Here is a 55,903-nt window from a genome sequence, read left to right on the forward strand (position 1 = left end):
TACGCCCACTCGGGTTTACAAGTGTCGTGGGGGTGGATGTATTCCGTTGTCGTTGGGGGTGTTTCGCCGGGAGGAGAAGAGGCGCTACTCCGGCTTTTTCGCTTCCGCGGCTGTGGTGGCGGGGTGGACGGCGATCAGGCCCAGGCCCTCGCGGCGTTTGCAGTGGCGGGCGAGTTCGTCGTAGGCGGGTTGACCGAGTAGTTCGATCAGTTCGGGGGCGTAGGACTGCCAGACCGGGCGGGTGCCGGTGTGGGCGTCGGGGGAGCCGGAGCAGTACCAGTTCAGGTCCTCGCCGCCGGGGCCCCAGCCGCGGCGGTCGTATTCGGTCACCACGGTGCGGAGGATCTGGACGCCGTCGGGGCGGTCCACCCAGTCCTGGGTGCGGCGGATCGGAAGTTGCCAGCACACATCGGGTTTCACCGTCAGGGGTTCGACGCCCTCGCGCAGCGCCATCACGTGCAGGGCGCAGCCGGGGCCGCCGGCGAAGCCGGGACGGTTCAGGAAGATGCAGGCGCCGTCGTGGCGGCGGGTGCGCAGGGCCGGCTCGTCGTCGAGTTCGTCCTTCTCGAGGTAGAGCTTGGGGCGGACCCGGCCCTCGTCGTCGCGGGCCTCATCGATCAGCTGCCACTCGACGGGTGTGAGCAGTTTCACAGCGCGTTGCAACTTCTTGCGATCGTCGGTGTCGCACAGGAATGCGCCGTGCGAACAGCAACCGTCGTCGGGGCGGCCGGCGATGATGCCCTGGCATGCCGGCGTCCCGAAGACGCAGGTCCAGCGGGACAGCAGCCAGGTCAGATCGGCGACGATGGTGTGCTCGTCGTTGTCCGGGTCGGTGAATTCGATCCACTCCCGTGGGAAGTCGAGCCCCACCTCGGGCGCCGGGTCGATCTTCGCCGCTGGTAGCGGCCGCTTCGGCCGCTTCACGGATGCGCGTTCCGTCACTCGCCAGACGCTAACAGTTCTGTCGCTGTGGCGGCGGTTGCGGGGGTTATCGGGTTACCCGCTCCCGGGGATCGCCCAACCCAGTACCGTGTTCTTGTGCGGTTGGGAGTTCTCGATGTGGGCAGCAACACCGTTCACCTGCTGGTGGTGGACGCCCATCGGGGTGGCCATCCGACGCCGATGAGCTCGACGAAGTCGACGTTGCGGCTGGCGGAGAACATGGACGCCGAGGGCCGGATCACCCCCGACGGCGCCACCCGGCTGACCGAGACGGTCGCCGAATTCGCCAGCATCGCGCAGACCTCCGGCTGCGAGCAGCTGATGCCGTTCGCGACCTCCGCGGTGCGCGAGGCCACCAACTCCGAGGAGGTGCTCGCCCGGGTCCGGCGCGAGACCGGTGTCGACCTGCGGGTGCTCTCCGGCGCCGACGAGGCCCGGCTGACCTTCCTCGCGGTGCGCCGCTGGTACGGCTGGAGTGCGGGCCGCATCCTCAATCTCGATATCGGCGGCGGCTCGCTGGAGATGAGCAACGGCGCCGACGAGGCGCCGGATACCGCGTTGTCGCTGCAACTCGGCGCGGGCCGGTTGACCCGCGACTGGTTGCGCGAGGATCCACCGGGCAAGCGGCGTGTCGCGGTACTGCGCGATTGGCTGGACGCCGAACTGGTGCTGCCCGCCAAGCAGTTGCTCGCCCCCGGTCGTCCCGATCTGGCGGTGGGTACCTCGAAGACTTTCCGATCACTGGCTCGGCTGACCGGTGCGGCCCCCTCGGCCGCGGGTCCCCGGGTGCGGCGTATTCTCACCAGTTCCGGCCTGCGGCAGCTGATCGCCTTCATCTCCCGGATGACGGCCGCCGACCGGGCCGAGCTGGAAGGCGTCAGTTCCGACCGGTCGCAGCAACTGGTGGCCGGCGCGTTGGTCGCGGAGGCGAGTATGCGGGCGTTGTCCCTGGACACCCTCGAAATCTGCCCCTGGGCGCTGCGCGAAGGGCTGATCCTGCGCAAACTGGATACCGACCTGGACAGAGAACCGGGCGCCGGTAACGGCCGGCCCGCAGGTGTCCCCGGACCGACCGAAACGGTGTCGCGATGAGTGACGATTCCACGCAGCTGTCGGTTGCCGAACTGCTGGCACGCAACGGCAAGGGTTCGCCCTCGTCCGGTGGCGGCGGCAGGCGACGGCGCGGCGGCCGTGGCATCTCGGTCAACGAGTTGACCGGCGATCTCCCCATCGTCAAGGAGGGTTCGTCCGCGCACGCCGCGCCCGAGGAGGAGGCGAGCCCCGAGCCGCCCGCCCGCCCGGCGGAGGGTGAGGCGTATTCGCCGTTGTCGGGCCCGATCTCGTTGTACGACCCGCTCTCGCCGGCTCCCGCGCCGGAGCCCTGGCCGGCCGCCGAATCGTGGTCGGCGCCCCCGGCCGCGCCGCCCTTCGGCGGGGTCGACCGCGAGCCCGTCCGCTACCAGGCGCCGGCCATGCCGGATTCCGCGCTGCGCGAGCCCGGCACATTCGGCTGGCCCGATCCGGCGGCGCCGAATCCCCATCCGTTCGCGGGCGCCGAGGCGGCCCCGCCGAAGGAGGGCCGCCGGGCGCGTCGCGAGCGTGAGGAACGGATCGATCCGCTGTCGGATCAGGTGTCCGTCGCCGAGCTGGAGGGCACCGTACCCCCGCCGACGCGCGGCGGCCGCCGTCGCCGCCGGCGCGAGGAGGAGGACACCGCCGACGTCCAGCCGTTCCGCGGTGGGGCCCGGGAGGCGGCCGAACCGCCCGCGCTGCGTCGTGCGCCGGAGCAGCTGCCGCCACCGCCACCACCTCCGGACACCCGGCCGAAGCCCGACGGCCGTCCCGGTCCCGCGGCCGGGCCGCGTCCCGGACCGCCGCGTCCGGGTCCGGGGCCGGGTCCCGCCTGGCAGGGCGGCGCTCCGCAGGGCCGCCCCGAGGCCGCGGCCTCGCCCTGGGGTGTCCCGGGCGCCGCGCCGATCCCGCCGGACCAGCGCCGCGACCCGGCCGGTGAGCGCACCGAATTCCTCGATCCGTCCAAGCTGCCGCGGTCGGCGCGGCGCGGGCCGAATCCGAATCCCGCACCCGGCGAACCCGATCTGCCGGAATGGTCGGCCCGGCGACGGAAGTCCCCGGAGCGGCCGGCCCCCGGCACCGAATGGCCCACCCGCGACGGTGGCCGCCGGCGCGGTAAGGCCGAGCCGCCGCCTCCGCCGCCTCCGCCGCCCGACGAGGTGGCCGGCGCGCCGACCGCGGTCTGGTCGCTGGCGGGCCGCGATCAGCAACTGCTGTCCGGCCCGACCCTGGCCGGGGATCTGATCCGCGCCGACGCCGAACGGGAATCCCGGCGTGGCGAGCCGGACCGGGAACCGCCCCGGCGCGGCGAGCCGCCCCGCGGCGAGCCGCCCCGCGGTGGGCGCGGCGCGCGTCGCGGCGCCACGGCCGTGCGGGCCGATGAGCTCGACGACCTCGACGATCTCGAGGACGAGCACGATTTCTACGATCCCGATCTGGACGACGACCTGGATCTGGACGACGAGGACGACGACCGCCGCCCCGCCCGGCGCCGGCGTCGGCCGGCGGGGGGCCGTTCCTGGTCCCGCGCGGGTGCGGTGGATCCGAACCGCAAGCAGTGGATGGTGCTCGGCGGTCAGGCCGTCGGCGCCGCCGTCGCGGGTATGTTGCTGTTCAAGGGCTTCGAGAAGATGTGGGACGTGTTCCCGTTCGTCGCCCTGGCACTGGCCATGGTCGTGATTCTGGGCCTGGTCGCCCTGGTGCGGGTACTGCGCCGCACCGACGACATCACCAGTACGGTGATCGCCGTCGTCGTCGGAATTTTCGTGACGTTGGGACCGCTGGCCTTCCTGCTCAGTACCAACTGAGCCCGGCCGGCAGTGGGGAGAGCCCCGTGGGGACGATCCGGGTCGGATTGTCGACGGCATCGGTGTATCCGGAGAACACCGAGGCCGCCTTCCGCTACGCTGCCGAACTCGGGTACGACGGCGTCGAATTGATGGTCTGGGCGGAGTCCGCCAGCCAGCAGATCGCGGTCGTGCGGGAGTACTCCCGGCGCTACGAGATGCCGGTGCTCGCGGTGCACGCACCCTGTCTGCTGATCTCGCAGCGGGTCTGGGGTTCGGATCCGATCGCGAAGCTGACGCGCAGCGTGCACACCGCGGAGGAACTCGGCGCCCGCACCGTCGTGGTGCATCCGCCGTTCCGCTGGCAGCGCCGCTACGCGGAGGGGTTCGCCGCACAGGTCGCCACCCTGGAGGAGCGCAGCCGGGTGCTGGTCGCGGTGGAGAACATGTTCCCGATGCGGGCGGACACCCTGTTCGGCCGGGGTTCCGGGGCCGCGCGGCTGGAGCGCCGGGGCGGGCCCGGCCTCTCGGTGACCGCCTTCAGCCCCTCCTACGACCCGACCGACGTCGGCTTCGAGCACTACACCCTGGATCTGTCGCACACCTCCACCGCGGGTACGGATGCCCGCGCGCTGGCCGAGCGGATGGGGTCCGGTCTGGAACATCTGCATCTGGCCGACGGCCGCGGCGCGGCGCACGACGAGCACCTGATTCCCGGCGACGGCACCCAGCCCTGTGCGGAGATCTGTGCACATCTGGCGCACAGCGGTTTCCGGGGCCACGTGATCCTCGAGGTCAACACCCAGAATGCGCGGACCACGACCACGCGCGCGGCGATGCTGCACCGCGCGCTGACCTTCGCCCGGCTCCATCTCGACGGCGTCCACCCGGAACCGACCGGCCACCGGCACTGATCCACGCCACCCGCCGGTGTGGCACAGACCTCACCGGCCCGGGGGAATCCGCAGCGGAATCCCGTCGCTTATACGCTGTACGGGAGACCGGCCGGCGTGGCCGGGTGAGAGGAGCAGCGGTGACCGAAGCGACCGTCCGGGCGCAGTCGACGGCCGAGGATACCGATATCGCACCCTTCGCCCGGGTCTGCGCGGTGACCGAGGCGCCGTCCGACCTCGCGGACATCGGCCGCTACCGCGGCGTCATCGAGGACATCTGGACCATCGGCCCGAAGCTGCACGGCGGAACCATGGTCGCCGCGAGCGCCGCGGCCGCGACCCGCTGGCTGCGCCGCACCGTCCCCGACGCGCGGGACATGTTCCCGATCTCGGCGAGTACCGACTTCCTCGGCGCACCCGATCCCGGCGAGGTCGAGTTCGCCGTCCACACCCGCAAGACCGGCCGCCAGATCTGCCTGGTCGAGGCCGATCTGGTGCAGCACGGCCGCGCGCTGGTGCACACCGCCTTCACCTTCGGCCGGCTCGACGACACCCCGCCGCTGCACGCCGCGGACGTCGTCGCGGACATGCCCGTCGAGCCGCCCGCCGACGCCCTCGGGTACGGCGCGGAGGCGCCGATGGGCGATATCGTGCACGTCGCGCACGGCGCCACGATGGCGATGGATCGCGACTGGGCGCGGTTCGTGGCGGGTGAGCAGGGCGAGCCCCGGCTGCGGCTGTGGATCCGGCCCCGGCCCGGTGACGAACGCGACCGCGAGGTGGCCGTGTTCTTCGCCCTCATGGCCGGCGACATCAGCCCGCCGGTGACCATGAACCTCGGCCGCTTCGGCTGGGCCCCGACCGTCCAGCTGACCACCTATCTGCGCCGCCGCCCGGCCCCCGGCTGGCTGCGGGTGATCTCCACCGCGCAGCAGATCGGCGAGCGCATGTTCGACGAGGACCAGGTGGTGATCGACGCCACCGGCGCGGTGGTCGTGCAGAGCCGGCAGCTGGCGCTGTTGCCGCAGTCGTCCTGGTAGCCCGCTAGCCTTGGACGCCATGACGAGAATTGCGGTGATCGGCGGCGGGCGGATCGGTGAGGCGTTGGTCGCCGGGTTGTTGGAGGCCGGGACGCCGGGCAAGGATCTGGTCGTGGTGGAGCCGATGCAGGCCCGCGCGGAATTCCTCGTCGATCGGTTCGGTATCCGGGTCACCGACAGCGTCGTCGACGCGGCGAACGTGGCCGATCTGCTGGTCGTCGCCGTGAAGCCGCACGATGTCGACGCCGTGCTCACCGATCTGGCGAAGGCCGGGATGGACGACGACCGCGATCAGCTGCTGATCTCGCTGGCCGCCGGCATCACCACGGCCCATCTGGAGGCCAAACTGCCCGCCGGCTTCCCGGTGGTCCGGGTCATGCCGAATTCGCCGATGCTGGTCGGCCAGGGTATGAGCGCCATCGCCGCGGGCCGCTACGCCAAGGAGCCCGAGCTGCGCCTGGTCACCGAGCTGCTGGAGTCGGTGGGCCGGGTGGTCACCGTCGCCGAAGCGCAGATGGACGCCGTCACCGCGGTGTCCGGCTCCGGCCCGGCGTACCTGTTCCTGCTCGCCGAGGCGATGATCGACGCCGGCGTCGGCCTGGGCCTCAGCCGGGAGGTGACCACCCAGCTGGTGGTCCAGACCCTGCTGGGTTCGGCGGCGCTGCTGGCCGAGGCGGGGCAGGGGCCCGCCGAATTGCGGGCGGGGGTCACGTCGCCGGGCGGCACCACCGCGGCCGCGCTGCGCGAGCTGGAGCGGGCCGGCGTGCGGTCGGCATTCTGGGAGGCGCTGGCAGCCGCACGGCAGCGCTCGATCGAACTGGGAGCGACCGAGAGCTGAATGGCGATCGAATCCTATTTCTCCCACCCGTCGCAGTAATCCCACGGGCACCGCTAAGCTTCAAGGAGCACGTGCGTGTCTGTTCCGCTGGTGGGGAAGCCGGCGGCGCGGACGTGCCGGAGGTCAGTGGCGCAATGATGTCTGGAAACAGCTCTGCGAGTGGTCCCGTGCTCGGCGGGGGAACCCAGTTCCTCACCGTCGCCGAGGTGGCGAATCTGATGCGGGTCTCGAAGATGACGGTGTATCGGCTGGTGCATTCCGGCGAACTACCCGCGGTGCGGGTGGGGCGGTCGTTCCGCGTGCATGCGCGGGCCGTCCACGACTATCTGCAGACGTCGTATTTCGACGCCGGCTAGCCCTCCGGGCCGGCCGTCCGACACCCGGCGCAGGCCGGGGCCGTTTCGTTCGGCAACGGTCGGCCCGGTACCATGAACCACCGTCGTGTTCGCCTGCCGGTGCCCCTCTTTCGGGGCCGGCACCGGGAGCGCGGGCACTGGGCGTACGTAAACCGGCGTGCGCGCCGAGGAGATGAGAGAACGCGAGGAACAGCCGTATGGGTTCTGTGATCAAGAAGCGTCGTAAGCGGATGTCGAAGAAGAAGCACCGCAAGCTGCTTCGCCGCACCCGTGTGCAGCGTCGCAAACTCGGCAAGTAACCCGGTATCCGGCCGGCCGCGTTCGCAACGCGCGCGTAACGGTCTGTTCGCTGTCGAGGCCCGTCACCGTTGGGTGGCGGGCTTTTCGTTTTCCGGCGGCGGAAGTGATCGTAAGAAGCTGGTTAATAGTCTCTCCGGCGAGGTGGGTACGGTTACGCTGGAACGCGGAAATGGCGGAAAACGGGGGCCTCACAGGCAGGATCCGGCATGGGTGTTGGTGCACGGGACGGACATGTGTCGAAGGTCGTGCTGGTGACCGGCGCCAGCCGCTACTTCGGCAGTAGTGTCGTGGCCGCGCTGGCCGCCGACCCCACTGTGGAACGTGTCCTCGCCGTCGACGCCCGGACGCCCGCGCCGGATCTGCTGCGGAGTTTCGGCCGCGCCGAGTTCATCCGATCGGATATTCGAAATCCGTTGATACGCAAGGTGATCGACGGTCACGACGTGGACACGGTGGTGCATCCCGCGGTACTGTCGCGGCCGCCCGCGGGCGGTGGCCGGGCCGCCATGAAGGATTACAACGTATTCGGCGCGATGCAGTTGCTGGCCGTCTGCCGCAAGGCGCCGAGCGTGCGCCGGGTGGTGGTCCGCTCGTCGTCGGCGGTCTACGGTTGCGGCCCCAAGGATCCCGCGAAATTCACCGAGGAAATGAGCGCGCGTACGCCGCCGAGCGGTTCGTTCGCACGCGACATGATCGATGTCGAGGGATTCGTTCGTGGCCTGGCGCGTCGCCGCCCGGATATCGCCGCCGCAATATTACGATTTCCGCCGATAGTGGGTCCGCGACTGGTCGATCGGGGTATGGAGATTTTCCGATCTCCGGTCACACCCACCATTCTCGGCCGTGATCCGCGCATGCAACTGTTGCACGAGCAGGATGCGATCGGGGCGTTGGTGCACGCGGCGTTGCGGGCACCGGGCGGTACGTTCAACGTCGCCGGCGACGGCGCGCTCACCCTGTCCCAGGCGATCCGCCGGGCCGGGCGGATCGAGGTGCCGGTGCCGTTCACGGCGTTCCGCACCGTCGGTCGGGCGCTCATGGGACCGGTGATGCGAGGTTTCACGGCGGAGCAGATCGACTATTTCCATTACGGGTGCGGATTGGACACCACCCGGATGCGCGCCGAATTCGGCTTCCAGCCGCGCTGGACATCCGTACAGGCGTTCGACGACTTCGTCGGGGGCGCAGCGTTGCGGCCCGTCATCGATCCGCGCTGGATCGACGCTGCAGAATCGACACTTCTCGGCCTCGTCGGGGCCGGAGCGGGAGCAGACCAATGAACGACGTGGCCAAGGTGATCCGACTACGAGACGTGGACTTCGGGACACGCCCGCGAACGACCGGCCGGCGTCGGGCGGGTGAGCCCGCGGTCCGTCCGGTCACCTCGCTGGCGGCCAAACGAGCGGAGTCCGCTCCGCCGCCGACGGGCCCGGACCTGCGGCTGGAACGGGTGCGCGACGCCGTGACCGCCGGAATCCGCGGCACCGCCGAATTCGCCCGCCGCCGCCTCACCGGCGACTATCGGGTGGACGAGTTCGGCCTCGACGACCATCTGCTCGAGTCGGTGATCCTGCCGTCGCTGCGCCCGTTGTCGAAGCTGTGGTTCCGGGTGGAGGTGCAGGGCGTCGAACATCTCCCGGAGTCGGGTGCGGCGCTGATCGTCGCCAACCATGCCGGGGTGCTGCCGCTGGACGCGCTGATGTTGCAGGTGGCGGTGCACGACCGGCATCCCGGCCACCGCTCGCTGCGACTGCTGGCCGCCGACAAGGTGTTCGAGACCCCGGTGCTCGGCGGGCTGGCCCGCAAGGCCGGGCACACCCTGGCCTGCCCCGCCGACGCGGAGCGACTACTGCGCTCCGGCGAACTGACCGGCGTGTTCCCGGAGGGTTTCAAGGGCATCGGCAAGCCCTACTCCGAGCGCTACAAGCTGCAGCGATTCGGCCGCGGCGGCTTCGTGTCGGCCGCGGTGAAGACGGGCGTGCCGATCGTGCCGTGCGCGATCGTCGGCGCCGAGGAGATCTATCCGAAGATCGGCGACCTCAAGCCGCTGGCCCGGCTGCTGGGCCTGCCGTACTTCCCGGTCACCCCGCTGTTCCCGCATCTGGGCGTGCTGGGCCTGGTGCCACTGCCGTCGAAGTGGTCGATCGTCTTCGGCGAGCCGATCCCGACCTCCGGCTACGCGCCGGAGGAGGCGGACGATCCGATGACCATGTTCGAGATCACCGATCAGGTCCGGGAGAACATCCAGCAGACGCTGTACCAGCTGCTCACCCGTCGCGGGAATCCGTTCACCGGCTAGGACGCGCGGCCGTCACTGCTGCGCCTCGCGCTTGCGGGTGAGCACGGCTGCCGCCGCGCCGCCGGCGGCGCCGAGCGCCAGCGCGGTCGGCACGCCGATCTTCGCCGCCTTGCGGCCGGTGCGGAAATCGCGGATCTCCCAGCCGCGGTTCTTCGCGACCTCGCGCAGATCGGAATCCGGGTTGATCGCCACCGCGGTGCCGACCAGCGACAGCATCGGGATGTCGTTGTGGCTGTCGGAATAGGCGGTGCAGCGCTTGAGATTCAGGCCCTCGCGCACGGCGAGCGCGCGGACCGCGTGCGCCTTGCCGAGACCGTGCAGGATATCGCCGACCAGGCGTCCGGTGAACATTCCGTCCACACTCTCCGCGACCGTGCCGAGGGCGCCGGTGAGCCCCAATCGTTTCGCGATCACCTGGGCCAGTTCGACCGGGGTCGCGGTGACCAGCCACACCTGTTGTCCGGCGTCCAGATGCATTTGTGCCAATGCCCTGGTACCGGGCCAGATCTTGTCGGCGATGATCTCGTCGTAGATCTCCTCGCCGAGTGCGGCGAGTTCCGCGGTGGACCTCCCGGCGATGAAGGCGAGCGCCTTCTCCTTGCCGCTGGCCATGTCGCCCTGGCTTTCCCGGCCGGTGACCCGGAATTTCACCTGTTTCCAGGCCATATCCATCAGATCGCCGGTTTTGAAATACTTCCGCGCGGCCAGGCCGCGCGCGAAATGCACGATGGACGCGCCCTGCACCATCGTGTTGTCGACATCGAAGAACGCGGCCGCGGTCAGATCCCGCGGCGGCAGGAAATCCGTTTCGGTGGTGCCGGATTCCGCCAGCTCGGCATCGTGCAGGGCGAGCGCGGCGTCGGCGCTCGCCTCACCGGCGAGGTTGGCCCGCACCTCCTCCTCGCTCGGGCCGAACGGACTGCGGGTGATGCGGGTGAGCTGGTCGGACAGGCCCTGGCTCCAACGCGCCGGGAACTCGCCGAACCTGCCCGCGATGAACCCCGTCCTCGCATCCTTCGATCGTTCCGGCACAAGTACCTCCTCGCGCGGGGGCTCGTCGCCCCGCGTCCATGGTCCAGCATGATGGATCTCATGGCCAATTCGACACATTCGGTGACATTGCTGACCCGCTCCGGTTGTGGATTGTGCACCACAGCGCTGGCACAACTGCGGGTCATCTGCGCGGATTTCGGGATCGAACCGGACACCGTCGACGTGGACGCCGCCGCGGCGACCGATCCGAGTCTGCGCGCGGAGTTCGGCGACCGCCTGCCGGTGGTTTTGCTGGACGGGCGGGAACACAGCTACTTCGACGTGGACGAACCGCGCCTGCGGGCGGATCTGCGACATTGACGACGGTGTCGTCGGTCACAGCAATGTCGGGTGTGTCCTCGGCCACACCGGCCGGGGCGCACTTCGGCGCGTTGGGCGGCGGCCGTGCCGATCGCCGGGGTTGAATATCCGGGCGCGACCGGGCATCCGCGCGCCCGGCGCCGGTGGATGCGAATAAAAGAACAGTGCGCGTGGGAGTGACCGAATTCACCGACTTTGTGCAGGGCTTCACAAGCGGTTACGGTGGTGGCACGCAAGCCGCCTGCCTCGGGCAGCGGAGCACCTGAACCCCGATGAATCGCCACCGGCGCTGTCCCGGCGTCGGCGGAGATGCGACACCGGACACTTATCCCGGCCGGACGAGGAGCCGAACGACGTGACAGAGCAGCACGAGACACCAGGTGGTGTCTCCGGCAGGGCTCTGACCGTGCAACGGGATATTCCACAGGCCACGGTTACCCGTTTGGCGACCTATCTCCGTGTTCTCGCCGCACTCGCCGACGAGGGTGTGCTCATCGTATCGAGTGAGGAACTCGCTGTCGCGGCGGGTGTCGGTTCCGCCAAGCTGCGCAAGGATCTTTCCTTCCTGGGCCCCAACGGAGTCCGCGGTGTCGGCTACGACGTGGCGAGGTTGCGCGGCCGCATCGAGGAGGCGCTCGGCCTGTCCGACGGGCACCGGGTGATCCTGATCGGGGCCGGCAATCTCGGCCGTGCGCTGGTCGGTTACCGGGGCTTCCGGCGGCGGGGTTTCAGCATGGTCGGCGTCTTCGACCGGGATCCGGCGCTGATCGGGGAGTCGATCACCGGCCTGACCGTCCGCGATGTCGCCGGACTGGCCGGTGCGGTGGCCGAACTGGCCCCGACCATCGCGGTCGTCGCGGTACCGGACGCCGCCGCGCAGGCCGTCTGCGACGATCTGGTAGCCGCCGGGTTGCGCAGCATTCTCAGCTTCTGTTCGATCACGCTGGAGGCCCCGGCGGCCGTCGAGGTCCGTCGCGTGGACCTGGCCGTCGAACTGCAGATGCTGTCCTTCGAACAGGCGCGTACCGCCGGCGACACCACCGTGGAACCGGTGGCGCGCAGCCTGGCGGGCGCGACGGTGCATCCCGTCACCTGGTCCCCGGGCCATACGGGACACGGCCGCAGCGGGGCCCCCGCCGCGATGTGCCAGGCCGTCCACACGGCGGCACAGGCCGGGCAAACGGCAACGGAGCCAAGCAACAAGGGATCGGTGGTTGCACCATGAGCGTGCTTCTGGTCGGTGTGTCACATCGCAGCGCCCCCGTCGCGGTGCTGGAGAAAGTAGCCGTCACGGAGGACGACCGGCCCAAGCTGACCGATCGGATGCTCGTATCGCAGCACGTCTCCGAGGCCATGATCGTGTCCACCTGCAACCGGGTGGAGATCTACGCGGTGGTCGACGCCTTCCACGGTGGTCTGGCCGAGATCGGCGATCTGCTCGCCAAGCATTCCGGGCTGCCGCTGCCGGAACTCACCAAACACGCCTACGTCCGCTACAGCGAGGCCGCCGCCGAGCACCTGTTCGCGGTGTCCAGCGGCCTGGACTCGCTGGTGGTCGGGGAACAGCAGGTGCTCAGCCAGATCCGCGCCGCCTACGCCGCCGCCGACGCGCAGCAGGCCGCCGGGCGCACGTTGCACGAACTGGCCCAGCACGCGCTGCGGGTCGGCAAGCGGGTGCACAGCGAGACCGGGATCGACTCGGCCGGCGCCTCGGTGGTGTCGGTGGCGCTGGATCGCGGCCGCGCGGTGCTCGGCGACCTCACCGGCCGCACCGCCGTCGTGGTGGGCGCGGGCGCGATGGGCGGCCTGGCGGCGGCGCATCTGGCGCGGGCCGGAGTGGGCCGGATCATCGTGGTCAACCGCACGCTGGAGCGCGCGCAGCGGCTCGCGCACACCGCCGAGACCATGCACGGCGTACCCGCCACCGCGATGGAACTGTCCGGGCTGGTGTCCGCGATGGCCGAGGCCGATCTGGTGCTCACCAGCACCGGCGCCATCGGCACGGTCGTCACCCTGGCCGACGTCCACCGGGCGCTGGCCGCGCGGGCCGGTCGGCATCTGGTCGTCTGCGACCTGGGCCTGCCGCGCGATGTGGACACCACGGTCGCCGGCCTGCCGGACGTCACCGTCATCGACATGGAGACCCTGCAGCGCGATCCGGCGGCCGGCGCGGCCGCCGCGGACACCCTCGCCGCGCGGGCCATCGTCGCCGAGGAACTCTCGAAGTACCTGTCCGGCCAGCGCGTCGCGGAGGTGACGCCGACGGTGGCGGCGCTGCGGCAGCGCGCGGCCGAGGTGGTCGAGGCCGAACTGCTGCGGCTGGAATCCCGGCTGCCGGGCCTGGCCACCACCGAGCGCAACGAGGTGGCCCGGACCGTCCGCCGCGTGGTCGACAAGCTGCTGCACGCGCCGACGGTCCGGGTGAAACAGCTGGCCTCCACCCCCGGCGGCGGTAGTTACGCCGAGGCGCTGCGGGAACTGTTCGAACTGAAACCCGGTGCGGCACAGGCGGTCGCGGCTCCGATGGAGATCGCGGCGCTGGGTGAGCTCGCCGACGATTTCACCCCCGGCCACGAGCAGGGGACCCAGGCATGACCGGTCGGATGCGGGACCGGATGGACAGGCTGCGCGGGACCGGGGGAACCGGGACGGACGCGGCATGAGCGAGTCGAGCTTGCAGGAGCAGGACATGTCGCAACCCGGTGGAGTCGATACGTTGCAACCACGCGGCACCGCCGTGGCGCCTTGGCGGATCGGCACGCGCGGCAGCCTGCTCGCGCTGACCCAGGCCGGTACGGTCCGGGACGCGTTGATCGCGGCCGGCCAGCAGGCCGAACTGGTGATCGTCACGACCGCCGGCGACAAGTCGGCCGATCCGGTCCAGCAGATCGGCGTCGGCGTGTTCACCACCGCGTTGCGCGACGAACTCGCCGCCGAGGCCATCGACCTGATCGTGCACTCCTACAAGGACCTGCCGACCGCGCAGGACCCCCGCTTCGTCATCGCGGCCGTCCCGCCGCGGGAGGACCCGCGCGACGCGCTGGTCGCCCGCGACGGCCTGGTCCTCGGCGAACTGCCGGCCGGCTCCCGGGTCGGCACCTCCGCCCTGCGCCGGATCGCCCAGTTGCGGGCCCTGGGCCTGGGGTTGGAGCTGGTGCCGCTGCGCGGCAACGTCGACACCCGGCTGCGCAAGGTCGCCGACGGTGAACTCGACGCCGTCGTGGTGGCGCGCGCGGGCCTGGCCCGGCTCGGCCGGCTCGAGGCCGTCACCGAGGCGCTGGAACCGGTGCAGATGTTGTCCGCCCCCGCTCAGGGTGCGCTGGCGATCGAATGCCGCAGCGACGACACCGGCCTGGCCGAGGTGCTCGCCGCGCTCGACGATCCGGCGACCCGGGCCGAGATCGTCGCCGAACGCGCACTGCTCGCCGAGTTGGAGGGCGGCTGCAACGCCGCCGTCGGCGCGCTGGCCGAGGTCGTCGAATCCTTCGACGACGACGATCGGCTCATCGAGGAACTGTCGCTGCGCGGGTGCGCGGCGGCGATCGACGGCTCGGACGTGCTCCGGGCATCGGTGGTCGGACCGCTCGCGGACGCCGAGCAGCTGGGCCGGTCCCTGGCGCGCGAGCTCCTGGAGCTGGGGGCGCGCGACCTGCTCACGCAGAGTGACGCCGCCACCACCCCCGCAGACTTCAGCAACCCCAGCCCAATGGAGAACACTCAATGAGCGTGAGCCGAGCCATCACCAAGAAGCACCTCGGTCGGATCCTGTTCGTCGGGTCGGGACCGGGCGACCCGGCGTTGCTCACCGTGCGGGCCCGCGAGGTCCTCGGCCGCGCCGAGCTGGCCTTCACCGATCCCGACGTCGACCGGGGAGTGCTGGCCCTGGTCGGTTCCGCCGTGGAGCCGGGCCCGGACGGGGAGCGTCCCGTCGACGTGCGCCCCGCGCTGGGCGATCCGGCGGAGGTCGCCAAGACGCTGATCGCCGAGGCCCGCAACGGCGCCGACGTGGTACGCCTGGTCTCCGGCGATCCGCTGACCACCGATTCGGTGATCGCCGAGGTCAGCGCCGTCACCCGCTCGCACATGACCTTCGAGGTGCTGCCCGGCCTGCCGTCCGGCACCACCGTGCCCTCGTACGCGGGCATCGCGCTGGGCTCCACGCACACCGAGGTCGACGTGCGCGGCGAGGTCGACTGGGCCTCGGTTGCCGGTTCGCCAGGCCCGCTGGTGCTGCACGCCACCTCCGGACATCTGGCCGAGACCGCCAGCGCGCTGGTCGAACACGGCCTCGCGCCGCAGACCCCGGTCGCGGTGACCGTGCGCGGCACCACCCGCCAGCAGCGCACCATCGAGGCCACTTTGGCCACGCTGAACTCCGCCGCCTCCGAACTGGTCGGGCCGCTGGTGGTCACGGTCGGCAAGGAGGTCGAGCGCCGCTCGAAGATGTCCTGGTGGGAGTCGCGGGCGCTGTACGGCTGGACCGTCCTGGTGCCGCGCACCAAGGAGCAGGCCGGTGAGATGAGCGAGAAGCTCGTCATGCACGGCGCCATCCCGATGGAGGTGCCGACCATCGCCGTCGAGCCGCCGCGCAGCCCCGCCCAGATGGAGCGGGCGGTGAAGGGCCTGGTGGACGGCCGCTACCAGTGGGTGGTGTTCACTTCGACCAACGCCGTGCGCGCGGTGTGGGAGAAGTTCGGCGAATTCGGCCTCGACGCGCGCGCCTTCTCGGGTGTGAAGATCGCCTGCGTCGGCGAGGCCACCGCGGAGCGGGTGCGCGCCTTCGGCATCAATCCGGAACTGGTGCCCAGCGGGGAGCAGTCCTCGGAGGGTTTACTGGCCGATTTCCCGCCGTACGACGACGTCTTCGATCCGGTGAACCGGGTGCTGTTGCCGCGCGCGGACATCGCGACCGAAACTCTCGCCGAGGGGCTGCGCGACCGCGGCTGGGAGATCGACGACGTGACCGCGTACCGCACCGTCCGGGCCTCGCCGCCGCCGGCGGAGACCCGCGAGATGATCAAGACCGGCGGTTTCGACGCGGTCCTGTTCACCTCGTCCTCGACGGTCCGGAACCTGGTCGGCATCGCCGGTAAGCCGCATGCCCGCACGATCGTGGCCTGCATCGGCCCGAAGACCGCGGAGACCGCCGTCGAATTCGGCCTGCGTGTCGATGTGCAGCCCGAGGTCGCCCAGGTCGGCGCGCTGGTCGACGCCCTCGCCGAGCACGCGGCCCACCTCCGCGCCGAAGGCCTGCTGCCCCCGCCGCGGAAGAAGAGCCGCCGGCGCTAGCCGCCGGAGATCCGTCGACGGCCGCCGGGCACTGTGGTGCCCGGCGGCCGCTGTTCAGCGCCGCGCGCGCATGAGATCGCGGACCAGTCGGCAGGTCTTGTCCGACGGCGGCCGGATGCCCACGAGATCGGCGGTGCGGCGGATGGTCTCGTTGTCGGCGAGACTGGCTCGGTAGATGCCCGAATCGAGCAGCGCGATGGCCAGGCGCATCGCCTTCAACCTGCGGTTGTGCATGACGTACCACGCCCGCGGCCGCCCCGGCGGGAGCTTCCGCTTCTCCAGCGGCAGATAGGGTTCGACGATCCTGGAATCGGAGCGATTCGCCGTGCCCTGCGGCCGAACCGAACCCGGTCGCTGCGAACTTCTGATGACGGTGGCCACGAGCCCTCCCCTCGTCACGGAGATCCTGGACGATCTCCTCGAACACTTCTTCGATTCTATCGCGGGGTACCGACAGAAACCGCTGGCCGCGAACACTTTTGCGAGCCCGGCGCGCAGCTCGACAGATGGCCGACGGGTTGCTCCTGATCCGGGTCTACCCGTTGTGGGGAGGGCGACACCCCGGGCGGCGAACGTGCCGATGCCGATGGACGACTGTGGCGGGGGCCGGTTTTCGTGCGGGCAGGCGGCAGGGGAGATCAGTGGTGCAGGATCTCGAGGGCGAGTGGGTGGCCCGCGGCCGCGGCCCGCTCCAGGAGGAGATCGGATTCCTGATGGCGCTCGGGCTCTTTCGCTTCCCGCAGGTGCAGTGCCAGGCGGACCATGGAGGTCGGATCGCCGGACTCGATACCGCGGCGCAGCCAGCGCTCACCGGCCTCGGTGTCGCCGTGTTCCAGGTGGATCGTGCCGAGCACGGCCGCCGCGTCGGTGCGGCCGCGCCGGAAGGAATCTTCGAGAAGCTCTGTGGCCCTGGTGATTTCGTCGCGACGGGCCAGGCGGATGGCGAGGTTGCGCATGGCCGTCGGTTCGTGGGCTCGCGCGGCGCGTTCGTACCAGCGTTCGGCCGCGGCGTCGTCACCGCGACGATCGGCGATGGCTCCCATATTGCACATCGCCTCGGGAAGTCCGGCTTCGGCGGCCGAGCGCAACCAGCGTTCGGCGCTGTCGGGATCGCCGCGTTCCAGGTGCAGGATGCCGAGTTGCTGTGCGGCATCATCGTTTCCGGCGGCCGCCCCGCGCTCCAGCCAGGTGATCGCCTCGGCGATCCGGCCGTCTCGCCGGGCCAGCGTACCCAGAGTGCCCATCGCGGTGGAACTGCCGAGCTCGGCGGCGCGGCTCAGCCAGATCTGCGCCTCATCCGGAATGCGCGCATCCAGCAACCGCTGAGCCAACATCTCCATCACCGCCGGATCGCCGCGCTCGGCCATCGCCCGCAGTGCCCGCACGGCCGGGCCCGGATCCGGTCGCGCCGAATCGTCCCGGCCGTCCACACCGGACATCCCGCACCGCCTTCCGAACCGCAGGGCCCCGTTTCATCATCGGCGACACCATCCATGCGGACCAGCACCGCTGTGTGTGCCGAGCGATCGTGCGACGCAGACGCTGCGAGTGCTGAGCGATCATGCGATACAGGGGCTGTTGGCCGAGTGAATGTGCGATGCAGAGCACGGCGTGCGGCGGATGCGATCCGGCGGCCCGCGCGGAGGAGGCGGAGGCCACTGGGCCGAGTGTCGCGGAGTGCTCACAGTGCCTGTGACCGGCGCGATCATGGCCGACAGGTGGTGTCCGTCACGGCCAGTGGAACGGTGGTACCGCGCGCGAGGCCGGGGCGGTGCGGGCGTATCGTGCGACTATGACCGGAATGGACCGCCCGCGGCGGTTGCGTCGTACCCCAGCCATGCGTCGCCTCGTCGCCGAAACCACGCTCCAGCCAAGGCAACTGGTGTTGCCGATGTTCGTGGCCGACGGGCTCGCGGAGCCCCGGGAGATCGGTTCCATGCCGGGGGTCTACCAGCACACCCTGGACTCGCTGCGGAAGGCGGCGGGGGAGGCCGTGACCGCGGGGGTCGGCGGGCTCATGTTGTTCGGTGTGCCGCGGCCGGAGGACAAGGACGCCACGGGCAGTCTCGCCAGCGATCCGGCGGGCATCCTGAACCGCGGGCTGCGCGCGCTGGCCGAGGAGGTCGGCGGCGACACCGTCGTGATGGCCGACACCTGTCTGGACGAGTTCACCGATCACGGGCACTGCGGCGTGCTGGCCGCCGACGGTTCGGTCGACAACGACGCCACGCTGGACCGCTACGTCGAGATGGCGCTCGCGCAGGCGGAGGCGGGCGCGGACCTGCTCGGTACCAGCGGCATGATGGACGGCCAGGTCGGCGCGATCCGGGCCGGACTGGATGCGGCCGGGCGCATCGACACCGGCATCCTGGCCTATTCCGCGAAGTACGCCTCGGCCTTCTACGGCCCGTTCCGGGAGGCGGTCGGCTCCTCGCTGCAGGGCGATCGCCGCACCTACCAGCAGGATCCGGCCAATCGCCGCGAGGCGATCCGCGAACTGGAACTGGATCTCGCCGAGGGCGCCGACATCGTGATGGTGAAGCCGGCCATGTCGTATCTCGACATCCTGCGCGAGGTGGCGGACCGGTCGATCGTGCCGGTGGCGGCCTACCAGATCTCCGGCGAGTACGCGATGATCACCGCCGCCGCCGAGCGGGGCTGGATCGACCGGCGCGGGGCCATCCTGGAATCGCTGGTGGGGATCCGTCGCGCGGGCGCGGATCTGGTGCTCACCTACTGGGCCACCGAAGCCTCGCACTGGTTGTCGTGAATCCGGGTCAGCCACCGCCGTATCCGCCGTACCCGCCGCTCGGTCCCGGCGGTCCGGGCATGCCCGGACCCGGCGGTTTCCCTCCGCTCACCGGCCGTCCCGTACTGCCCGTGCCGGCGGATGTCCGGACCGCGGTGCAATTGTGGTGGGGCGTGGCCGTTTTCGGGGTGCTGCGGCTGATCGCCGATGCGGTGGACCGGTTCACGCACCGGCACGACCTGGCCCGGCAGATGTACGACCAAATGCGCGAACAACAGCCGCAGACCTCGCTCGCGCAGGTGGAGCTGGTGGTGACGCTCCTGGAGGTGGTGATCGTCGTCTTCGGGCTGGGCCTGGCGGTCGGGGTGGTGGCGATCGCCTACCAGTTGCGGCGGGGCCGGTTGTGGGCGCGCACCCTGCTCGAGGCCGCCGCCGCGGTGCTGGTGCTCGGGGCGGTCGGCACCCTGTTCGGGCTGAGCACCGAGGGCGTCGCCGCGCTGATCGCCGGCGCCGCGACCATCCTGCAGGCGGTACTCGCCGCCGGTGCCGTATTCCTTTGCCGCCGAGGCGAATCCGATACCTTCTTCCGTGCCTTCGGGCGGTGAGGTACCCCGCCGAATTTGTCACGGACCGGGCGGGATGTATCGTGAAAGTTGTCACAGTGGACTTGGGAACCGGAAGTCGTTGGCGCAGCGTTGATTCTCGGATCACGTCGCATCGCACGCTCCGGGGAAGCGGAGGCAACGATGCGAGTGGTCATTGAGCAGCCGCAAAGCCTTCGACGAGACATCCTCTTGGTCAGCGTGCTGATCCTGCTCGGTCTGCTCACCCTCGCGGTACTCCTGCTCCCGGGCATGAGCCATTGATCCGTCCGTGACCGGCGGTTTTCCCGAAATCCACGACACGGACGTCGTGCGTTTCGCCGAACCCGGCGCCCGCTGGCGCAGCGTCGCCTACGGCCCGATCCTCTGCCTGCTGGTGGTCTGCCTGGAACTCGGCCTGCACAGTCATGTGCACTGGTTCGGCCTGGCGTTCTGTGCGGTGCTGCTGGCCGGATTCGTCGCGCTGCAGGTGGTGGCCGGTCGCCGGCACGTCAGCGTCGAACTCACCGATACCGCGCTGCGCGAGGGCACCGAGGTACTGCCGCTGGACCGCGTCGCCGAGGTGCTGCCCGAGCGCGATCCGGACAGCTGGGACGACGAGGAGTGGGAGTCGGCGCGGGCGCTCGGCGAACTCTCCGGAGTGCCGCGGCGGCGCAAAGGTATCGGTCTCCGATTGCTCGACGGTAGCCTGGTGCAGGCGTGGGCGCGCGATCACCGGCGGCTGCGCGCGGAACTCGCCGCGGCCCTGCGACCCGCGGGCGGCGGTATCGGCGACGGCGAGGAGGAACTCCCATGAAGCGGTGGGTGTGGATCACCGCGGACGCCGTGATCACCGTGCTGTTCACGGTCGCCGCGGTGTACGCCTGGCATGCCGGGATCCGGCACACCGCCTTCGTCGCCGACGGTGAGCAGCCCGCGTTCACGTCCACCCACTATTCGGGCGGGTGGATCGGCCTGTCGGTCCTGCTGGCGACCGGGGCGGGACTGGCCGGGCTGGACCTGGTGGTCCGCGCCGTCGCCCGGTCCCGCCGCGAGCCGGTTCAGTTCCAGCGCTGATAGATGTCCAGGACCCGCGGCCCGTGGCTGCCGGGCACGTCCAGGAAGAACGACACGCTGCCGTCCTGGTGGTCGGCGGCCTCCATGATCACCTGCCGCAGCGAGGCGTGCACCCCGCCGCGGTCGTCCTTGAACAGCTGGGTGTCCTGATGCAGGCCCGCACCCACTCGCCCGGCGGGCACGATCATGCCGATCAGCGCCGGCAACGGGCCCTGGGCCAGCGCCTTCGTCTCGCCGTGGTCGAGCTGCACGCCGATGCGCGCGTCATCGGGTTGGGCCACCGGAACGATCGCGGCGGCGGTTCCGGCGCCGAACAGCACCGCACCCGCGGCGATGGTGGCACCGGTTGCTCCGAGCATGATCCTGCGCATGAATCCCTCCCGATATGAGCCTGTGGTTTCCCAGAGGGTACGCATCAGCAATCTGGCAGCGAACTATTTGGGCCCGAAGCGGATCCGGCGTGTTGTCGCGGGGGATCGACAGCCGTGACCCGGGCCACTACACCCTGTCGTCGATCCGCCGAGGCCGAACTGAGACACTGGAAGCCGTGAGTTCTTCTCCGCGCGCCATCGAGGACGCAGTGTCGGTCTCCGCCCATCTGTACGAACGTGCCGCCGCGATCATCCCCGGCGGGGTGAACTCGCCGGTCCGGGCGTTCAAATCGGTCGGCGGCACGCCCCGGTTCATCGCGTCGGCGCGGGGCTGCACCCTGACCGACGCCGACGGCAACGAGTACGTCGACCTGGTGTGTTCCTGGGGCCCGATGATTCTCGGCCACAGCCACCCGGCCGTGGTCGAGGCGGTGCGACAGGCCGCGACCGGCGGGTTGTCGTTCGGCGCGCCGACCGCCGCGGAGATCGATCTGGCCGAGGCCATCGCGGCCCGGGTCGAACCCGTGGAACGGGTGCGGCTGGTCAACTCCGGTACCGAGGCGACCATGAGCGCGGTGCGGCTGGCCCGCGGCTACACCGGTCGCAGCAAGATCGTGAAATTCTCCGGCTGCTACCACGGGCACGTCGACGCGCTGCTCGCCGACGCGGGCTCGGGCGTGGCGACGCTGGGCCTGCCGACCTCGCCGGGTGTCACCGGCGCGCAGGCCGCCGACACCATCGTGCTGCCCTACAACGACCTGGACGCGCTCGCCGCGGCGTTCGCGGCCCGTCCCGGCGAGATCGCGGCCGTGATCACCGAGGCCGCCGCCGGCAACATGGGCACGGTGGCGCCCGCACCCGGCTTCAACGCCGGTCTGCGCCGGCTGACCGCCGCCGACGGCGCTCTGCTGATCATGGACGAGGTCATGACCGGATTCCGGGTGAGCCCGGCCGGTTGGTACGGCATCGACGGCGTCGCGGGCGATCTGTACACCTTCGGCAAGGTGATGAGCGGGGGCCTGCCCGCCGCCGCGTTCGGCGGCCGCGCCGACATCATGAATCGGCTGGCCCCGCTGGGCCCGGTCTATCAGGCGGGCACGTTGTCGGGGAATCCGGTCGCCGTCGCGGCCGGTCTGGCCACCCTTCGGGCCGCCGACGCCGCGATCTACGCGGCGCTGGACCGCAACGCGCAACGGCTGGGCGGGCTGATCACCGCGGCGCTGTCGGCCGCCGGTGTGGCCCATGTGGTCCAGTTCGCGGGCAATATGGTGAGCGTGTTCTTCACCGATCACCCGGTCACCGACTATGCCACCGCCAAAGCCAGCGAGACCTGGCGTTTCCCGGCGTTCTTCCATGCTCTGCTGGAGCGCGGCGTCTATCCGCCGCCGAGCGCGTTCGAGACGTGGTTCGTCTCCGCGGCACTCGACGAGGACGCATTCGACCGTATCGCCGCCGCCCTCCCGGCCGCCGCCGCGGCCGCCGCGGCCGCCACACCCGAAGGATCCCGCGCGTGAGCGACGCACAGCAGCAATCCGGACCCGTGGAGACGGCCCAGGCGGGCCCCGAATCGGCCGTCGCGGGATCCGAACCGACCGGCGCGGCCGGATCCGCGCCGCTCGATCCGGCGGCGGGGCTGCCGGGGGATACCGCGGTGGCGGAGACCATCGTGCACGTGATGCGGCACGGTGAGGTGCACAACCCGAGAGGCATCCTGTACGGCCGGCTGCCCGGCTTCAGCCTGTCGGTGACGGGCCGGTCGCAGGCCGCGGCCGTCGGCCGCACCCTCGCCGACCACGACATCGCGTTCGTGGTGGCCTCGCCGTTGCAGCGTGCCCAGGAGACCGCGGGCCCGATCGCGGCGCAGCACGGCCTGACGATCCGTACCGACGAGAACCTGATCGAGGCCGGTAACACCTTCGAGGGCCTGCGGGTGTCGGTCGGCGACGGCGCGCTGCGCAAGCCGCGGCACTGGTGGAAGCTGCGCGACCCGTTCACCCCGTCCTGGGGTGAGCCGTATCTGCAGATCGCGCACCGGATGTTGGCCGCCGTGAACAAGGCCCGCGCGGAGGCGACCGGCCACGAGGCGGTGCTGGTCTCCCATCAGCTGCCGGTGTGGACGCTGCGCCGGTTCCTCGAGGGCAAGCGGCTGTGGCACGACCCGCGGCAGCGGCAGTGCTCGCTGGCCTCGCTGACCTCGCTGGTGTACCAGGGCGACACCCTCATCGACATCGTCTACTCCGAACCGGCCGGCGCGTCGGACCCGTTGGTGACCGGGGCGTGAGCGGGCGGACCCGGCTGCTCGTACCGCTGCTGCTGTGCGCGGCGGTACTGGCGGCGCTGACCGGCTGTTCCAGCGGTAAGGACGCGGTGGCGCAGGGCGGCACCTTCGATTTCGTGTCACCGGGCGGTAAGACCGACATCGGGTACGACCCGCCGTCGGCGCGCGGCACCATCGGTACGCTCGCCGGTCCCGACCTGATGAATGCCGGGAAGACCGTGTCCGTCAGCGATTTCCCGGACCAGGTCGTGGTGCTGAACGTCTGGGGCCAGTGGTGCGGACCGTGCCGTGCCGAGGCGCCCGCGCTGGAGAAGGTGTACGAGCAGTCGAAGCCCCGCGGCGTGGCCTTCCTCGGGATCAATGTGCGCGATCCGCAGCAGGACAAGGCGCAGGACTTCGTCACCAGCTTCCACGTCGGATATCCGTCGATCTACGACCCGGAGATGCGCAGCCTGCTCGCCCTCGGCGGCAAATTCCCCACCAGCGTCATCCCGACCACCCTGGTGCTGGACCGGCACCACCGGGTCGCCGCGGTATTCCTGCGCACCCTCCTCGCCGAGGATCTCCAGCCGGTGGTCGACCGGATCGCCGCGGAGGATCGGTCATGAGGACGAACCGAGCGACACCCTGCGCCTACCGGTACCCGCTGGGCTTCCCGGAGCTGATGCGGCGTTCCAGCATCCTGCCGCCGGAGCTGCGCCCGGACTTCTGGGCCCCGGGCCTCCGCGCGCCGCAATTCCAGCCGGAGCTGCCGCCCGAGTCGTCGGACGGGACACCGTTGCCGGAGTCGGCGGGCGAGACGCCGTTGGCGCAGGCACCCGACGAGACACCGCTGACGCAGTCGCCGGACGGGACGCCGTTGCCGCAGTTGCCGGGCACGATCCCATTGCCGCAGTTGCCGGGCACGATCCCGTTGTCGGGGTCGCCGGATGCGATGCCGCCGGCGGACGATCTCGCACGCGCTGCCGAACGGTCGCAGGCGGCGTATCCGCCGGTCTCGCCGCAATCGCGGCTGGGTGTGCAGTCGCATCCCGAGTTGCGGCCACATGTGGTGGTACCGCCGCTCCCCGAGGCGCAACTCGATGCGAGTTCGCGGTCCGTGCTGCTGATGCGGGAGCATCGGCCGCGCCGGATCCTGGCTCCCCGGCCCGCCCGGGACGCGACCGAGAAGCGGTGCGTCCGGGGCCGCCGGGCACGGCGGGGGTCGCGATGACGACGACCGTGCTGGCCTCGGTGGGGGATTCGTTCCAGCAGACCGCCGCGACCGGGCCGTTGCTGCTGGCGCTGGGTGCGTGCGTGCTGGCGGGACTGGTGTCGTTCGCGTCGCCGTGTGTCGTGCCGTTGGTGCCCGGATACCTGTCCTATCTGGCCGGGCTGGTCGGCGCCGAGGCGCCGCCGGTCACGGTCGGCGAGGTCACGGGCCGTCGCGTCACCCTGGCCGAACGGGCCGGCCGGATGCGGGTCGCCGGTGCGGCCGGACTGTTCGTCGCCGGATTCACCGTGGTGTTCGTGCTGGCGTCGGCCACCGTGTTCGGGGTGATCCAGACCCTGAACGTGAACCGGGATCTGCTGCAGCGGATCGGCGGCGTCGTCACCATCGTGATGGGCCTGGTGTTCCTCGGACTGGTCCCGGCCCTGCAACGCGACACCCGGATGCACCCGCGACGGCTCACCGGCGTCATCGGCGCGCCGCTGCTCGGCGCGGTGTTCGCGCTGGGCTGGACACCGTGCCTGGGACCGACGCTGTCCGGGGTGATGGCGGTGTCCGCCGGCACCCAGGGCGCCACCGCCGCCCGCGGTGTGGCGCTGATCATCGCCTACTGCCTGGGTCTGGGCCTGCCGTTCGTGATCCTGGCGTTCGGGTCGGCCAGCGCGCTGCGCGGGGTCGGCTGGTTGCGCCGCAACTCGCGGACCATCCAGATCATCGGCGGAATCCTGCTCGTCGCGGTCGGTGCAGCCCTGGTGACGGGGTTGTGGGACCAGTTCGTCGGGTGGATACGCAATGCCTTCGTCTCCGAAACGACCCTGCCGATCTGATATGACCACCACCATCACCGCCCCCGAGACCGCCCCCCGCCCCGGCCCGCCGCCGCGGGGCAGATTCCCGGCCCTGCTGCGCAACACCTGGCGTGGCCTCACCAATATGCGCACCGCGCTGGTGCTGCTGTTCCTGCTGGCGCTGGCGGCGATTCCCGGCGCCCTGCTGCCACAGCGCAGCCTCAACGCGCAGAAGGTCGACAAGTACATCGCCGACCGGCCCACCCTCGGGCACTGGATGGACCGGCTGCAGCTGTTCGGGGTGTTCTCCAGTTCCTGGTTCACCGCCGTCTACGTGCTGTTGTTCGTCTCGCTCGTGGGCTGCATCGTGCCCCGCGTCTTCGACCACTACCGCGCGCTGCGCACCCCGCCGGTCGCGGTGCCGCGCAACCTCAGCCGGTTGCCGCACCACTTCGCCACGACGGTCACGGCATCGCCGGAGGAGGTGATCGGCAGCGCGCGCGGCCGGTTGCGCGGCTGGCGGGTGATCCAGCGGACCGGCACCCGCGAGGGTGAGCTCACGCTGTCCGCGGAGAAGGGGTACGTCCGCGAGCTCGGCAATCTGGTCTTCCACCTGGCGCTGGTCGGGCTGCTGGTCGCGTTCGCGATCGGAAAGCTGTTCGGCTACGAGGGCAATGTGGTGGTCGTCGCCGACGACGGTCCCGGCTTCTGCACCACCTCGCCCGCGGTCTTCGACTCGTTCCGGGCGGGCAACGTCAACGACGGCACCGGCCTGGCCCCGATGTGCGTGCGGGTCAAGGATTTCCGCGCCGACTATCTGCCCAACGGCCAGGCCGAGATGTTCACCGCGAACATCTCGTACCAGACCGGCAAGGATCTGACCGCCGGCACATGGCGCGATACGACCGTCCAGGTGAACCATCCGCTGCGCGTCGCGGGCGACCGCGTCTACCTGCAGGGACACGGTTACGCGCCGACCTTCACGGTCACCTATCCGAACGGGCAGACCCGCACCGAGACGGTGCAGTGGCTGCCCGAGGACACCGCGACCTTCCTGTCCAGCGGCGTCATGCGCTTCGATCCGCCCGGCGGCATGTTCGGCACCGAGGAGGACCGGCGCAAACACCAGATCGCGATCGAGGGCCTGTTCGCGCCGACCGCGCTGTTGCACGGCACCCTGCTCACCTCGTCGTATCCGGCGCTGAACGATCCGGCGGTGGCGATCGACATCTATCGCGGCGAGACCGGCCTCGACACCGGCCGCGCGCAGTCGCTGTTCGCCCTGGACCCGGAGATGATCAAACAGGGCCGACTCGCGAAGGAGCAGCGGGTGAACCTGCGGCCGGGCGAATCGGCGACCTTGGCCGACGGTACCAAGGTGACGTTCGACGGTGCGAAACAGTTCGCGAATCTGCAGGTGTCGCACGATCCGGCGCAGGACTGGGTGCTGGTGTGCGCGGTGACGATGATGGCCGGTCTGCTGGTGTCGCTGCTGCTCAAGCGCCGTCGCGTGTGGATGCGCGCATACCCCGAGATGACCGGCGATGAAGAACGACGTACTGTAGTAGAAATGGGCGGGCTGGCCCGCACCGACCAGGCCGGCTGGGGTGGCGAATTCGATCGCCTGCGCAGCTCGGTTCTGGGGGAGAGCACACCGTCCGGAACGCAGAACGGGGAGCATTGACCATGCCGATCGACGAGAACATCGCCGGTTACAGCGATCTGGCGTTCAAGTCGGCGATCGTCATCTACGTGCTGGTGTTCGTGTTGCTGCTGGTGCAGTACGCGACCGCCTACACCCGCAAGGCCGAGGAGCGCGAACCCGCCCTGGTCGGCGCCGGTGCCGGGGTCCCCGGCCGCGTCGATCGGCCGACGGCCCGGCCGCTGGGCGAACGCTTCGGCAACATGGCCTTCGCGGTGCTGTTCGTCGGCCTGGGCTCGCACATCGTGTCGATCGTGCTGCGCGGCTTCGCGACCCACCGCTTCCCGCTCGGCAACATGTACGAGTTCGTGACGATGGCGACCGGCACCGCCGTCCTGCTCGGCGTGATCCTGCTGCGCGATCAGCGCTACCGCGGCATGTGGTCGTTCCTGCTGGTTCCCGTGCTGGTCCTGATGTTCCTGGCCGGCACCGTGCTGTACGCCGGAGCCGCCCCCGTGGTGCCCGCACTGAAGTCCTACTGGCTGCCGATCCACGTGACCGTGGTGAGCATCGGCAGCGGCGTATTCCTGGTCTCGGGCGTCGCCAGCCTGCTGTTCCTGCTGCGCCTGCGGCAGCCCGCCGGTACGGAATCCGACAGCGTACTGGGCGCGATCGCCCGCCGCCTGCCCGATGCCCGCACCCTGGACCGGCTCGCCTACCGCACCACCATCATCGGCTTCCCGATCTTCGGCACCGGCATCATCCTGGGCGCGATCTGGGCGGAATCCGCCTGGGGCCGCTTCTGGGGCTGGGATCCGAAGGAGACGGTCTCCTTCATCGCCTGGGTCATCTACGCCGCCTATCTGCACGCCCGCGCCACCTCGGGCTGGCGGGAGACCAAGGCCGCGTGGATCAACATCGCCGGCTTCGTGGCGATGCTGTTCAACCTGTTCATCATCAACATCGTGGTGAGCGGTCTGCACTCGTACGCCGGGCTCAACTGAGCCGTTCGTCGCCACGGCGGTCCCGGTGCATAGGGCCGGTGTTCCGCCTTGCGATGTGCCGGGCCAGGTCTCCGGTGTCCTGTCGTTCGACGGTTCTGTGCTCGGATCCGGCCGGTTGCCGGATGCACCCCCCGCGCCCGTGCCCTGCCGAGGGTGCAGGGCGGGCCGTTCCGGTCGGTGCTGTGCCGTCGATGTCCCTTGATGGGTGTCGTCCCTACGTTGCCTGCTCGTGGTGTGTCCAGGGGCGGCAGGCGGCTCGGTGTCAGGGGGCCTCTTCCGCTCCGTCCGACCGAGTCGGCGGTGACCCGGACCGGGCCGGTGGTGACAGTGCCGGAGCCGGATCGGGTGTGCGGTCGGATAGCGAATCGTTCGATGCACGGTTGCCGGTAGGGATCGGATCGGTGGTGACGGACGTGTTCGATGTGGGCTCGGCCGCACGCAATACGTATTGCGAAACCGGGGGCGGGTGTACCGCTGCGCGGAACTGCGGATACTTCTATCCGAAAGCTTCTCTGGCGCAGGTTGTTCGGCCGATCATCCGGTGAATTGATTTCTGCTGGTAGCAGTCTCGGTATCGAACATCTGTGCCCTCGGTCCGGGAGTGTGGGCACGCGGGCCGGTGGTGCGGGAACCGCTCGACCGTCGTGCGTCCGATGATCGAACCTCCGAATATCAAGTGGCCCAGCGCTTTACGAGGTGGCCGTTCGCCCGGATCGGGTTCGGGAAGCGGGCCGGCGGTCCGCGATTCGAGTAGCACGCTCGTGCCGAATCGATTGCGCGATGCCGCGCCGGACCCGACAGTGTTGTGAAGCAAGGTGTTTCCAGTCGGTAGCAACATTTGCCCGGAGTAATCGCTTCGGCGGCGTACCGGTGCGCAAATCGGCAAGTGCTGGCGCGCAGGTGTTTCCGGTGCCGTTTCGATTGCGATACGGGCGGAGCGGAACTCGGAAATAGACGATTGTTTTCGCGACTTTTACGGGAGATTCTGCGGCGTAATAGTTTTCGATCGTCCGCATCGATGTTTCGGGTGGTTCCCACCGAGGCGGTGCGGATCGGGTGCTCGGATGTGGTCGTCTCTGTTCCGAATATTCAAGGGCCACAAGGGTTTCGGAGACAGACCGGTCCGTGTGCCGGCTCGTTTGCCGTGGGTGTTGTCCAGGGGGCTTGATCGTTGCGTGCGGAGGGATGCGTCTACCGAGTGTCGTGCCGCTGGTGTGCAGGTCACGAGATCGCGAGTGGCGCCGTGTATTCCGCGTCGCAGTCGCAACGACGCACGGTAACGGGGTTGTGTGCGTGGTACCGGTGCGGGATCGCGTGGCGCCCGGGTTCTTCGTGCCCGCAACCGGTTACGGTGCGCGCCGCCCCACGCCGGAAGGCCGGCGCGCTCGTCGGCAGGCGATCGGCAAACGGGTTCGTTCGTTGGAGTGGCGGTCACCGGGAGGCTGGGTTAATGTCTGTCATTGATTTGACCGAGCGGAGAGTGCGGACCACGAATCTCTTCGAGAAGCTGTGTGCCGCAACATATTTCGGCGGCCTCTGCAATTCCTTGCGGAGGCCGTGACAACACTTGGAATTCTCCAGGAGCTGCTGTGAGCACTTCTCTTTCCAGCTTGCCCAGCGGACATCAGACGATGTTGCTGGCCCATCGTGCCATGGTCACCGATCTGCCCCGCATCGCCGAGGCTGCCAACCGACTGGCCGCGAACCCGGATGCGACCCGCGCCGCCGCGCTGAGCGGCTACGTCGATCGGGTGCACACACTGATCAACCACCACCACGAGGGCGAGAACGAGTACCTCTGGCCGCGCCTGCGCACCCACGGCGCCGACGAGGCGGCGATCGCCCTGCTCGCCGCGGAGCACGAGGAACTGGACAAGTTCCTGGCCGAATGGCACCGCATGGCAACGGAATTGGGAACCGACGGCAGTGTCGCGGCCGAACTCGCGCGGATCACGATGGATGTGCACGAGCGGATCGTCGGGCATGCCGCGGACGAGGAGGCGGAGCTGGTCGGCCGGCTCGCCCCGGCGCTGAACCCCAAGATCTGGAAGGGTTTCGAGACCCACATGCGCAAGACCGCGCCGCTGTGGACGCTGCGGTTCATGCCCGCGTGGCTGCTGTCCGTGGCCGGGCCCGACGAACTGGGTGGTGTGCCGGCGTTGCCGATGGCTCGACTGTTCCGCGGCTGGCTGGAGCGCACGCAACGTGCCGCGCTCGGCTCCGCCGCGTGAGCCGGAAGAAATCTTCCGTACACCAATTTTTTTCGCGACCGCACGAGTAAGCTCGTGCCGGCCATCACCGAGTCCGACGACAGCCCAATCCCTTTCGGGATGGGAATGATTTGATGTGATCAGGATGTCCAACATCAAGCGCGTGTTCAGGATCACGCCGAGCGTGCGATTTCGCGTTCTGGCGATTGCCCTCATACCCAGCTCGTCGCTGCTGATTGTCGGTGGTGGCACGGCCGGATACTTCTTACAGCAGGCCAACTCCATTCAGACCTGGTCGACCGCGATCAACCATACGGCCGGGCCGGCAATGGACTTCGTGGAAGCGGTGCAGAACGAGCGCCGCACCAGCATGCTCATACTCGCGGGCGATCAATCCGTGGCCGGTGATCTACCGGCGGAACGGGCGCGGCTCAATGCGTCCATTCCGACGATGATGGCCGCCGGTAACGATCTGATCAAACTTTTCCACGGGTCCGTCGGCGATGCCGTCGTGCAAATGCAGGCCACGTTCGGCCAGTTGCCGTTGATCCGGCAGCGAGTCGATCTGGGCGCGGCCCAGATCGATGAGGTCTACGGCTACTACAACAAGGTCATCCAAACGGTCATCGTCGCGGGCCGACTGGCCGCGCGCACGGCCAAGGTGCCCGAGGCGGCGAACGAACAGGACACCGAGATCGGTTTGTTCGAAACCGCCGAGGCGATGTCCCGGAGCAGTTCGCTCGCCGCGGCCGGTGCTTTCCACGGCGGTTTCACACCGTCGCAGCAAGAGGAATACAGCAAACTGGTCGGTTTTTATCGATACGAACTCGATAATCGCATCGGCGAATTGACGCCGGGCGAGATGGCGACTTATCAGGCGCTGGTGTCGAGCCCGGCGTGGATGCAGATGGGCGCCATCGAATCCGGCCTCATCCGCCGGTCGGCCGAACTCGACGCGTCCGCGCCGTCCACCGAGTCGGGCGGTCCTTCCTCGGGAGCCGGGGGACCGGGGAGCTCCTCCTCGTCCGGTCCGGGCGGTTCGTCCTCGGGCGCCGCCGGCCCGGGTGGAACCTCGTCCGGCGCGGGTGGTACCTCGTCCGGTCCCGGTGGATCCTCGTCCGGCACCGCCGGTCCCGGTGGATCCGGCACCGCGCGTCCGGGTGGTTCCGCGTCGGGTCCCGGCGCCGCCCCGTCGGGCGCCGCCGGTCCGAATGCCGCCGGTCCGGGCACGTCGCAGCCGGGCGTCACCTCGCCGGGCACGTCGCAGCCCGGCGTGTCCGCCGCCCCCGGCCCCTCCTCGCCGAAGACCTCCTCCCCGCGGACATCGCCCCCCGGAGCCCTGTCGCAGAGCGGTCCGGGCGCCTCGTCCGGCACCGGGCAGACCGGAACCGGCAACTCGTCCAGCGGGACGTCCTCGAACAGCGCCACGGGCGATACCACCACCACCGAAACCGGCGACACCCCGCCGATGCCTCCCGCCGCCGAATGGCAGGACGCCGCCGATCAGGTCGGCTCCACGCTGCGCGGTATGTGGAACTCGCATCTGCGCTACGCCGGTGAGGTCGCCGACAAACAGGGCAGCACGCTGTCCCGGCAGTCCGTCGAGGGCGGTGCGGCCGCCCTGGCGCTGTCGCTGGTCGCCTTCGTCGCTGCGGCGTACCTGTCGCAGCGCCTGATCGGCCGTCTGCGCCGGCTGCGGGCGGAAACGCTGCAGGTCAGCGAGACCCGGTTGCCGCGGATCATGGATCAGCTCGGCCGTTCCGAATCCGTCGACCTGGACAAGGAACTGCCCAAACTCGATTTCGGCCGCGACGAGATCGGCCAGGTCGCCGATGCCTTCAATCGCGCGCAGACGGCCGCCGTCGCCGCCGCGATCAACGAGGCGCACACCCGGCAGGGTGTCCGCGCGGTCTTCGTCAACATCGCGCACCGCAGCCAGGTCACCATGCACCAGCTGCTGGGTCAGCTGGAGCGCGCGGAGCATCGGCACGACGATCCGGACACCCTGAAGATGCTGTTCGAATTCGACAACCTCGCCACCCGCGAGCGGCGCAACGCCGAGAACCTGGTGATCCTGGGCGGCGAACAGCCCGGCCGGCAGTGGCGCAATCCGGTGCCGCTGCACGAGTTGGTGCGCAGCGCGGTCACCGAGACAGAGCACTACCCCCGGGTCCACATCGTGCGGTTGCCCGAGGTGCGCATCATCGGCTCGGCCGTGGCCGACCTCATCCACCTGCTGGCCGAACTGATCGATAACGCCGCGACCTTCTCGCCGCCGCGAACCCGCGTCGAGATCTCCGGTGATCTGGGCGGCTCGGCGGTGATCGTCGCGATCTCCGATCTGGGCGTCGGCCTGACCAGGGGTGAGATGGCGCGGTTCAACGAGGCGCTGACCAACCCGCCGGACTTCAACATCGAGGCGCTGTCCACCGATCCGCGACTGGGCCTGTTCGTGGTCGCGCAGCTGGCGAAGCGGCACGAGGTCGCGGTGCGGCTGACCGAATCCGATTTCGGCGGCATCCGCAGCGTCGTGCGGATCCCCTACAACCTGGTCTCCGACGAGGCGGTCGACGACGAGTCGCTGCCGCCGAGCGAACTCGGTGAGGGCGCCGAGGACAACCTCGGTGAGCTGCGGCGCTGGTCGCATCGGCTGGGCGGGCAGCAGCCCGGACTGCCCGCGGCGGAGGAGCCCGCCGAGCCGGCTCCCGTCCCGCTGGTTCCGGAGCCCGAACCGGTCGGCGCGATGGCGTCCTACGCCGATCAGGCGCCGCCCGAGTCCTGGGGTGAGGAACCGATCGGCGCCGGCGCGGAGGCGCAGGCGTACGACGGTCCGCCGCTGCCCCAGCGCAGACGGCAGACCCAGGTGATCCCGCGGCCGCCGGCCCCCGATGTCCATCCCAGTGTCGGCAGGCAGCGGGACCGGCCGACGGGACAGGGACGGCCCACCGACCTGTGGACCTCGCTACAGGCCGGAACGAAGCTCGGTCGCGCGGGTGTACCCGCCGGGTCTCGGCTCGAGGTGGCGACCGAAGGCGAAGGACAGTGGAATGACTGAGGAATACGGCAAGTTCAATTGGATTCTCGATGATCTGGCGGAACGCCTGAACGGTGTGCGCTACGTCATCATGCTGTCCAACGACGGGCTGATGCTGGGCCACTGCGCCCAGATCGAGCGCGAGGACGCCGAACGCTTCAGCGCGATGGCATCCGCGTTGCAGAGCCTGGGAACCAGTGCGGGACGCCTGTTCTCGGCGGGCAATCTGCAACAGGTCATGGTCGAGCTGGACGAGGCGATGCTGTTCGTGACCTCCGCGGGCGCGAACGCTTCCATCGCCGTCCTGGGTGAGGCAACCGCGGATTGGGGTCTGGTGGCACATGAGATGAATCTGACGGTCCAGCGCATGGGGACGTGGCTTTCCTCCAAACCACGCCACAGCAACGTGACCAGATGATCGGGCGCCATGGTTCGCGAACGGGACTCCTGGTACGACGACGCAGCCGGTCCGCTGGTCCGGCTGTACGGGTTCACTCGCGGGCGCACCCACGATTCCGCACCCGAACTGAGCATGATCACGATCGTGGTCGCGGTGGAGGGCACCGAGGACACCCGCCTGCGCCAAATGGAACACGAGTATCAGCGAATCTTCTCGATCACGCGAAAGCCACGGGCGATCGCGGAGATATCTGCCAGACTCGGATTGCCCCTGCGGGTGAGCAGAATTCTGGTCGGTGATCTCATCGCGGACGGTTATCTGACCATCAGCTCGGACCAGGCGAGGCATGCCGCCGAAAACAACAACCGCGAGACCGCCGATTTGATAAGGGCGATACGTGATGGCCTTCTCAGACTCTGACACCATGGCACCGCCGAAGATCACGTCGGCGAAAATCCTCATCGCAGGGGGATTCGGCGTGGGCAAGACGACCATGGTCGGTTCGGTCAGCGAGATCGCGCCGATGTCCACCGAGGAACTGATCAGCGACAAGAGCGAGGGCGTCGACGATCTGTCCGGTGTGGAGTCGAAGGGGACCACCACGGTCGCACTGGATTTCGGTCGCATCACGGTGAACCCGAATCTGATCCTCTATTTGTTCGGCACGCCCGGACAGGAACGGTTCTGGTTCTTCTGGGACGAACTCGCGACCGGAGCCCTCGGCGCGGTCGTCCTCGTCGATGTGCGGCGGCTCGACCAGTCGTTCGCCGCGATCGATTTCTTCGAACAGCGGAACCTGCCGTTCGTGGTGGGGGTCAACTACTTCGACGGCGCGCACCGCTATCGCATCGCCGATCTGCGCGCCGCGCTCGATCTCGACGAAGCGGTACCCCTGCGGTATTGCGATGCCCGCAGCCGTGATTCCAGCAAACGACTGCTCCTCGGCCTCACCGAGCATCTGCTCGATCGGCTCGAGGGCGCCCCCGACGAATCGAAGGTCTGAAGCACCACCGCGACCGATCCGATTGGATGGATGATCGACGTGAGCGTCACCGTCAGCCTGGCAGATGTGTCCAGTTACCGTCCCGGAGAACCAGTTCCGGCCGAATACTTCACCCGTTTCCACGAGACCGGCGACAGCGGCAACGCCGTCATGTTCAATCCGCCCCGATTCCGGCACCACGTCGCGGTGGGCGAGTCCCCGGCCGATATGGCCGAGCAGGCCATCGCGCCGATGCTGGCCCGGCACGGCGCGGAACTGCTGGACGAGGTCGACATCCTGATCGTGCACACCCAGCTGCCGGAGACCTGGTTCGTCGGTAACGGCGGCGAGGTCGCCGCCCGGCTCGGCATCGTGCCGGAATGGCTGATCGACCTGCACAACGGTGGTTGCGCCAGTTTCGTCTACGCGGTGAAACTGGCCCGCGAGATCATGCAGAGCACCCCGGCGAAATCGGCCCTGATCGTGAACATCGCGAATACCGCGGGGCAGTTGTTCGACCAGGATCAGGTGCGGCCGCTGGCCCAGGCGGCCGTTCCCGGCGACGGCGCGGGCGTCGCCTGGCTGACCAGGTCCGATCATTCCCCGATCCTGGATATCGAGGCCCGGCATCTGCCGCAGTACGCGGGGGAGATGACGCTGGTCTCCGATCCGCCGCGCCGGCATTGGCAGTCCGGCCCGGGACAGATGCACATCGGATTCACCGAGGCGGGTATCGCCAAGGTGCTGAACCGCGGCAACGAGATCGTTCCCGAGGTGGCGCGCGCGGTCTGCGGCCGGCTCGAGGTGCCCCCCGGCGACGTGGATCTGCTGGTCACCAATCAGCCGAACCGGAAATTCCTGGAGAACTGGCGGGATTCGCTGGGGGTGCCCGCGGAGCGCCATCCGGACACCTTCGAGGAATGCGGCAATCTGTTCGGCGTCGCCATGCCGCTGACCTTCGACCATGCGGTCACCTCCGGGCAGGTGCCGGACGGATCCCTGGTCCTGTTCGCGGGTTTCGCGCATGCCGGAGATTTCGCCGCCGCGGCGGCGGTGCGATGGAACGGCAGACTATCGCCGCGCGACGGCTCATGCTGATCGCGCACGATTCTGTCCGTTTTCGGCTCGAACTCAACGAGAACCCTTACGGCCCACTGCCTTCCGTGCACCGGGCACTGACCGAGGCGCTCGCCTCGGCGAATCGCTATCCGGAATTCCTGCCGCACCGGCTGCCGCAGCTCATCGCGAGCCGAATCGGTTTCCCGCCCGAGCAGATCGTGGTCGGCGCCGGCGCCACCGGCGTGATCCTGCACATCCTGCAGGCGTTCGTCACGTCGATGGGGTACGCGGGGGAGGGCTCCGGTGCGACCGGGGTGGTGCTGGCGGGGCCGACCTTCGACGGCTATCCGCTGCTGACCGAGACGGTCGGCGGGCGGCCGGTGATCGTGCCGTTGCTGCCCGGCGGATCGCAGGATCTGGCGGCGATGGCGGCCTCGGTCGACGACCGGACCGGCGTCGTCGTGGTGTGCAATCCGCACAATCCGACCGGCACCCGCCTCCATCAACACGAGCTGACGGAATTCCTCGATCTGATCGATACCCGGATCGTGGTGATACTCGACGAGGCCTATATCGAATTCGCGCCGTCGGATCAGCGCATCGATACCGCGGCCCTGCTGGCGACCTATCCGAATGTGGTCGTGGTGCGCACCTTCTCGAAGGCCTTCGGGCTGGCGGGCCTGCGGGTGGGATATGCCGTCGCCGCACCACAACTCGCCGCGCGAATCGCACACTGGCAGGTGCCCTACGGAATCAACAATCTCGCCGAGATCGCCGTGCACGCCTGTTATGCGGCGGAGGCGGAATTGAACGAGCGAATCCGTGCCATCACCGGCGAACGTGATCGGCTCTCGGCCGCGCTCCGGCGATTCGGATACGACGTGCCCGACAGTTCGGCGAATCACGTCTTTCTCCCGTTGCGCGATATCGGGCACGCCCGCCGGGTCACGGACGCATTCGATCGCGCGGAGATCCGGGTCAAGAGCTATCCGACGGGTATGCGGATCACCGTGGGAGACACCGCCGCCAACGACGCGGTGATCACCAGCCTGGCGGGCGTCGGGGGCTGAGCCCGCCGTGGTCACGCACCGTCGGTGAGGAACGGTACGAACGGCGGGACCTCGTCGGGATCGCAGTCGACGGCCACGAATCGGGGACCGGAACCGGAATCCGCCAGTGCGGCAGGGAGTTCCGCGATATCGCGCACCGCGTGACACGGCAGCCCCGGAAACATCGCGGCCATCCCCTCGGCGAGCCTGGACTGCTGGAATCGGTTGCGGCCGTCGACATTCCGGCAGTACAGCCGCTCCCGCACCACGCACATGGCATGCGAGTTGTTGTTCAGGACGACGAACGTGATCGGCAGGGCGTGCTCGATCGCGGTGTGTAACTCCATGCCGTGCATGAAGAACGAGCCGTCACCCGCGATGACGTAGGTCGGCCGCCGGGTCGCGAACACCGAGCCGATCGCGGCGCCGAAACTGTAGCCCATCCCGCCCATGCCCAGCGCGAGGCCGAACCGGCCGTCCGCGGGCAGTTCGAGATGGTGCACCGCCGCGGCGCCGGTATTGCCCGCGTCCGCGAAAACCGCACTGCCCGTGGGCAGAAACTCCGAGATCGCCGCCATGACCTCGCGGTAGCGCAGTCCCGGACCGGTCGTGCCGGGCGTCCGCAACCGGCCCGGGTCGATGGGATGCTCAGCGGAAGCGACTGTGCCACCGGCACTTTCCCGTACGGCGGCGGTGAGCAGCGGCAGCGCGGCGGCCAGATCCGCGGCGGTGGCGTGCACGGCGGGCCGATACGGCGGCAGCGCGCCGATACCGGCCAGCGGAATATCGCCGAGCGGTATCTGCGCGGTCGCCGGCAGTCGCGTGCCGACCAGTAGGCACAGCGCCGCCGAGCCGGCCGCCCGCACCAGTTCCGGATGCCCCATCGTGCCCGCGACCCCGGCGAATCCGGGATCGCGCGGGCCGTGGACGTCCTTCGCGTCGGGTGTCACCCCGACCACGGCGTCCAGCGCCACCACCAGATCGCGCAATGCGCCACGGGCATCGTCGCGGGCCACCTGATCACCGGCGATCACCAGGATCTTGCCGGTCGACCGCGCCGCGACCAGCGCCGCGGCCACCGCGGCGATCCCGGGCGAATCCACCGCGGGCGGCGCCGGAACCGAGCGCGTCGGCCGCGCCGCGAGCGGCGTGCGCTGCACATCCTTCGGCAGCAACAGCACCGCCGGCCCGCCGCCGCGCGCGGCCTCGACCGCGGCGGTGAACTGTTCCGGCAGATCCTCCGCGCGCCGCACCCGCGCGCAGTACCGCGACACCGTGCCGAACAGCCGCGCCGCATCGATACTGCCGGCCCGGCCGCTGGTGTCCTGGAACGCGCCGAGTCCCTCCTGGCTGCGTGGCGGCTGCCCCACCAGGGCCAGCACCGGTACCTGCGAGGTGAACGATTCCGCCAGTCCGGCAACGAGATTCATCGCGCCGCCGCCGGAGGTCGCGACCACCACGCCGAGGCCGCCGGTGGCGCGAGCGTACCCGTCGGCCATCGTCGCGGCGGCGAATTCGTGTTTGGCCACCACACCCAGCACCCCGGCTCCGCCGTCGGCGACCGGCCGGGCCGCCGCATCGTAGACGTCCTCGATATTCGCGCCGTCCACCCCGAAGAAGTGCCGGACCCCCGCTTCGGCACAGGCCTGCACCAGGTACTCGGCCACCCGCCAGTCTTCCATACCCGTATCCGACCATCTCCGGGTCGACGATTCAAGTACCGGAGGCATCGAAAGTCGAAACGCGCCCGATGTTTTCGCGAGCGGCCGGTGAAGTTCCGGTATACCGCAAAGAAATACGGCGGTGCCGATCGAAATCGTCACCGCCGCAGTGATTTACCCGGGTTTCCGGTAGGGGCCTCCCGGTCCGTCTCGCCCTGCCGGAACCCGAAGCGCGATCAGTCCCGGAGCAGATGCGGGCCGACCGGCAGGTCGTTGTGGTGCCGGTGTTCGAGAATGGCCTTGAGGTTGTTCAACTCCATGGTGTGACCCGCGCCGAATATGCCCCACATGTCGCCCACCCACTGCGGGCGGTTGGCCGGAGCCGTTTCGGGATAAGGGTTCTCGTTGTAGTAGGGATGCCGGCAGTTGGTCCACGTGATCACCGAGCCGGGCCGCTTGAGGACCAGCTCGGCCGGGACCACGCGCATCAGGTAGACCATCCAGAGATCGTTGCCCTGGTCCCAGGCGCAGTGGTAGTCGACGGTCAGCGCCTCGGCGTTGGCGACGACCTTCATGAAGATCTTGGTATCGATGCCGAGCGTGTCGAGCCCCCGATAGACGCCGGGCAGCTCGGTCGGCTCGAAATCCCGAGTGCTGTAAGTCCATTCGGAGAGACTGTGGATATTCGAGAGGTACTCGAACGCGGCCTGCGGCGGGCAATCGACGTAACCCTGCACGGTGCAGTACTCGCCGTACACATCGTCGTACGAATAGGCGGGTTTGGTGAGCTCCGCCGCGCGCACCATCACCTCGCCGACATCGACCTGTTCTCCTCGCACCAAACCGGGAATGTCGGCGAGCTGTTTTTCATCGATCCGCATGAAATCCCAGCCTACGCGGACGCCGAGAAGTGCGGAACCCCAATGATTCTCGCCGTTACGGCATACCTACGCCGGCGCCCGGCCGGACCCGCACCGGGCGCCGCGTCACCGGCGTGCACGAATCGCTCAGTTCCTGCCGTCGCTGTCGCCGCCGTCGCCGGTCGGGAATTCGTTCCAGTTCTCGTTGTTCGACTGGCCGTTGGGGCCGGGGCCGAGGAGCCGAGTCATGGGGTCACCTCCTTTCGTGCTCGATGTGCCATTCGTCGGTGCGGGGGTCGTGGATGGGCCGTTGTCACCACCCGGCAACGCGGTATTGTCCGCGCGCGGACGAGGGAGGACGCTGAAGGTACCGGCGGCGCGGCCGGGCGCTGCCCCGAGCCACAAGGGGTGTGACGTGTTCGCACGTGCTACGACCATCGAGGCGCAACTGTCGGCGATCGACGCCGGTATCGCCTATGTGCGGGACGAGGTACTGCCCGTGGTGACCGAAATTCCCGGGTGTATCGGGCTGTCACTGCTGGTGGACCGCCAGTCGGGGCGGTGCATCGCGACCACCGCGTGGGAATCCGAGCGGGCCATGCGCGAGAGCGAGGGGGAGGTCGGCGTGATCCGCGACCGGGCCTCCTACGAGGTGTTCCGGGGCCGCGCGCGGATCGAGGAGTGGGAGATCGCGGTGATGCACCGGGACCACCGTTCCCGGCCGGGGGCCTGGGTGCGGGTGGCGTGGGGCCGGGTCGATCCGGCGCGGATGGACGCCACCGTCGCCAACTACAGCCACCGGGCGATTCCGGCGATCCAGCAACTGGAGGGGTTCTGCAGCGCGAGTCTGCTGGTCGACCGGGCCGCGGGCCGCGGGGTGTCGACGGAGACGTTCGACAGCTCCCTTGCGATGGAACGCACCCGTCAGGTGTCCGACGCCATGCGCGACGACAACACCATGGAGACCGGGGTCGAGGTCCTGGATATCGGTGAATTCGAGTTGGCGCTGGCGCACCTGCGGGTTCCGGAGCTGATCTGAGCCCGGCGGCCGCCGCCCGGAGCCGTTCCGGGCGGCCGGCCGGATTCAGAGCGGATGCCGGTCGAGTTCGGTGTTGGCCAGCCGGGCGGCCTCGGCGGCCTCGTCGTGGGACAGTCGCCGGTCGGCGGCGGGGGTTGCCTCGCGTTCGCGGTCGATCTTGCCCTGCATCGGCTCCAGGAACGGGGGCGGTGGCTCGGTCCCGGAGATCCTGCGGGATTCGGCTCGATCGGATTCATGGTCGTGACGGTGCTGACGTCGGGCTGCGGCTGCCTCGGTCTCCTGCTTGCGGCGCGCATCCTGCGACAAGTTCTGCTGCTTGCGCATGATCACCTCCGGTTACGTACGGATCTCTTCAGTATGCGCCTCGTCAGCTGATCGTTTGCCGGGCCGCCGGTGCGGTCACCGCGTGCAGGGCGGCGCGGGCGGCGGCGACGGCGGGGTGGGAGCCGGTGCCGGAGCGGTAGGCGAGGCGGGTGCGGCGGCGGATCGGCAGCGGGGTGAGGGTCACCGGGGCGGGGACCGTGGTGGCGCCCAGTTCGGGGACGAAGGCGACGCCCTGTCCGGCGGCCACCAGCGCCAGGACGGTGCCGAAGTCGTCGGTGTGATGGCGGATGCGGGGGGTGAAGCCGGCGGCCTCGCAGGCGCGGATCGTGACGAGGTGGCAGAGGGTGCCGGGCGTCCCCGCGATCCAGGGCGAGTCGCGATGCGCGGCGACCTCGGTGGCCGTCGGGGCGGCCAGGTAGACCACCTCCTCGAGCAGCGGATCCGAGTCCAGACCGGTCTCGGGACCGCGCGGGACGTAGTCGTACTCCTGGACCAGGGCGAGATCCAGGGTCTCGGCGCGCAGCGCGGCGGGGGTGTCGGCCGGATCCACCTCCGTGACCAGCAGTTCCAGCCGCGGATGGTCCCGGCTCAGCGCCACCAGCGCGGGCGCGACGATGGTGTGCGCCGCGGTGGCGAAGGCGCCGATGCGCAGCGTCCCCGCGAGTTCGCCACGGCCGCTGGACAATTCGGCCTCGGCCTGTTCCAGCACCGCGAGCACCGTCTCGGTGTGTTCCACCAGGCGCAGCGCCGCGGGGGTGAGGGCGACGCTGCGGCCGGTGCGTTCCAGCAGCGGCACGCCGGCCTCCCGTTCCAGCGCGGTGAGCTGCTGGGAGACCGCGGACGGGGTGTAGGTGAGGGCCTCGGCCACCGCGGCGATGGTGCCGCGGTGGGCCAGTTCGCGGAGCAGGCGTAACCGCCGCACATCGAGCATCAGAACATCTTATGCTCGAATGCAGAAAGCCGTAATTGACCTACCGATTCCGGGGTCGCAGGCTGGGTCCATGAGTTTCACGGGTTTGTATGTTCCGCTGATCACGCCGTTCACGGCCGCGGACGAGGTCGACAGCGCGGCGCTGGCCCGGCTGGCACACGAGGCGCTCGACGCCGGGGCGGCCGGCCTGGTCGCGCTCGGCACCACCGGCGAACCCGTGACGCTGACCGCCGCGGAACGGCAACGGGTACTCGACGTCTGCGCCGATATCTGCCGGGAGCGCGGGGTGCCGCTGATCGTCGGCGCGGGGTCGAACGGCACCGCCGATTCGGCCCGCGATCTGGCCGCCGTGGATCCGCGCGCGGCCGCGGTGCTCAGCGTGGTGCCGTACTACCTGCGGCCGTCGGAGGAGGGGGTGGTCGCGCACTTCCGGCAGCTGGCCGCCGCGAGCCCCGTCCCGCTGGTGGTGTACCACATCCCGTATCGCACCGGCCGCGCACTGAGCGCCGAAACCCTGTGCCGGATAGCCGAATTGCCGAACGTCGCCGGATTCAAACTGGCCGCCGGCGGCATCGACGAGACCGTGATCGCCTTCCTGAGCCGGGCCACCGGCACCGACATCCTGGCCGGCGACGATCTGTACACCGCGCCGCTGCTGGCCCTGGGCGCCGCCGGCGCGATCCTGGCCTGCGCCAACGTCGCCCCGGCCGAGTACGCCGAACTCGTCGCCGCCTGGCGCGCCGGTGAACTCGAGCGGGGCCGCGTCCTCGGCAACCGGCTGGTCCCGCTGGCACAGGCGCTGTTCGCCGAACCGAATCCCGTGGTGCTCAAGGCAGTACTGGCCGCGCAGGGCCGGATCGCGACCCCCGCGGTCCGGTTGCCGCTGCTACCGGCCACCGAAACCGCCACCGCCGCAGCACTTTCCGCTCTCACGCAGCTCGGCCCGGCCGTTCCGGTTCGGAGCGTGCCGAGTGCGGAGCCCAGCGGTTCCACAGCGCGGCAGACCGTTCCGATCCAATAGGTGTGCCGTCCGCGCACCTGCCCGATCCGGACCGGCAGACAGCTCGCCGTCCGGCCCATCCGGACCCGTGCAGACGGGCCCATCCGGCCCGGTGCGAACAGCTCGCCGTCCGGCCCCGTGCGAACGGCTCGCCGCTCGGCCCGTGCGAACGGCCCCGTGCGAACAGCTCGCCGCGCGGCCCGGTGCGACCAGCTCGCCGCGCGGCCCCGTGCGAACAGCTCGCCGCCCGGCCCCGCGCGAACGGCCCGCCGTCCGGATGCGACGGTTGCCGGTCGAGTGGAGGCGCGTGCTCGAACCTCGAGCCGTGCACCGGAACCCGCTGTGCGACAACGGTTACCGGTCGGCCTTCAGCGCCGTGAACGCCGCCGCCCAGTCCGGCATCGCCGGACCGTCGTACAGCTCGAAGGTGGTGCCGTGCGCCTCGGGCCGCAGCAGCGCCTCGACACTCGCTCGCGCGACCGTGTCGCGGCTCACCCGGCCGTCGCCGCGATCGCCCTGTTCCAGCCGGGCGCCGGTACCGGGGGAGTCGGTGAGCCAGCCCGGCCGCACGACGGCATAGGGCGTACCGCTGTCCCGCAGCGCCTGTTCACCGGCGGCCCGCGCCTCGATGATGTCCGCCAGATCGGGATGTTCGGCGGCGCGGGTGATGTAGATCTGGGAGACGAGCACCACCGGAACCCGCTGTGCCGCAGCAAGTTCGGCGAGCCGGGCGATGCCGTGATGCATGACCGCGACGGCCCCGGCCGAATCGGTGGGCGGCTCGACCGAGGCGATCACGCCATCGATGTCGCGCAGCAGATCCGGGGCGAGGTCGCGGGCCAGATCGACCGTCACCGTGCGGGGCCCGCGGGGACGGCGGCTGCCGACCAGCACGTCGTGGCCGTCCGCGGTCAGCAACTCCACCGCCCGCCGACCGGTGCGACCGGTCCCACCGACAACCAGGATGGACACGAGAACTCCTTCACCTCGGAACAGCGCACATTATCGATCGTGGCCGGGCATTCACCAGGGCAGGGGACGGCCGTCGCGGAAGAAGCCACCGGTGGGCCCCGAATCGGGCAGCGTGGCCGCCCACACCACCCCCGCCGCACCCTCGGCGACCGGCCGCCCGCCGGGTCCACCCATCTCCGTGGCGACCCAGCCGGGGCATACCGAGTTCACCAGGATCCGATCGCCGCGCAGTTCCCCGGCGAGCATCCGGGTCAGCGCGTTCAGGCCGACCTTGGACGCGGTGTAGGCGGGGGTGCCGCCACCCATCTCGGTCAGCGAGGCCGCCTCGCTGGACACGTTGACGATCCGTGGATGCGCGCTGCGCCGCAGCAGCGGCAGGAATGCCTGCACCATCCGCCACGGGCCGTAGAGATTCGTCTCGGCGGCCTCCCGCACCACCGCGAGATCCGCGGTCGCGGCCCGCTGCCAGGTGTCGTAATCGATCGCGGCGTTGTTGATCAGTACGTCCAGCCGGCCGTGGGTGTCGGCCACGGTCGCGGCGGCCGCGGCGATCCCGTCCGGATCCGTGACATCGAGTCGCAGGGGCACCGCACCCACCTGCTCGGCGGCGGCCGTGGCGGCCTCGGTCGAGCGGGCGGTCAGCAGCACGGTGTGCCCGTGCCGCACCAGCTGCGCACACACCTCCAGGCCGATCCCGCGATTGCCGCCGGTGACCAACGCGATGCTCTCGTTCATGCCTCGATCCTCGCCGCCGGACCGGATGCCGTCCAAGATCTTTCGTGATAACCAGGAGTTATGGATGCGCATCTGCGCGATCTGCGGTACTTCGCGACGGTCGCCGACGAGCTCAGCTTCACCCGGGCGGCGGAGCGACTGTACGTGTCGCAGCCCGCGCTGAGCAAACAGATCCGGCGGCTGGAGACCGATCTGCGGGTGCCGCTGTTCGAGCGGGACGGCCGCGGCGTCCGGCTGACCGCCGCCGGTGCGGCATTACTCCCCGCGGCGCGAAATCTGTTGCGCGACTGGGCAGAAGCGCAACGCGTGGTCAGCGATGCGGCGGCCGCGGCCGCCTCGGTGCTGACCGTCGGCGTCTCGACCAGTGTCGGCCGCGGCTTGTTCCAGCGTGCCCGGGACCTGTTCGCCGAGCGCCGGCCCGGCTGGCGGCTGGCGATCCGGCAGATCGACTGGGACGACCCCAGCGCCGGGCTCGCCGGTGGCGACACCGATGTGTCCCTGGTGTGGTTGCCGATCCCGGACCGGCGCCGCTACGGCGTGCGGGTCGTGGCCACGGAGCCGCGCTGGGTCGCCTTCCGCGACGACCATCGGCTGGCCGGACGCGATCGGGTGGATTTCGCCGAATTGCTCGGGGAGCCGTTGCTGGCCCTGCCCGAGGATTCCGGTCCGCTGCGCGAGTACTGGCTCGGCGAGCCGGATCGGGCGGGTGCGCCGGTGCGGATCGGCGCGGTGGTCGCCAATGCCGACGAGACATTCGCCGCGATCGAGGACGGTAGCGGGATCGTCCTGCTCGCGGAGGGTAACGCCGCCATCTACCACCGTCCCGGCATCCGGGCGGTCCCGGTGGACGGCTTGTCACCGGCCGAGCTGGCCGTCATCTGGAATCGCGCTGATCATCGGCCCGCGGTCCGGGATTTCGTCGACGCCGTCACGCCGCCGTAGCGCTCGGGAGGGCTGCCGAAGCGAGTTGTGTTGCGGGATCACCGCGACCGGTCAGCGGCCGACGATCGCGGTCAATGATCGGGGTCCGAGTCGCCGTCGCGGCGGGGGCGCGAGATGCGCCAGAGAAAATCGGGGTCGTCGTCCGGGCCGATGATCCGGTTGCGCCGCGAAGGGGCCCGGCCGGCATTGATGCGGCGCGCGCGTTCCGGTCCGAATGCTTTCCAGCACAGCACCGCGACTGCTACGACCGCGATGAGTGCCAACAGGTACGTCACGTCACTCACCTCCTTGCATCGAGGGTAATGCGTGTGCGTACCCGTGGCACCGCCAACATCGAAATAAGGGCTATGACCTGGTCGCTTCGGTGGTCAGCGACTTCAACAGCTGCATTACCTCGGACTCCCGGAAACGGCGGTGGCCGCCCGGCGTGCGCAGCGAGCCCAGCCTTCCGGCGTGTGCCCAACGGGTGACGGTCTTCGGATCGACATGGAACAGCGCCGCCACCTGGCCCGGGGTCAAGAGGGCCTCCTGGCCGGAGACGGAGACGGAACCCAAAGTGCGGCTCGCCGCGGTGATCGCAGTCATTCGCAAACCTTTCCGTAATCGACAGTCCCTCATCAGATAGCGACATCGTTGCACCGATACCCCCAGGTGTTCGAACGATCTAACGTTGGTAAAGGGGGAGTAATAGACAAATCGGATATACGTACGGCTATTACTGTGCAACGTTCTCCGGCCCAGCTAAATTCCAGCGAACAGGCCGTCGCGGGGCACCGGGCCGGGCGGTCCCGGCGCGGGCCGTCGCCTAGGCTGGTCACGTGAGTGATGCATCCCGACCCGAGGACGCCGCTGCCGACCGGGCCACGGCGTCGGCGGGCCGGCGGCTGGCGCGCAACCTGGCGCTGTACACGGTGGCCCGGTTGCTGCTGGTGGCCGCGATAGCCGCCCTCATCGAGGGTGTCGGTCGTTTGCTGAAGGTGGACGTCCCGCTGATCGTGGCCCTGCTGTTCGCGGTCCTCGTCGCGCTGCCGGTCTCGATGGTGGCCTTCAAGCGCCTGCGGACCAACGTCAACGAGAGCATCACGGCGGTCGACGAGAAGCGCCGCACCGACAAGGCCCAGCTGCGCGCACGCCTGCGCGGCGAGGAGCACGGGTGAAGTACTGCGATCGCAGTACTCCCCGCGACTGGGTCGACAACGCGGTACGCCTGATCGAGGCCGACGGTCAGCGCAGCGCCGACACCCATCTGCTGCGGTATCCGCTGCCGCCGCAGTGGGGTGTGCAGCTGTACCTGAAGGACGAATCCACCCACCCCACCGGGAGTCTCAAGCATCGGCTGGCGAGATCGCTGTTCCTGTACGCGATCTGCAACGGCTGGGTGACCGAGGGGACCACCGTCGTGGAGGCCTCGTCCGGCTCGACCGCGATCAGCGAGGCGTACTTCGCGAAGTTGCTGGGCCTGGACTTCGTGGCGGTGGTGCCGGAGCGGACCTCCGCGGCGAAGATCGCGCTCATCGAGGCGCAGGGCGGCCGGTGCCACTTCGTGCGGCGCCCGCCCGAGATGTACACCGAGGCGGCGCGGCTGGCGGCCGAATGCGGCGGCCACTACATGGACCAGTTCACCCACGCCGAGCGCGCCACCGATTGGCGCGGCAACAACAACATCGCCGAATCCATCTTCGAGCAGTTGTCGCTGGAGGATCACCCGGTCCCGGACTGGATCGTCGTCGGCGCGGGCACCGGCGGCACCAGCGCCACCATCGGCCGCTACATCCGGTATCGCCGGCACGCCACCCGCCTGGCGGTGGTGGATCCGGAGCATTCCGCCTTCTACGGCGGCTACGAGACCGGTGATCCCGGCTACGAGACCGGGATGCCGTCGCGGATCGAGGGCATCGGCCGCCCGCGGGTGGAGCCGTCGTTCATCGGTCAGGTGGTGGATCGGATGATCGAGGTACCCGATGCCGCCTCGATCGCCGCGGCCCGGCACGCCGGCGCGGTGCTGGGCCGGCGGGTGGGCGGTTCCACCGGCACCAATCTCTGGGGCGCGTTCGCTCTGATCGCCGAGATGCTCGCGCGATCCCGGACCGGCAGCGTCGTCACCCTGCTCTGCGACGGCGGGGATCGTTACGCCGGAACGTATTTCGACGACGCCTGGACCGCCGCGCAGGGGCTGGAGCTGACCGCGCCGACGGCCGTGCTCACCGAATTCACCCGTACCGGGACCTGGCTGGGCTGAGTGCCGGCCGGTCGTCCCGGATCTTCCGCGGTCGTCCGTGTCAATTTTTGTTGACGTCGGCCGAGTGTCAACGTAAATTGACGTTCATGAGCGAAGCAACCACGCTGGCGACCGCAGCCGGCAGCCCGGACCCCCAGGTCGGGCTGCGTGCGGTGCTGGCACTACGGCGGTTGCTCGAGCGACTGGAGGCGATCCAGGTGGGCAATGCCCGGCAGCAGGGCTGGTCCTGGCAGGCGATCGCCGACGCACTCGAGGTCAGCCGGCAAGCGGTCCATCAGAAGTACAACCGGAGAGGCGGGATCCGCTGATGTTCGAACGATTCGCGGAGACGACCCGGGCATCGGTCATGACGGCCGCCGAGGAGGCGCGGGACCTGCGGTCGCCGTCGCTGGATGTCGAGCATCTGCTGCTCGGCGTCGTGCGGCATGCCGACGACGACCTGCGGGAACTGCTGACCGAACGCGGTCTCGAGGCCGAGGAGATCAGGAAGGTCCTGTACCGCCGGAGTTCGGGTAATCCGCTGGGCGAGGAGGACGCGGCCGCACTGCGTTCCATCGGGATCGATCTCGACGTGGTGCGGGAGAGTCTGACGGCCACCTTCGGCGAGGACGCCCTCGATCGGGTCCCCGCCGGCCGGGAGCCGGAGGGCCGCTGGGCGCGCCTGGCCGGTCGGCCGGGATTTCGCACGCCGGTCGCCAAGGATGCGAAAAAGGCCCTGGAGTTGTCGATCCGGGAAACGTTACTACGCCACAGCAACCGTATCGAAGCCGGACATCTCCTGCTCGGCGTACTCCGAGCAGCCAATCCAGCAACAATAGAGCTACTCGGAGGAACGGCTGAAAGCCGCCAATTACGACAAGCTGTAGAAGATTTGCTGGACCGGACGGTTTGATGTCATGGTCGTCCCGTATGCGCCGCGGAATGTGAAATTCGCACCCGTTCCGCGGTCGCATTCCGCCGTAGCATGGCGCCATGGTTCACGTGATCCGCTTGATCATCACCGCTGTCGCGATCTGGCTCGCCGCCCACTGGGTGCACAACATCGAACTCATCAGCCCGGAGAAGAACGGCACCACCGGCAAGATCCTGGTCGTCATCGCCGTGGCGGTGGTGTTCACACTGGTGAACGCGCTGGTCCGGCCGGCGATCAAGCTGCTGTCGCTGCCCCTGGTGGTGCTCACCCTGGGACTGTTCCTGCTGGTGATCAACGCGCTCATGCTCTGGCTGACCGCGAAGATCACCGAGACCACCGACTACGGCCTGCGGGTGCACGGGTTCTGGGCGGCGGTCTTCGGCAGCGTCATCATCAGCCTCGTGAACTGGATTCTGGGCGCCTTCGTCCCAGACCGGGAGCGGAGCTGATCGCACGATACCGCGGAGGCCCGGCACCCAGCGGGTGCCGGGCCTCCGGCGTGCCGCGCCCGGTGTGTTCAGCCGAGCCAGAGGGCCAGCGCGGTGAGGATCGACCACAGCAGCATCGCCAGCCCGGTGTCGCGCAGGGAGGGGATCAGCCCCGGCCCGCCGGCTCCGCCGCGGACCGGATTGTTCGCGCGCACCGCCAGCGGGATCGCCAGGAGTCCGGCCAGTGCCCACGGCGTGCGCGCCACCAGGCCGAGCGAGGCCAGGAACGGCACCAGCATCAGCGCCAGATGCAGTGTCCGGGTGCGGGTGTCACCGAGTTTCACGGCCAGGGTGGTCTTCCCGGTGACCGTATCGGTGGGGATGTCGCGCAGGTTGTTGGTGACCAGTACCGCACTGGAGAACGCCCCGACGGCCACCGCGCCGACGATCCCGGCCCAGTCGATCCGCCGCGCCTGCACGAATTCGGTGCCCAGCACCGCCACCAGCCCGAAGAACACGAATACCGCGATCTCGCCGAAACCGCTGTAGCCGTACGGTTTCCGGCCGCCGGTGTAGAACCAGGCGCCGGCCAGGCAGGCCGCGCCGACCAGCAGCAGCCACCACGCCGTGGTCAGCGCCAGCACGAGACCGACCACCGCGGCGACCGTCAGGCTCGCGACCGCCGCGGCGCGCACCGCCGCCGGGCTCGCCACCTTGGATCCGACCAGTCGCAGCGGTCCGACCCGCTCGTCGTCGGTGCCGCGGATGCCGTCGGAATAGTCGTTGGCGTAGTTGACCCCGACGATCAGCGCCAGCGATACCACCAGCGCCAGCAGTGCCTTCCACCAGACCGCACCGTCGATCGATGCGGCCGCGCCGGTGCCGACCAGCACCGGAGCGATCGCATTGGGAAGGGTGCGCGGACGGGCGCCTTCGAGCCATTGAGCTGCACTAGCCATAGGCGTCAGCCTAACGCTCACCCGGCGCGCGGGAGTCGCACGCGGCCGCGCGGGGCCACTCCCACTGACGGTAAATAGGTGTCGCGATGACATCAAGTAGTGTCAGAATTGACGGCACAACACTGTCGGGGCGATGGCAGCTGGTGTCGCGACGTCGGTCCGCCGTGCGGGCCACCCCGTGGTGGGCCGGTTCCACGAGAGGACGCACCCGATGACACCCCGTCCGCTCACTTACGATGGCTTCAGGATGTCTGCAGATCACCGTGGCACCCCCAGCGCCGATGCCCCGGCCCGGGCACGCGCGGACGGGGAGGAAACGCACCTGCGCCCGGCGAGGGAGGAACTCGCGGCGGCGGGTGGGTCCGCGGGCACGGCATCGCCGGCGCTCGGCACGGAAAAGCAGCCGATCGGGGCATCGGCGGCGGCGCGCGGCGACCGGCACGATTCCCCGGTGCGCATCGCGGTGCTGGGCGAGATCGCGGTGCGCCGCGACCACGAGCTGGCCGCGCTCTCCGGGACCAGGGCCCGGCTGCTGGTCGCGGCGCTGGCCGCGCACCCCGGCCGCAGCCGCAGCGCCCAGGCGCTCATCGACGACGTGTGGGGCGATCAGCCACCGCGAGCCCCGATGAACGCTCTGCACACCCAGGTCTCCCGGCTGCGGTCGGTGCTGCCGGACGGCGTGCTCGAGATCGGCCCGGCGGGCTACCGGCTGGTGCTGACCGAGGAGCAGGTGGATCTCACGCTGGCCCGCCGCCTGGAACGCCGGGCGCGCGAATTGCACGCTGCCGGTGACGATTCCGGATGCCTCGCACTGGTCGCCCGCGCGCGTTCGCTGTGGCGCGGCGAACCCGGTGCGGACCTGCCGCCCGGCGCGGTCGCCGCGGAACTGGCCGAACTGGCCGCGACCCGCTGGCACGCCCTCGACGAACTGGAACTCGCCTCCCGGGAGGCATGCGGCGATCTCGGCACCGCCGCGGCGATCGCCCGGCGGATCGCGGCCGACCGGCCGCTGGACGAACCGGCGCACGGCACCCTGATGCGGTTGCTGGCCGCCGCGGGCCGCGCCAACGAGGCGCTCGAGGTGTTCGCCGCACTGCGGGTCCGGCTGGCCGACGGGCTCGGCGCCGATCCCGGGCAGGCGCTGGTGGCCCTGCACACCGCCATCCTCCGGGGCGAGCCGATGGCCACCCGCGGCGTCACCCGGCCCGCGGCGCCCGAGCCGGAACGGCTCGAACCGGCGGTCGCGCCCGGAATCGGCCTGCGCTCGGCGCCCAATCCGCTGCTCGGCCGCGAAGCGGACCTGGTCGCCCTGCAGGAGCATCTGGACAGCTCGCGGGTCACCACGATTCTCGGCCCCGGCGGCACCGGCAAGACCCGGGTCGCCAACGAGGTCGGCCTGCGGGCGGCCCGCGGCTTCCCGGTGGTGCTGGTCGAGCTGGCCTCGGTGCGCACCGACGGCGACGACGCGGAGGCGGCCCGCAGCGAGGTGGAGGCCGCGATCAGCGCGACCCTCGGGGTGTCCGAATACGTCCCCGAGAAGGCGCCGCTACGGCCCGGCCAGCGCATCGACGCGCGCCGGCGGTTGTTCGACGCGGTCGCGACCCGCCCGATGCTGCTCATCCTGGACAACTGCGAACATCTGATCGGGGCCGCCGCCGCGGTGGTCGCCGATCTGGTCGGGGTCTGCGACCGGCTGACCGTGCTCACCACCAGTCGCGCGCCGCTCGAGATCACCGCGGAGACGGTGTATCCGCTGCCGCCGCTGGCCGTCGACGCGCACGGTTCCCCCGCGACCGAACTGTTCGCCACCCGGGCCCGCGCGGTCCGGCCCTCGGCGCGGCTGGACCCGGAGGTGGTGGCGCGGTTGTGCCGCACCCTCGACGGCCTGCCGCTGGCCATCGAACTGGCCGCGGCCCGCACCCGCACCATGAGCGTGGCCGAGATCGAATCCCGCCTCGATCACCGATTCGCGTTGCTGCGCAGCGGCGATCGCAATTCCCCGGAACGGCACCGCACGCTGCACGCGGTGATCGACTGGAGCTGGAATCTGCTCGACGAACCGCAGCGGATCGCGCTGCGCCGGCTGTCCCGCTTCCCCGGCGGATTCACCCTCGCCGCAGCGGAATCCGTGCTCGCCGCCGAACTAGACGATCCGATCTCCGCGGTGGACGGGCTGGTGAGCCAGTCGCTGCTGACGGTGCTCGACGACGAGGACGACGGCACCCGCTACCGAATGCTGGAAACCGTCAGGGAATTCGGCGAGGAGCAACTGGTCCGAGCCGGGGAGTCGGATGTCGCGATGCGCCGGATGTCGCAGTGGGCCTGCGATTTCGCGGTCGACGTGCTGCGCCGGTATCCGGTCGACGATCAGGTCGCGGTGGTGCTGTCGGTCGGCGCCGAACTCGACAACCTGACCTCGGTGCTGCGCTACGCGGCGGAGCACGAGGACGCCGAATCCGTGTATCGGGTGTTTCCGGTACTCAGCGCGCTGTGGATGATGCGCGGTCACCACGTCGAGGTGATGACCTGGGGCCGAAGGATTTTCGACCTGACCCCACCGGTGCCGCGGGACCGGATCGCCGCCGATCTGCAGGTCCTGGCCTACGTGATGATGGCGATGCACCTGATGGTTCAGGAGTTGTCGCCGCGGCAGCTCGCCCGGTTGCGCATCCGGATGCGGGTGCTGCTGCGATCCGGCGTCGAGATGGACGAGCTGACCCGGTTGATGGGCGAACTGATGTCGTGCCGGCCCACGGTCGGGCGGGTGGGGCGGCTGCTGATCACCGCGACCCGGCACCCCGATGCCGAGGTGCGCGCCGCCGCCCTGCACCTGCGGGCGAACATCTTCGAAAATGCCGGCGCCATCGCGCTTTCCATGCGCGATACCGAACTGGCCATCGCGGCCACCCCGCCCGGCAACATCTGGACCGCGGCCATGCTGACCCAGCATCTCGGCCAGCTGGCCGCGCAGGCCGGCCGGGATGCCGCGGCGGCCGATCACTACCGCCGGGCCATGGAGAATCTGCACCGGCTGCGGGCCCACGACGAGGCCGTCGAGATCTCCAGCTTCCTCGCGATCGCGCTGATCGGCGCGGGCGACCTCGACCGGGCCCGCCGCGAGCTGGAGATCGCCTCCGGCTACGTCGACGACGGTATGGATCCCGACGCGCCGGTCCTGCGCCCGAATCATCGCCGCGCCACGGTACAGGGGGCGCGCGCCGAACTCGCGCTCGCCGAGGGTGACGTCGAGGCCGGTCTGCAACGCTTCCGCCAGGTCCTGGACCTGTTCGGCTGGCCCACACCGGTGACGCCGACCGGTCCCGGCGACGCGATGATGGCCGCCGCCGTCCTCGACGCGCACATCCTGTACGACCGGGTGGACGCGGTGCCCGAGCTGGCGCGGCAGCTGATCACCGAGACGCTCGGCCGGTTCGCGCAGTATCCGGATCTGCCCCAGATCGGCTCGGTGGCCTGTGCGCTCGGCTCGTATCTGCTTGCGGTGGACCGATATTCGGACCGCGGCCGGGAACTGCTGGCGCTGGCGCCGCGGGTGGCGGGCCGGCAGGACAGTCCCTCGATGCGCTTCGACCGGCATCTGGCCCGGCACGGGGACGCCACCTCCGACGCGGCGATGGCCGAACCCCGTCGCCGCGCCGCCCGGCTGGGCCGCCGCTCCGCCGCCGACCGGATCCTCGACCTGGTCCGGGAACTGTCGGCACTGCCCGGTCTCTGACGCGAAAATGCCCGCCGGATCCGGGATTTCGGATCCGGCGGGCATCGGGTCGCCCGGCCTCAGGCCTTGCGCATGTACATCCGCACCGTCAGCGGCGCGAAGATGAGCACCACGATCACCGCGCCGAGCAGTGACCAGCCCAGATGCGAACTGGCGAAGTTGCCGTCGTTCATCAGGTCCCGGCAGGCGTACACCAGGTGGGTGACCGGATTGATGTTCACGAAGTCCTGCAGCCAGTGCGGCATCGTCTTGACCGGGACGAACGCGCTGGACATGAAGGTCAGCGGGAACAGGATCAGCATCGAGACGCCCTGCACCGACGAGGCGCTGTTCATCAGCACGCCCATCAGCGCGAAGATCCAGCTGACCGCGAACGAGCAGGCGACGATCACCACGCCGGCGCCGACCACGCCGATCACGCCGCCGCCGGGCCGGTAGCCCATGATCAGGCCCATCACGACGGTGAGCACGGTGGCGATGCCGTAGCGGACCATATCCGCGGTGAGCGCGCCGGCCAGCGCCGCGATCCGGGCGATCGGCAGCGATTTGAACCGGTCGAACACGCCCTTGTCCATATCCTCGCGCAACTGCGTGCCGGTGACGATGGAGGTGGTGATCACCGTCTGCACCAGGATGCCCGGGATGATCACCGGCAGGTACGCGTGCACGTTCCCGGAGATCGCCCCGCCGAAGATGTAGGTGAACATCAGCGTGAAGATGATCGGCTGCAGCGTCACATCGAACAGCTGCTCCGGATTGTGCTTGATCTTCAGGATGCCGCGGTAGGCCATCGTGAGCGAATTCGCCACGGCCTGACGGAATCCGATGTGATTGCTGACCGTGGGGATGGCGATGCGGGTGACGGGGCGCCCGGTGGCCTGGGGGGTGGCGATCGTGGTGGTCACGCCGCGCTCCTCTCGGATTCGGTTTCGGTGGAGTCGATTTCGGCGCCGTGGCCGGTGATCGCGAAGAACACCTCGTCCAGGCTGGGCTTGGCGACGTTGATCTCGTCGACGCGAATATCGTGGTCGCGCAAGCGGATCAGCAGATCCGCGGTGACGCTCGGATCGTCCAGCGGCGCGGTGACCCGGCCCACCTCGGGGGTGACGCTGGCCTCCACCGGCTTACCGGTCGCGTTGGACAGGAATTCGGCGATCAGGGACCGGGCCTCGTCGAGCCGGTTCCGATCGGCCAGGGTCAGTTGCAGTGCGGACAGTCCGACGGAGGCCTTCAGCTCGTCGGAGGTGCCGTCGGCGATCACCCGGCCGTGGTCGATGACCGCGATCCGGTCCGCCAGCTGATCGGCCTCGTCCAGGTACTGGGTGGTGAGCAGCACGGTCGCGCCCTCGCGGACGAGCCGGCGGATGGTCTCCCACATCTGCGCGCGGGTGCGCGGATCCAGGCCGGTGGTCGGCTCGTCGAGGAACAGCAGCGGCGGGGTGGCGATCAGGCTGGCCGCCAGATCCAGGCGCCGCCGCATACCGCCGGAGAAGTTCGCCAGGGGTTTGGTCGCGGCCTCGGTCAGGCCGAACTCCTCCAGCAGTTCGGCGGCCCTGCGGCGGGAATCGGCCCGGCTCAGACCGAGCAGGCGGGAGAAGATGATCAGATTCTCGGTGGCGGACAGCTTCTCGTCGACCGAGGCGTACTGCCCCGTGACGCCGATCAGCGACCGGACCGCGGTGGGCTCGCGCAGCACGTCGTGGCCGAAGATGCGGGCGTTGCCGCCGTCGGGCCGCAACAGGGTGGCGAGCATGCGGATGGTGGTGGTCTTACCGGCCCCGTTCGGGCCCAGCACGCCGTAGACGGCGCCCTGCGGCACCGCCAGGCTGACGCCGTCGACGGCCCGCTGCTCCCCGAAGACCTTGACCAGCCCGTCCGCCTCGATGGCGAGCACATCAGCAGGTGCGTTTGAAGTCATACCGGTAACTGTGCGGGGGTCGTCTTGCACGGCTCTTGCACCGTGATGACGCTGGGACGACAGTCTGCTTGCACGCTGTCACGGCGACCGGCGGCGACGACAGCGGCCGGTATCCGCGCAGGTCCGGGCACACGTGCCCGGACCCGACGCGCTCAGCGGGCGGAGTCGGCGAGCAGGCGTTCGCGCAGCCGGGCCCGGTCCGGTTTGCCGGGACCGCGCATGGGGATCTCGTCGACCAGCGACAGTTCGCGCGGCGCGGCGACCGAATCCAGTTCGGCCAGCACGTAATCGCGCAGTTCCGCCAGGGTCGGGGTGGTCCCGGGGACCGGCACCACCGCCACCGCGACCCGCTGACCCAGCCGATCGTCGGGCAGGCCCAGCACGACCACCTGGGCGACGGCCGGATGTTCGGCCAGCACGGCCTCGACCACCTGCGGGATCACCACCAGGCCGCCGGTCGTGATGGCCTCGTCCAGGCGGCCGGTGATCCGCAGCACACCGTCCTCGAAGACGCCGGCGTCGTCGGTGCGGAACCAGCCCGGTTCGGCGAACGCCGGATGATCGGGCAGGCCGCGGTAGCCGTTGGCCAGCATCGCGCCGCCGAGCAGCACCCGGCCGTCCTCGATCCGGACCTCGGTGCCGGTCAG

The 55,903-nt window shown here is 69.9% G+C and carries 58 protein-coding genes and 1 pseudogene (2 of these 59 cut by a window edge); 41 read left to right on the plus strand and 18 right to left on the minus strand.

The window, feature by feature from the left end; all coding sequences use genetic code 11:
* On the minus strand, window positions 1-9 hold the start of the coding sequence (locus G361_RS0138830; RefSeq protein WP_019932550.1) for an NADPH-dependent FMN reductase. It extends 549 nt beyond the left edge of the window; the window shows 9 of its 558 coding nt (coding positions 1-9); its start codon is at window positions 7-9; its stop codon lies off the left edge, out of view.
* Window positions 10-84: 75 nt separating this feature from the next.
* Window positions 85-942, minus strand: a complete 858-nt coding sequence (locus G361_RS0138835) for a hypothetical protein (protein ID WP_231387240.1) — start codon at window positions 940-942, stop codon at window positions 85-87.
* Between the two features lie 96 nt (window positions 943-1,038).
* Here G361_RS0138835 and G361_RS46210 point away from each other — a divergent pair, with 96 nt between their 5' ends.
* The 9 genes and pseudogenes from G361_RS46210 (at window position 1,039) to G361_RS0138870 (ending at window position 9,526) form a co-directional block, all read left to right on the plus strand.
* Window positions 1,039-2,034: a Ppx/GppA phosphatase family protein gene (locus G361_RS46210; RefSeq protein WP_081635788.1), complete on the plus strand. Its 996-nt coding sequence runs from the start codon at window positions 1,039-1,041 to the stop codon at window positions 2,032-2,034.
* Window positions 2,035-3,572: 1,538 nt separating this feature from the next.
* A pseudogene (locus tag G361_RS52000) lies at window positions 3,573-3,821 on the plus strand (hypothetical protein); the annotation flags it as partial.
* A 26-nt stretch (window positions 3,822-3,847) separates the two neighbouring features.
* Window positions 3,848-4,714, plus strand: a complete 867-nt coding sequence (locus tag G361_RS0138845) for a sugar phosphate isomerase/epimerase (RefSeq protein ID WP_019932554.1) — start codon at window positions 3,848-3,850, stop codon at window positions 4,712-4,714.
* Between the two features lie 119 nt (window positions 4,715-4,833).
* Complete coding sequence (locus G361_RS0138850; protein WP_019932555.1) at window positions 4,834-5,733, plus strand: thioesterase family protein; 900 nt, start codon at window positions 4,834-4,836, stop codon at window positions 5,731-5,733.
* 19 nt (window positions 5,734-5,752) lie between these two features.
* On the plus strand, window positions 5,753-6,571 hold the full coding sequence (gene proC / locus G361_RS0138855; protein WP_019932556.1) for a pyrroline-5-carboxylate reductase: 819 nt from the start codon (window positions 5,753-5,755) through the stop codon (window positions 6,569-6,571).
* A 134-nt stretch (window positions 6,572-6,705) separates the two neighbouring features.
* Window positions 6,706-6,927, plus strand: coding sequence for a helix-turn-helix domain-containing protein (locus G361_RS0138860; RefSeq protein WP_052173005.1), 222 nt, complete (start codon window positions 6,706-6,708; stop codon window positions 6,925-6,927).
* Window positions 6,928-7,124: 197 nt separating this feature from the next.
* Entirely contained in the window at window positions 7,125-7,226 is a 102-nt protein-coding gene (locus G361_RS48915) for a 30S ribosomal protein bS22 (RefSeq protein WP_003402602.1), read from the plus strand.
* Between the two features lie 207 nt (window positions 7,227-7,433).
* The gene (locus G361_RS0138865) at window positions 7,434-8,507 is read left to right on the plus strand and encodes an NAD-dependent epimerase/dehydratase family protein (protein ID WP_196814752.1); all 1,074 of its coding nucleotides are present in this window, start codon (window positions 7,434-7,436) and stop codon (window positions 8,505-8,507) included.
* Entirely contained in the window at window positions 8,504-9,526 is a 1,023-nt protein-coding gene (locus G361_RS0138870) for a lysophospholipid acyltransferase family protein (protein ID WP_019932559.1), read from the plus strand. The genes G361_RS0138865 and G361_RS0138870 overlap by 4 nt, the downstream gene beginning before the upstream one ends.
* 12 nt (window positions 9,527-9,538) lie before the next feature.
* Here the strand turns inward: G361_RS0138870 and G361_RS0138875 are convergent, their stop codons facing one another.
* Window positions 9,539-10,558 (minus strand): HAD-IB family hydrolase, encoded by a 1,020-nt coding sequence (locus tag G361_RS0138875; RefSeq protein WP_019932560.1) that lies wholly within the window; start codon window positions 10,556-10,558, stop codon window positions 9,539-9,541.
* 60 nt (window positions 10,559-10,618) lie between these two features.
* Here G361_RS0138875 and G361_RS46220 point away from each other — a divergent pair, with 60 nt between their 5' ends.
* The 5 genes from G361_RS46220 to G361_RS0138900 all read left to right on the plus strand — a co-directional run bounded on the left by G361_RS46220 (window position 10,619) and on the right by G361_RS0138900 (window position 16,168).
* A complete protein-coding gene (locus G361_RS46220; RefSeq protein ID WP_036496658.1) occupies window positions 10,619-10,879 on the plus strand; it encodes a glutaredoxin family protein in 261 nt (86 codons plus the stop codon).
* Between the two features lie 355 nt (window positions 10,880-11,234).
* Entirely contained in the window at window positions 11,235-12,104 is an 870-nt protein-coding gene (locus tag G361_RS0138885; RefSeq protein WP_026344046.1) for a redox-sensing transcriptional repressor Rex, read from the plus strand.
* Window positions 12,101-13,474, plus strand: a complete 1,374-nt coding sequence (locus tag G361_RS0138890; RefSeq protein ID WP_019932563.1) for a glutamyl-tRNA reductase — start codon at window positions 12,101-12,103, stop codon at window positions 13,472-13,474. Before G361_RS0138885 ends, G361_RS0138890 begins: the two co-directional genes overlap by 4 nt.
* Before the next feature lie 94 nt (window positions 13,475-13,568).
* Window positions 13,569-14,603, plus strand: coding sequence for a hydroxymethylbilane synthase (hemC, locus tag G361_RS0138895; protein WP_052173031.1), 1,035 nt, complete (start codon window positions 13,569-13,571; stop codon window positions 14,601-14,603).
* Window positions 14,600-16,168, plus strand: coding sequence for a uroporphyrinogen-III synthase (locus G361_RS0138900; protein WP_019932565.1), 1,569 nt, complete (start codon window positions 14,600-14,602; stop codon window positions 16,166-16,168). The genes hemC and G361_RS0138900 overlap by 4 nt, the downstream gene beginning before the upstream one ends.
* A gap of 54 nt (window positions 16,169-16,222) precedes the next feature.
* Here the strand turns inward: G361_RS0138900 and G361_RS0138905 are convergent, their stop codons facing one another.
* Both G361_RS0138905 and G361_RS0138910 read right to left on the minus strand, forming a co-directional pair.
* On the minus strand, window positions 16,223-16,549 hold the full coding sequence (locus tag G361_RS0138905; RefSeq protein WP_019932566.1) for a hypothetical protein: 327 nt from the start codon (window positions 16,547-16,549) through the stop codon (window positions 16,223-16,225).
* Window positions 16,550-16,806: 257 nt separating this feature from the next.
* A complete protein-coding gene (locus G361_RS0138910) occupies window positions 16,807-17,607 on the minus strand; it encodes a tetratricopeptide repeat protein (RefSeq protein WP_019932567.1) in 801 nt (266 codons plus the stop codon).
* Window positions 17,608-17,960: 353 nt separating this feature from the next.
* Here G361_RS0138910 and hemB point away from each other — a divergent pair, with 353 nt between their 5' ends.
* The 4 genes from hemB to G361_RS46230 all read left to right on the plus strand — a co-directional run bounded on the left by hemB (window position 17,961) and on the right by G361_RS46230 (window position 20,575).
* The gene (hemB, locus tag G361_RS0138915; protein WP_026344049.1) at window positions 17,961-18,938 is read left to right on the plus strand and encodes a porphobilinogen synthase; all 978 of its coding nucleotides are present in this window, start codon (window positions 17,961-17,963) and stop codon (window positions 18,936-18,938) included.
* Between the two features lie 59 nt (window positions 18,939-18,997).
* Window positions 18,998-19,522 (plus strand): hypothetical protein, encoded by a 525-nt coding sequence (locus G361_RS46225; protein ID WP_052173032.1) that lies wholly within the window; start codon window positions 18,998-19,000, stop codon window positions 19,520-19,522.
* 268 nt (window positions 19,523-19,790) lie between these two features.
* Window positions 19,791-20,315, plus strand: coding sequence for a hypothetical protein (locus tag G361_RS0138930; protein WP_019932571.1), 525 nt, complete (start codon window positions 19,791-19,793; stop codon window positions 20,313-20,315).
* Window positions 20,312-20,575: a hypothetical protein gene (locus G361_RS46230; protein ID WP_019932572.1), complete on the plus strand. Its 264-nt coding sequence runs from the start codon at window positions 20,312-20,314 to the stop codon at window positions 20,573-20,575. The genes G361_RS0138930 and G361_RS46230 overlap by 4 nt, the downstream gene beginning before the upstream one ends.
* Here G361_RS46230 and G361_RS0138940 read toward each other — a convergent pair.
* Window positions 20,560-20,946 (minus strand): hypothetical protein, encoded by a 387-nt coding sequence (locus G361_RS0138940; protein ID WP_155982052.1) that lies wholly within the window; start codon window positions 20,944-20,946, stop codon window positions 20,560-20,562. The genes G361_RS46230 and G361_RS0138940 overlap by 16 nt on opposite strands.
* 176 nt (window positions 20,947-21,122) lie before the next feature.
* On the opposite strand from G361_RS0138940, the gene hemL reads away from it, so the two are divergent.
* The 14 genes from hemL (at window position 21,123) to G361_RS0139010 (ending at window position 36,623) form a co-directional block, all read left to right on the plus strand.
* On the plus strand, window positions 21,123-22,460 hold the full coding sequence (hemL, locus tag G361_RS0138945; protein ID WP_026344051.1) for a glutamate-1-semialdehyde 2,1-aminomutase: 1,338 nt from the start codon (window positions 21,123-21,125) through the stop codon (window positions 22,458-22,460).
* A gap of 161 nt (window positions 22,461-22,621) precedes the next feature.
* Window positions 22,622-23,227, plus strand: a complete 606-nt coding sequence (locus G361_RS0138950) for a histidine phosphatase family protein (RefSeq protein ID WP_052173033.1) — start codon at window positions 22,622-22,624, stop codon at window positions 23,225-23,227.
* A complete protein-coding gene (locus tag G361_RS0138955; protein ID WP_019932576.1) occupies window positions 23,224-23,832 on the plus strand; it encodes a TlpA disulfide reductase family protein in 609 nt (202 codons plus the stop codon). Before G361_RS0138950 ends, G361_RS0138955 begins: the two co-directional genes overlap by 4 nt.
* Window positions 23,829-24,437, plus strand: a complete 609-nt coding sequence (locus G361_RS0138960; RefSeq protein WP_155982053.1) for a hypothetical protein — start codon at window positions 23,829-23,831, stop codon at window positions 24,435-24,437. The genes G361_RS0138955 and G361_RS0138960 overlap by 4 nt, the downstream gene beginning before the upstream one ends.
* Entirely contained in the window at window positions 24,434-25,261 is an 828-nt protein-coding gene (locus G361_RS0138965; protein ID WP_026344053.1) for a cytochrome c biogenesis CcdA family protein, read from the plus strand. The genes G361_RS0138960 and G361_RS0138965 overlap by 4 nt, the downstream gene beginning before the upstream one ends.
* 1 nt (window position 25,262) lies before the next feature.
* Window positions 25,263-26,906 (plus strand): cytochrome c biogenesis protein ResB, encoded by a 1,644-nt coding sequence (locus G361_RS0138970; protein WP_019932579.1) that lies wholly within the window; start codon window positions 25,263-25,265, stop codon window positions 26,904-26,906.
* 2 nt (window positions 26,907-26,908) lie between these two features.
* The gene (ccsB, locus tag G361_RS0138975) at window positions 26,909-27,868 is read left to right on the plus strand and encodes a c-type cytochrome biogenesis protein CcsB (RefSeq protein ID WP_019932580.1); all 960 of its coding nucleotides are present in this window, start codon (window positions 26,909-26,911) and stop codon (window positions 27,866-27,868) included.
* Window positions 27,869-29,457: 1,589 nt separating this feature from the next.
* Entirely contained in the window at window positions 29,458-30,099 is a 642-nt protein-coding gene (locus tag G361_RS0138980; RefSeq protein WP_196814753.1) for a hemerythrin domain-containing protein, read from the plus strand.
* A gap of 163 nt (window positions 30,100-30,262) precedes the next feature.
* A complete protein-coding gene (locus tag G361_RS47590; protein ID WP_196814754.1) occupies window positions 30,263-33,133 on the plus strand; it encodes a nitrate- and nitrite sensing domain-containing protein in 2,871 nt (956 codons plus the stop codon).
* Complete coding sequence (locus G361_RS0138990) at window positions 33,126-33,530, plus strand: roadblock/LC7 domain-containing protein (RefSeq protein ID WP_019932583.1); 405 nt, start codon at window positions 33,126-33,128, stop codon at window positions 33,528-33,530. The genes G361_RS47590 and G361_RS0138990 overlap by 8 nt, the downstream gene beginning before the upstream one ends.
* Before the next feature lie 9 nt (window positions 33,531-33,539).
* Window positions 33,540-33,932: a DUF742 domain-containing protein gene (locus G361_RS0138995; protein ID WP_019932584.1), complete on the plus strand. Its 393-nt coding sequence runs from the start codon at window positions 33,540-33,542 to the stop codon at window positions 33,930-33,932.
* A 4-nt stretch (window positions 33,933-33,936) separates the two neighbouring features.
* Window positions 33,937-34,515, plus strand: coding sequence for an ATP/GTP-binding protein (locus tag G361_RS0139000; protein ID WP_019932585.1), 579 nt, complete (start codon window positions 33,937-33,939; stop codon window positions 34,513-34,515).
* A 30-nt stretch (window positions 34,516-34,545) separates the two neighbouring features.
* The gene (locus G361_RS0139005) at window positions 34,546-35,592 is read left to right on the plus strand and encodes a 3-oxoacyl-ACP synthase III family protein (protein ID WP_019932586.1); all 1,047 of its coding nucleotides are present in this window, start codon (window positions 34,546-34,548) and stop codon (window positions 35,590-35,592) included.
* Window positions 35,553-36,623, plus strand: coding sequence for a histidinol-phosphate transaminase (locus tag G361_RS0139010; protein ID WP_019932587.1), 1,071 nt, complete (start codon window positions 35,553-35,555; stop codon window positions 36,621-36,623). The genes G361_RS0139005 and G361_RS0139010 overlap by 40 nt, the downstream gene beginning before the upstream one ends.
* 11 nt (window positions 36,624-36,634) lie before the next feature.
* Here the strand turns inward: G361_RS0139010 and G361_RS0139015 are convergent, their stop codons facing one another.
* Together G361_RS0139015 and G361_RS0139020 are read right to left on the minus strand one after the other, a co-directional pair.
* A complete protein-coding gene (locus G361_RS0139015) occupies window positions 36,635-38,284 on the minus strand; it encodes a thiamine pyrophosphate-binding protein (protein WP_019932588.1) in 1,650 nt (549 codons plus the stop codon).
* A gap of 215 nt (window positions 38,285-38,499) precedes the next feature.
* Complete coding sequence (locus G361_RS0139020) at window positions 38,500-39,144, minus strand: hypothetical protein (RefSeq protein WP_019932589.1); 645 nt, start codon at window positions 39,142-39,144, stop codon at window positions 38,500-38,502.
* A gap of 394 nt (window positions 39,145-39,538) precedes the next feature.
* Here G361_RS0139020 and G361_RS0139030 point away from each other — a divergent pair, with 394 nt between their 5' ends.
* Window positions 39,539-40,162: a hypothetical protein gene (locus G361_RS0139030; protein ID WP_019932591.1), complete on the plus strand. Its 624-nt coding sequence runs from the start codon at window positions 39,539-39,541 to the stop codon at window positions 40,160-40,162.
* Window positions 40,163-40,207: 45 nt separating this feature from the next.
* Here G361_RS0139030 and G361_RS0139035 read toward each other — a convergent pair whose 3' ends face one another.
* Window positions 40,208-40,486 carry a hypothetical protein gene (locus G361_RS0139035; RefSeq protein WP_155982054.1) on the minus strand — a complete coding sequence of 93 codons (279 nt, stop codon included), beginning with the start codon at window positions 40,484-40,486 and terminating at the stop codon, window positions 40,208-40,210.
* Between the two features lie 43 nt (window positions 40,487-40,529).
* The gene (locus G361_RS0139040; RefSeq protein ID WP_019932593.1) at window positions 40,530-41,417 is read right to left on the minus strand and encodes a LysR substrate-binding domain-containing protein; all 888 of its coding nucleotides are present in this window, start codon (window positions 41,415-41,417) and stop codon (window positions 40,530-40,532) included.
* 70 nt (window positions 41,418-41,487) lie between these two features.
* Between G361_RS0139040 and dapA the strand changes: the two genes are divergently transcribed.
* On the plus strand, window positions 41,488-42,438 hold the full coding sequence (gene dapA, locus G361_RS46240; protein ID WP_019932594.1) for a 4-hydroxy-tetrahydrodipicolinate synthase: 951 nt from the start codon (window positions 41,488-41,490) through the stop codon (window positions 42,436-42,438).
* 333 nt (window positions 42,439-42,771) lie between these two features.
* On the opposite strand, the gene G361_RS46245 is transcribed toward dapA, so the two are convergent.
* Together G361_RS46245 and G361_RS0139055 are read right to left on the minus strand one after the other, a co-directional pair.
* Window positions 42,772-43,389 (minus strand): SDR family oxidoreductase, encoded by a 618-nt coding sequence (locus G361_RS46245; RefSeq protein ID WP_019932595.1) that lies wholly within the window; start codon window positions 43,387-43,389, stop codon window positions 42,772-42,774.
* Between the two features lie 51 nt (window positions 43,390-43,440).
* Window positions 43,441-44,124, minus strand: coding sequence for an SDR family oxidoreductase (locus G361_RS0139055; protein ID WP_019932596.1), 684 nt, complete (start codon window positions 44,122-44,124; stop codon window positions 43,441-43,443).
* 60 nt (window positions 44,125-44,184) lie between these two features.
* On the opposite strand from G361_RS0139055, the gene G361_RS0139060 reads away from it, so the two are divergent.
* The gene (locus tag G361_RS0139060) at window positions 44,185-45,066 is read left to right on the plus strand and encodes a LysR family transcriptional regulator (RefSeq protein ID WP_019932597.1); all 882 of its coding nucleotides are present in this window, start codon (window positions 44,185-44,187) and stop codon (window positions 45,064-45,066) included.
* 71 nt (window positions 45,067-45,137) lie between these two features.
* Here G361_RS0139060 and G361_RS0139065 read toward each other — a convergent pair whose 3' ends face one another.
* On the minus strand, window positions 45,138-45,341 hold the full coding sequence (locus tag G361_RS0139065) for a hypothetical protein (protein ID WP_019932598.1): 204 nt from the start codon (window positions 45,339-45,341) through the stop codon (window positions 45,138-45,140).
* A 70-nt stretch (window positions 45,342-45,411) separates the two neighbouring features.
* Window positions 45,412-45,651: a BldC family transcriptional regulator gene (locus G361_RS0139070; protein ID WP_019932599.1), complete on the minus strand. Its 240-nt coding sequence runs from the start codon at window positions 45,649-45,651 to the stop codon at window positions 45,412-45,414.
* Between the two features lie 233 nt (window positions 45,652-45,884).
* Here G361_RS0139070 and G361_RS0139075 point away from each other — a divergent pair, with 233 nt between their 5' ends.
* The 5 genes from G361_RS0139075 (at window position 45,885) to G361_RS0139095 (ending at window position 48,667) form a co-directional block, all read left to right on the plus strand.
* A complete protein-coding gene (locus G361_RS0139075) occupies window positions 45,885-46,223 on the plus strand; it encodes a DUF4229 domain-containing protein (protein ID WP_019932600.1) in 339 nt (112 codons plus the stop codon).
* Window positions 46,220-47,305, plus strand: coding sequence for a PLP-dependent cysteine synthase family protein (locus tag G361_RS0139080; protein ID WP_019932601.1), 1,086 nt, complete (start codon window positions 46,220-46,222; stop codon window positions 47,303-47,305). Before G361_RS0139075 ends, G361_RS0139080 begins: the two co-directional genes overlap by 4 nt.
* 86 nt (window positions 47,306-47,391) lie before the next feature.
* Window positions 47,392-47,613, plus strand: coding sequence for a DNA-directed RNA polymerase sigma-70 factor (locus G361_RS0139085; RefSeq protein WP_019932602.1), 222 nt, complete (start codon window positions 47,392-47,394; stop codon window positions 47,611-47,613).
* The gene (locus G361_RS0139090) at window positions 47,613-48,197 is read left to right on the plus strand and encodes a Clp protease N-terminal domain-containing protein (protein ID WP_019932603.1); all 585 of its coding nucleotides are present in this window, start codon (window positions 47,613-47,615) and stop codon (window positions 48,195-48,197) included. Before G361_RS0139085 ends, G361_RS0139090 begins: the two co-directional genes overlap by 1 nt.
* Window positions 48,198-48,277: 80 nt before the next feature.
* Window positions 48,278-48,667, plus strand: a complete 390-nt coding sequence (locus G361_RS0139095; RefSeq protein ID WP_019932604.1) for a phage holin family protein — start codon at window positions 48,278-48,280, stop codon at window positions 48,665-48,667.
* A 68-nt stretch (window positions 48,668-48,735) separates the two neighbouring features.
* Here the strand turns inward: G361_RS0139095 and G361_RS0139100 are convergent, their stop codons facing one another.
* On the minus strand, window positions 48,736-49,605 hold the full coding sequence (locus G361_RS0139100; RefSeq protein ID WP_026344058.1) for a 1,4-dihydroxy-2-naphthoate polyprenyltransferase: 870 nt from the start codon (window positions 49,603-49,605) through the stop codon (window positions 48,736-48,738).
* Between the two features lie 247 nt (window positions 49,606-49,852).
* Here G361_RS0139100 and G361_RS0139105 point away from each other — a divergent pair, with 247 nt between their 5' ends.
* On the plus strand, window positions 49,853-53,338 hold the full coding sequence (locus tag G361_RS0139105; RefSeq protein ID WP_019932606.1) for a BTAD domain-containing putative transcriptional regulator: 3,486 nt from the start codon (window positions 49,853-49,855) through the stop codon (window positions 53,336-53,338).
* A gap of 59 nt (window positions 53,339-53,397) precedes the next feature.
* On the opposite strand, the gene G361_RS0139110 is transcribed toward G361_RS0139105, so the two are convergent.
* The 3 genes from G361_RS0139110 to menE form a co-directional block, all read right to left on the minus strand.
* Window positions 53,398-54,243, minus strand: coding sequence for an ABC transporter permease (locus G361_RS0139110; protein ID WP_019932607.1), 846 nt, complete (start codon window positions 54,241-54,243; stop codon window positions 53,398-53,400).
* Window positions 54,240-55,256 (minus strand): daunorubicin resistance protein DrrA family ABC transporter ATP-binding protein, encoded by a 1,017-nt coding sequence (locus G361_RS0139115; protein ID WP_026344059.1) that lies wholly within the window; start codon window positions 55,254-55,256, stop codon window positions 54,240-54,242. Before G361_RS0139115 ends, G361_RS0139110 begins: the two co-directional genes overlap by 4 nt.
* 152 nt (window positions 55,257-55,408) lie before the next feature.
* A protein-coding gene (gene menE / locus G361_RS0139120) for an o-succinylbenzoate--CoA ligase (RefSeq protein WP_036496670.1) crosses the window boundary here: on the minus strand, window positions 55,409-55,903 show its 3' end. Its footprint extends 639 nt past the window's final position; the window shows 495 of its 1,134 coding nt (coding positions 640-1,134); the start codon falls outside the window, past its right edge — the gene reads right to left on this strand; the stop codon is at window positions 55,409-55,411.

Origin of the sequence: Nocardia sp. BMG111209 (assembly GCF_000381925.1) — a bacterium.
GTDB lineage: Bacteria > Actinomycetota > Actinomycetes > Mycobacteriales > Mycobacteriaceae > Nocardia.

What these genes read in the sequence shown, in the direction of transcription:
- proC (WP_019932556.1), top strand. Translation starts at nt 5,753, where the DNA reads ATGACGAGAATTGCGGTGATCGGCGGCGGGCGGATCGGTGAGGCGTTG.
- G361_RS0138860 (WP_052173005.1), top strand. Translation starts at nt 6,706, where the DNA reads ATGATGTCTGGAAACAGCTCTGCGAGTGGTCCCGTGCTCGGCGGGGGA.
- G361_RS48915 (WP_003402602.1), top strand. Translation starts at nt 7,125, where the DNA reads ATGGGTTCTGTGATCAAGAAGCGTCGTAAGCGGATGTCGAAGAAGAAG.
- G361_RS0138865 (WP_196814752.1), top strand. Translation starts at nt 7,434, where the DNA reads ATGGGTGTTGGTGCACGGGACGGACATGTGTCGAAGGTCGTGCTGGTG.
- G361_RS0138870 (WP_019932559.1), top strand. Translation starts at nt 8,504, where the DNA reads ATGAACGACGTGGCCAAGGTGATCCGACTACGAGACGTGGACTTCGGG.
- G361_RS46220 (WP_036496658.1), top strand. Translation starts at nt 10,619, where the DNA reads ATGGCCAATTCGACACATTCGGTGACATTGCTGACCCGCTCCGGTTGT.
- G361_RS0138890 (WP_019932563.1), top strand. Translation starts at nt 12,101, where the DNA reads ATGAGCGTGCTTCTGGTCGGTGTGTCACATCGCAGCGCCCCCGTCGCG.
- hemC (WP_052173031.1), top strand. Translation starts at nt 13,569, where the DNA reads ATGTCGCAACCCGGTGGAGTCGATACGTTGCAACCACGCGGCACCGCC.
- G361_RS0138900 (WP_019932565.1), top strand. Translation starts at nt 14,600, where the DNA reads ATGAGCGTGAGCCGAGCCATCACCAAGAAGCACCTCGGTCGGATCCTG.
- G361_RS0138910 (WP_019932567.1), bottom strand. Translation starts at nt 17,607, where the DNA reads ATGTCCGGTGTGGACGGCCGGGACGATTCGGCGCGACCGGATCCGGGC.
- hemB (WP_026344049.1), top strand. Translation starts at nt 17,961, where the DNA reads ATGACCGGAATGGACCGCCCGCGGCGGTTGCGTCGTACCCCAGCCATG.
- G361_RS46225 (WP_052173032.1), top strand. Translation starts at nt 18,998, where the DNA reads ATGCCCGGACCCGGCGGTTTCCCTCCGCTCACCGGCCGTCCCGTACTG.
- G361_RS46230 (WP_019932572.1), top strand. Translation starts at nt 20,312, where the DNA reads ATGAAGCGGTGGGTGTGGATCACCGCGGACGCCGTGATCACCGTGCTG.
- G361_RS0138940 (WP_155982052.1), bottom strand. Translation starts at nt 20,946, where the DNA reads ATGCGCAGGATCATGCTCGGAGCAACCGGTGCCACCATCGCCGCGGGT.
- G361_RS0138950 (WP_052173033.1), top strand. Translation starts at nt 22,622, where the DNA reads ATGCGGCACGGTGAGGTGCACAACCCGAGAGGCATCCTGTACGGCCGG.
- G361_RS0138960 (WP_155982053.1), top strand. Translation starts at nt 23,829, where the DNA reads ATGAGGACGAACCGAGCGACACCCTGCGCCTACCGGTACCCGCTGGGC.
- G361_RS0138965 (WP_026344053.1), top strand. Translation starts at nt 24,434, where the DNA reads ATGACGACGACCGTGCTGGCCTCGGTGGGGGATTCGTTCCAGCAGACC.
- G361_RS0138970 (WP_019932579.1), top strand. Translation starts at nt 25,263, where the DNA reads ATGACCACCACCATCACCGCCCCCGAGACCGCCCCCCGCCCCGGCCCG.
- ccsB (WP_019932580.1), top strand. Translation starts at nt 26,909, where the DNA reads ATGCCGATCGACGAGAACATCGCCGGTTACAGCGATCTGGCGTTCAAG.
- G361_RS0138990 (WP_019932583.1), top strand. Translation starts at nt 33,126, where the DNA reads ATGACTGAGGAATACGGCAAGTTCAATTGGATTCTCGATGATCTGGCG.
- G361_RS0138995 (WP_019932584.1), top strand. Translation starts at nt 33,540, where the DNA reads ATGGTTCGCGAACGGGACTCCTGGTACGACGACGCAGCCGGTCCGCTG.
- G361_RS0139000 (WP_019932585.1), top strand. Translation starts at nt 33,937, where the DNA reads ATGGCACCGCCGAAGATCACGTCGGCGAAAATCCTCATCGCAGGGGGA.
- G361_RS0139005 (WP_019932586.1), top strand. Translation starts at nt 34,546, where the DNA reads ATGATCGACGTGAGCGTCACCGTCAGCCTGGCAGATGTGTCCAGTTAC.
- G361_RS0139010 (WP_019932587.1), top strand. Translation starts at nt 35,553, where the DNA reads ATGGAACGGCAGACTATCGCCGCGCGACGGCTCATGCTGATCGCGCAC.
- G361_RS0139015 (WP_019932588.1), bottom strand. Translation starts at nt 38,284, where the DNA reads ATGGAAGACTGGCGGGTGGCCGAGTACCTGGTGCAGGCCTGTGCCGAA.
- G361_RS0139020 (WP_019932589.1), bottom strand. Translation starts at nt 39,144, where the DNA reads ATGCGGATCGATGAAAAACAGCTCGCCGACATTCCCGGTTTGGTGCGA.
- G361_RS0139035 (WP_155982054.1), bottom strand. Translation starts at nt 40,486, where the DNA reads ATGCGCAAGCAGCAGAACTTGTCGCAGGATGCGCGCCGCAAGCAGGAG.
- G361_RS0139040 (WP_019932593.1), bottom strand. Translation starts at nt 41,417, where the DNA reads ATGCTCGATGTGCGGCGGTTACGCCTGCTCCGCGAACTGGCCCACCGC.
- dapA (WP_019932594.1), top strand. Translation starts at nt 41,488, where the DNA reads ATGAGTTTCACGGGTTTGTATGTTCCGCTGATCACGCCGTTCACGGCC.
- G361_RS0139055 (WP_019932596.1), bottom strand. Translation starts at nt 44,124, where the DNA reads ATGAACGAGAGCATCGCGTTGGTCACCGGCGGCAATCGCGGGATCGGC.
- G361_RS0139060 (WP_019932597.1), top strand. Translation starts at nt 44,185, where the DNA reads ATGGATGCGCATCTGCGCGATCTGCGGTACTTCGCGACGGTCGCCGAC.
- G361_RS0139070 (WP_019932599.1), bottom strand. Translation starts at nt 45,651, where the DNA reads ATGACTGCGATCACCGCGGCGAGCCGCACTTTGGGTTCCGTCTCCGTC.
- G361_RS0139085 (WP_019932602.1), top strand. Translation starts at nt 47,392, where the DNA reads ATGAGCGAAGCAACCACGCTGGCGACCGCAGCCGGCAGCCCGGACCCC.
- G361_RS0139090 (WP_019932603.1), top strand. Translation starts at nt 47,613, where the DNA reads ATGTTCGAACGATTCGCGGAGACGACCCGGGCATCGGTCATGACGGCC.
- G361_RS0139095 (WP_019932604.1), top strand. Translation starts at nt 48,278, where the DNA reads ATGGTTCACGTGATCCGCTTGATCATCACCGCTGTCGCGATCTGGCTC.
- G361_RS0139100 (WP_026344058.1), bottom strand. Translation starts at nt 49,605, where the DNA reads ATGGCTAGTGCAGCTCAATGGCTCGAAGGCGCCCGTCCGCGCACCCTT.
- G361_RS0139105 (WP_019932606.1), top strand. Translation starts at nt 49,853, where the DNA reads ATGTCTGCAGATCACCGTGGCACCCCCAGCGCCGATGCCCCGGCCCGG.
- G361_RS0139115 (WP_026344059.1), bottom strand. Translation starts at nt 55,256, where the DNA reads ATGACTTCAAACGCACCTGCTGATGTGCTCGCCATCGAGGCGGACGGG.